The organism is uncultured Dokdonia sp. (assembly GCF_937910895.1).
Taxonomy (GTDB): Bacteria; Bacteroidota; Bacteroidia; order Flavobacteriales; family Flavobacteriaceae; genus Dokdonia.
On sequence record NZ_CALEMI010000052.1, the window covers coordinates 1 to 57,671 of the forward strand.

52 protein-coding genes (1 of these 52 running past the window's edge) are annotated in these 57,671 nt (G+C 36.1%); 32 read left to right on the forward strand and 20 right to left on the reverse strand.

The annotated features are described in order from the left end of the window. From Q0505_RS06475 to radC, 4 genes are all read right to left on the reverse strand, one after another. Positions 1-291: hypothetical protein (locus tag Q0505_RS06475; protein ID WP_299210368.1), on the reverse strand; the 291-nt coding region annotated here is incomplete at its 3' end. Positions 292-345: 54 nt separating this feature from the next. Continuing rightward, positions 346-1,032, reverse strand: a complete 687-nt coding sequence (locus tag Q0505_RS06480) for a YjjG family noncanonical pyrimidine nucleotidase (protein ID WP_299210370.1) — start codon at positions 1,030-1,032, stop codon at positions 346-348. Continuing rightward, positions 1,025-2,311: a polysaccharide deacetylase family protein gene (locus tag Q0505_RS06485; RefSeq protein WP_299210372.1), complete on the reverse strand. Its 1,287-nt coding sequence runs from the start codon at positions 2,309-2,311 to the stop codon at positions 1,025-1,027. The genes Q0505_RS06480 and Q0505_RS06485 overlap by 8 nt, the downstream gene beginning before the upstream one ends. Positions 2,312-2,333: 22 nt before the next feature. After that, a complete protein-coding gene (radC, locus tag Q0505_RS06490; RefSeq protein ID WP_299210374.1) occupies positions 2,334-3,032 on the reverse strand; it encodes a DNA repair protein RadC in 699 nt (232 codons plus the stop codon). 139 nt (positions 3,033-3,171) lie between these two features. Here radC and Q0505_RS06495 point away from each other — a divergent pair, with 139 nt between their 5' ends. Next, entirely contained in the window at positions 3,172-3,615 is a 444-nt protein-coding gene (locus Q0505_RS06495) for a DUF1569 domain-containing protein (protein ID WP_299210376.1), read from the forward strand. 105 nt (positions 3,616-3,720) lie between these two features. Here Q0505_RS06495 and Q0505_RS06500 read toward each other — a convergent pair whose 3' ends face one another. The 5 genes from Q0505_RS06500 to Q0505_RS06520 all read right to left on the reverse strand — a co-directional run bounded on the left by Q0505_RS06500 (position 3,721) and on the right by Q0505_RS06520 (position 9,314). Further along, positions 3,721-4,371, reverse strand: coding sequence for a hypothetical protein (locus Q0505_RS06500; protein WP_299210378.1), 651 nt, complete (start codon positions 4,369-4,371; stop codon positions 3,721-3,723). A 10-nt stretch (positions 4,372-4,381) separates the two neighbouring features. After that, entirely contained in the window at positions 4,382-5,734 is a 1,353-nt protein-coding gene (locus Q0505_RS06505) for a Mur ligase family protein (RefSeq protein WP_299210380.1), read from the reverse strand. A gap of 129 nt (positions 5,735-5,863) precedes the next feature. Further along, entirely contained in the window at positions 5,864-7,375 is a 1,512-nt protein-coding gene (locus tag Q0505_RS06510) for a serine hydrolase (RefSeq protein ID WP_299210382.1), read from the reverse strand. Positions 7,376-7,454: 79 nt separating this feature from the next. Further along, positions 7,455-8,087 (reverse strand): 7-carboxy-7-deazaguanine synthase QueE, encoded by a 633-nt coding sequence (locus tag Q0505_RS06515; protein ID WP_299210611.1) that lies wholly within the window; start codon positions 8,085-8,087, stop codon positions 7,455-7,457. Between the two features lie 66 nt (positions 8,088-8,153). Further along, the gene (locus Q0505_RS06520; RefSeq protein WP_299210384.1) at positions 8,154-9,314 is read right to left on the reverse strand and encodes an MFS transporter; all 1,161 of its coding nucleotides are present in this window, start codon (positions 9,312-9,314) and stop codon (positions 8,154-8,156) included. Between the two features lie 127 nt (positions 9,315-9,441). On the opposite strand from Q0505_RS06520, the gene kynU reads away from it, so the two are divergent. The 6 genes from kynU to Q0505_RS06550 all read left to right on the forward strand — a co-directional run bounded on the left by kynU (position 9,442) and on the right by Q0505_RS06550 (position 14,602). Further along, the gene (gene kynU / locus Q0505_RS06525; protein ID WP_299210386.1) at positions 9,442-10,719 is read left to right on the forward strand and encodes a kynureninase; all 1,278 of its coding nucleotides are present in this window, start codon (positions 9,442-9,444) and stop codon (positions 10,717-10,719) included. A 52-nt stretch (positions 10,720-10,771) separates the two neighbouring features. Next, positions 10,772-11,395 carry an FMN-binding negative transcriptional regulator gene (locus tag Q0505_RS06530; protein WP_299210388.1) on the forward strand — a complete coding sequence of 208 codons (624 nt, stop codon included), beginning with the start codon at positions 10,772-10,774 and terminating at the stop codon, positions 11,393-11,395. Between the two features lie 39 nt (positions 11,396-11,434). Next, complete coding sequence (locus Q0505_RS06535) at positions 11,435-12,832, forward strand: NAD(P)/FAD-dependent oxidoreductase (RefSeq protein ID WP_299210390.1); 1,398 nt, start codon at positions 11,435-11,437, stop codon at positions 12,830-12,832. 142 nt (positions 12,833-12,974) lie between these two features. After that, positions 12,975-13,391, forward strand: coding sequence for a RidA family protein (locus Q0505_RS06540; protein WP_299210392.1), 417 nt, complete (start codon positions 12,975-12,977; stop codon positions 13,389-13,391). 28 nt (positions 13,392-13,419) lie between these two features. Further along, positions 13,420-13,716: an immunity 53 family protein gene (locus Q0505_RS06545; protein WP_299210394.1), complete on the forward strand. Its 297-nt coding sequence runs from the start codon at positions 13,420-13,422 to the stop codon at positions 13,714-13,716. 55 nt (positions 13,717-13,771) lie between these two features. Continuing rightward, positions 13,772-14,602 (forward strand): Cof-type HAD-IIB family hydrolase, encoded by an 831-nt coding sequence (locus tag Q0505_RS06550; protein ID WP_299210396.1) that lies wholly within the window; start codon positions 13,772-13,774, stop codon positions 14,600-14,602. Positions 14,603-14,853: 251 nt separating this feature from the next. Here the strand turns inward: Q0505_RS06550 and Q0505_RS06555 are convergent, their stop codons facing one another. Next, positions 14,854-15,528, reverse strand: coding sequence for a peptidoglycan DD-metalloendopeptidase family protein (locus tag Q0505_RS06555; RefSeq protein ID WP_299210398.1), 675 nt, complete (start codon positions 15,526-15,528; stop codon positions 14,854-14,856). Position 15,529: 1 nt separating this feature from the next. Beyond that, entirely contained in the window at positions 15,530-17,482 is a 1,953-nt protein-coding gene (locus Q0505_RS06560; protein ID WP_299210400.1) for a DUF3857 domain-containing protein, read from the reverse strand. A gap of 81 nt (positions 17,483-17,563) precedes the next feature. On the opposite strand from Q0505_RS06560, the gene Q0505_RS06565 reads away from it, so the two are divergent. Beyond that, the gene (locus Q0505_RS06565) at positions 17,564-18,118 is read left to right on the forward strand and encodes a hypothetical protein (RefSeq protein ID WP_299210402.1); all 555 of its coding nucleotides are present in this window, start codon (positions 17,564-17,566) and stop codon (positions 18,116-18,118) included. Here Q0505_RS06565 and Q0505_RS06570 read toward each other — a convergent pair whose 3' ends face one another. Genes Q0505_RS06570 through Q0505_RS06580 form a run of 3 tightly spaced genes read right to left on the reverse strand, consistent with a single transcriptional unit; the run spans position 18,119 to position 20,996 of the window. Continuing rightward, the gene (locus Q0505_RS06570) at positions 18,119-19,840 is read right to left on the reverse strand and encodes a hypothetical protein (RefSeq protein WP_299210404.1); all 1,722 of its coding nucleotides are present in this window, start codon (positions 19,838-19,840) and stop codon (positions 18,119-18,121) included. It abuts the gene before it with no gap. Between the two features lie 15 nt (positions 19,841-19,855). After that, positions 19,856-20,464, reverse strand: coding sequence for a hypothetical protein (locus Q0505_RS06575; protein WP_299210406.1), 609 nt, complete (start codon positions 20,462-20,464; stop codon positions 19,856-19,858). Continuing rightward, positions 20,448-20,996: a sigma-70 family RNA polymerase sigma factor gene (locus tag Q0505_RS06580; RefSeq protein WP_299210613.1), complete on the reverse strand. Its 549-nt coding sequence runs from the start codon at positions 20,994-20,996 to the stop codon at positions 20,448-20,450. Before Q0505_RS06580 ends, Q0505_RS06575 begins: the two co-directional genes overlap by 17 nt. A 242-nt stretch (positions 20,997-21,238) precedes the next feature. On the opposite strand from Q0505_RS06580, the gene meaB reads away from it, so the two are divergent. Continuing rightward, positions 21,239-22,258, forward strand: a complete 1,020-nt coding sequence (gene meaB / locus Q0505_RS06585) for a methylmalonyl Co-A mutase-associated GTPase MeaB (RefSeq protein WP_299210615.1) — start codon at positions 21,239-21,241, stop codon at positions 22,256-22,258. 184 nt (positions 22,259-22,442) lie between these two features. On the opposite strand, the gene Q0505_RS06590 is transcribed toward meaB, so the two are convergent. Both Q0505_RS06590 and Q0505_RS06595 read right to left on the reverse strand, forming a co-directional pair. Next, positions 22,443-22,667, reverse strand: coding sequence for a hypothetical protein (locus Q0505_RS06590; RefSeq protein ID WP_299210617.1), 225 nt, complete (start codon positions 22,665-22,667; stop codon positions 22,443-22,445). Positions 22,668-23,052: 385 nt separating this feature from the next. Next, a complete protein-coding gene (locus Q0505_RS06595) occupies positions 23,053-23,274 on the reverse strand; it encodes a YgjV family protein (protein WP_299210409.1) in 222 nt (73 codons plus the stop codon). Positions 23,275-23,645: 371 nt separating this feature from the next. On the opposite strand from Q0505_RS06595, the gene Q0505_RS06600 reads away from it, so the two are divergent. From Q0505_RS06600 to Q0505_RS06690, 19 genes are all read left to right on the forward strand, one after another. Next, a complete protein-coding gene (locus Q0505_RS06600) occupies positions 23,646-23,852 on the forward strand; it encodes a hypothetical protein (RefSeq protein WP_299210412.1) in 207 nt (68 codons plus the stop codon). A gap of 93 nt (positions 23,853-23,945) precedes the next feature. Further along, a complete protein-coding gene (locus Q0505_RS06605) occupies positions 23,946-31,823 on the forward strand; it encodes a type I polyketide synthase (RefSeq protein WP_299210414.1) in 7,878 nt (2,625 codons plus the stop codon). A gap of 5 nt (positions 31,824-31,828) precedes the next feature. Further along, a complete protein-coding gene (locus Q0505_RS06610; RefSeq protein WP_299210416.1) occupies positions 31,829-32,896 on the forward strand; it encodes a hypothetical protein in 1,068 nt (355 codons plus the stop codon). Between the two features lie 11 nt (positions 32,897-32,907). Further along, positions 32,908-33,885 carry a TauD/TfdA family dioxygenase gene (locus Q0505_RS06615; protein WP_299210418.1) on the forward strand — a complete coding sequence of 326 codons (978 nt, stop codon included), beginning with the start codon at positions 32,908-32,910 and terminating at the stop codon, positions 33,883-33,885. After that, positions 33,882-34,628 (forward strand): glycosyltransferase domain-containing protein, encoded by a 747-nt coding sequence (locus Q0505_RS06620; protein ID WP_299210420.1) that lies wholly within the window; start codon positions 33,882-33,884, stop codon positions 34,626-34,628. Before Q0505_RS06615 ends, Q0505_RS06620 begins: the two co-directional genes overlap by 4 nt. Next, positions 34,625-34,885, forward strand: a complete 261-nt coding sequence (locus Q0505_RS06625) for a hypothetical protein (RefSeq protein WP_299210422.1) — start codon at positions 34,625-34,627, stop codon at positions 34,883-34,885. The genes Q0505_RS06620 and Q0505_RS06625 overlap by 4 nt, the downstream gene beginning before the upstream one ends. A 9-nt stretch (positions 34,886-34,894) precedes the next feature. Next, complete coding sequence (locus Q0505_RS06630; RefSeq protein WP_299210424.1) at positions 34,895-36,019, forward strand: citrate/2-methylcitrate synthase; 1,125 nt, start codon at positions 34,895-34,897, stop codon at positions 36,017-36,019. 12 nt (positions 36,020-36,031) lie between these two features. Continuing rightward, positions 36,032-36,697: a class I SAM-dependent methyltransferase gene (locus tag Q0505_RS06635; protein WP_299210426.1), complete on the forward strand. Its 666-nt coding sequence runs from the start codon at positions 36,032-36,034 to the stop codon at positions 36,695-36,697. Between the two features lie 15 nt (positions 36,698-36,712). Beyond that, on the forward strand, positions 36,713-40,792 hold the full coding sequence (locus Q0505_RS06640) for an acyltransferase domain-containing protein (RefSeq protein WP_299210428.1): 4,080 nt from the start codon (positions 36,713-36,715) through the stop codon (positions 40,790-40,792). 11 nt (positions 40,793-40,803) lie between these two features. Further along, entirely contained in the window at positions 40,804-41,076 is a 273-nt protein-coding gene (locus Q0505_RS06645; RefSeq protein WP_299210430.1) for a hypothetical protein, read from the forward strand. An 11-nt stretch (positions 41,077-41,087) separates the two neighbouring features. Beyond that, entirely contained in the window at positions 41,088-43,022 is a 1,935-nt protein-coding gene (locus tag Q0505_RS06650; protein ID WP_299210432.1) for a ChbG/HpnK family deacetylase, read from the forward strand. Between the two features lie 97 nt (positions 43,023-43,119). Further along, the gene (locus Q0505_RS06655; protein WP_299210434.1) at positions 43,120-44,211 is read left to right on the forward strand and encodes a Gfo/Idh/MocA family oxidoreductase; all 1,092 of its coding nucleotides are present in this window, start codon (positions 43,120-43,122) and stop codon (positions 44,209-44,211) included. Beyond that, entirely contained in the window at positions 44,198-45,364 is a 1,167-nt protein-coding gene (locus Q0505_RS06660) for a DegT/DnrJ/EryC1/StrS family aminotransferase (RefSeq protein WP_299210436.1), read from the forward strand. The genes Q0505_RS06655 and Q0505_RS06660 overlap by 14 nt, the downstream gene beginning before the upstream one ends. Positions 45,365-45,693: 329 nt before the next feature. Next, positions 45,694-46,326: a Crp/Fnr family transcriptional regulator gene (locus Q0505_RS06665; protein WP_299210438.1), complete on the forward strand. Its 633-nt coding sequence runs from the start codon at positions 45,694-45,696 to the stop codon at positions 46,324-46,326. Positions 46,327-46,386: 60 nt separating this feature from the next. After that, positions 46,387-47,187 carry a sulfite exporter TauE/SafE family protein gene (locus Q0505_RS06670; RefSeq protein WP_299210440.1) on the forward strand — a complete coding sequence of 267 codons (801 nt, stop codon included), beginning with the start codon at positions 46,387-46,389 and terminating at the stop codon, positions 47,185-47,187. Between the two features lie 81 nt (positions 47,188-47,268). Beyond that, entirely contained in the window at positions 47,269-48,681 is a 1,413-nt protein-coding gene (locus tag Q0505_RS06675; RefSeq protein ID WP_299210442.1) for an MBL fold metallo-hydrolase, read from the forward strand. A gap of 12 nt (positions 48,682-48,693) precedes the next feature. Beyond that, complete coding sequence (locus Q0505_RS06680) at positions 48,694-49,068, forward strand: rhodanese-like domain-containing protein (RefSeq protein ID WP_299210444.1); 375 nt, start codon at positions 48,694-48,696, stop codon at positions 49,066-49,068. A 10-nt stretch (positions 49,069-49,078) separates the two neighbouring features. Then, positions 49,079-49,660: an SAM-dependent methyltransferase gene (locus tag Q0505_RS06685; protein ID WP_299210445.1), complete on the forward strand. Its 582-nt coding sequence runs from the start codon at positions 49,079-49,081 to the stop codon at positions 49,658-49,660. A 5-nt stretch (positions 49,661-49,665) separates the two neighbouring features. Continuing rightward, complete coding sequence (locus Q0505_RS06690; protein WP_299210447.1) at positions 49,666-50,298, forward strand: Crp/Fnr family transcriptional regulator; 633 nt, start codon at positions 49,666-49,668, stop codon at positions 50,296-50,298. Positions 50,299-50,306: 8 nt separating this feature from the next. Here the strand turns inward: Q0505_RS06690 and Q0505_RS06695 are convergent, their stop codons facing one another. Both Q0505_RS06695 and Q0505_RS06700 read right to left on the reverse strand, forming a co-directional pair. Next, positions 50,307-51,185: a sterol desaturase family protein gene (locus Q0505_RS06695; protein WP_299210619.1), complete on the reverse strand. Its 879-nt coding sequence runs from the start codon at positions 51,183-51,185 to the stop codon at positions 50,307-50,309. Between the two features lie 11 nt (positions 51,186-51,196). After that, positions 51,197-51,667, reverse strand: coding sequence for a hypothetical protein (locus tag Q0505_RS06700; protein WP_299210449.1), 471 nt, complete (start codon positions 51,665-51,667; stop codon positions 51,197-51,199). A gap of 307 nt (positions 51,668-51,974) precedes the next feature. Here Q0505_RS06700 and Q0505_RS06705 point away from each other — a divergent pair, with 307 nt between their 5' ends. The 4 genes from Q0505_RS06705 to Q0505_RS06720 all read left to right on the forward strand — a co-directional run bounded on the left by Q0505_RS06705 (position 51,975) and on the right by Q0505_RS06720 (position 53,921). Continuing rightward, positions 51,975-52,193, forward strand: coding sequence for a DUF2892 domain-containing protein (locus Q0505_RS06705; RefSeq protein ID WP_299210451.1), 219 nt, complete (start codon positions 51,975-51,977; stop codon positions 52,191-52,193). A 72-nt stretch (positions 52,194-52,265) separates the two neighbouring features. Next, positions 52,266-52,724: a methyltransferase gene (locus Q0505_RS06710; protein ID WP_299210453.1), complete on the forward strand. Its 459-nt coding sequence runs from the start codon at positions 52,266-52,268 to the stop codon at positions 52,722-52,724. 222 nt (positions 52,725-52,946) lie between these two features. Next, positions 52,947-53,504, forward strand: a complete 558-nt coding sequence (locus Q0505_RS06715) for a YeeE/YedE thiosulfate transporter family protein (RefSeq protein WP_299210455.1) — start codon at positions 52,947-52,949, stop codon at positions 53,502-53,504. Positions 53,505-53,507: 3 nt separating this feature from the next. After that, positions 53,508-53,921, forward strand: coding sequence for a DUF6691 family protein (locus tag Q0505_RS06720; RefSeq protein ID WP_299210457.1), 414 nt, complete (start codon positions 53,508-53,510; stop codon positions 53,919-53,921). Positions 53,922-53,989: 68 nt separating this feature from the next. Here Q0505_RS06720 and Q0505_RS06725 read toward each other — a convergent pair whose 3' ends face one another. Both Q0505_RS06725 and Q0505_RS06730 read right to left on the reverse strand, forming a co-directional pair. Next, positions 53,990-56,755 (reverse strand): CHAT domain-containing protein, encoded by a 2,766-nt coding sequence (locus tag Q0505_RS06725; protein WP_299210459.1) that lies wholly within the window; start codon positions 56,753-56,755, stop codon positions 53,990-53,992. Between the two features lie 120 nt (positions 56,756-56,875). Then, a protein-coding gene (locus Q0505_RS06730) for a S8 family serine peptidase (protein WP_299210461.1) crosses the window boundary here: on the reverse strand, positions 56,876-57,671 show its 3' portion. It continues 467 nt past the right edge of the window; only the last 796 of its 1,263 coding nucleotides appear in the window; its start codon lies off the right edge, out of view — the gene reads right to left on this strand; its stop codon occupies positions 56,876-56,878.

The window sequence follows — 57,671 nt, forward strand, 5'->3', positions numbered from 1 at the left end:
GCTATTATCTACCTGAAAGTCTAACGTAACTTCTCTTAAGTTTTCTCGTATAAAATCATCATTAAGAAATTCTAATCGAGTGGTATCGCGTACTGTGATTGTTGCTTCTTGTGTATCTACACTTTCAAAATCTGACGTGTCTAGTGTAAAGAAAATAAGAGATGCATCTACTGTTTGATTGAATACAACATCTTGTGTCTGATCAAAATCTACATCACTTACACAAGAAACACATCCTAAGAATGAGATCATGAACACGACCACAGATATACATCGCTGTACATATTTCATAGTTTGGGGGAATTTACTAATTTAACTAAAAACGCATATTTGATAAGTATATTGCTATAAATACTTACATATCTCTAACAAATCACGTACTACAACTTGCGTATGGGGCATTTTTAAATTGTGATAGTTATAACAAATTGTTTTCATATTCATACGCTCTGCTCCCAAGATATCTGCCTCATAAGTATCCCCTATCATCATACTTTTTTCTGGCGTGGTTTGCGCTACATTTAGTGCGATTTCAAAAATACGTGGGTTTGGCTTTTTTGCACCTGCTGCTTCACTAGTCGTTACAGTATCAAAATAAGTATCAATATTTGAGCTTTTCAATTTTTTCATTTGGACTTCTTCAAAGCCATTTGTGATAATATGAAGTTTATAGTCTTTTTTTAAATAGTCCAAAAGTTCTATCGTACCATCAAACAAGTGGTTGTGATCAGGTAGATGCAGTATATAATCTTCAGAAAGTTTATCAATAGTATCATCTGTCACTTTCATGTTGAGTGTATCAAATGTCTTTTTGAATCTACCATAGCGCAACTGAGATTTGGTCACTCTTTCTTCTCTATACCATTTCCAATATTGGAAATTAATAGGAGAATATACTTCTAAAAATCCTTGTAAATCTAACGAAATCTTATTCTTCTCAAATATAGTGGCAAATGCCAATCCTGAATTACGATCAAAATCCCACAAGGTATGATCAAGATCAAAAAAAACGTCTGTTATCTCTTTACTCATTGGTAGTTAATAAGGTTCTAAATATTTTTTTACTGTAGACATTGGTGAAATCTGAATTTGAAAAAGCAATCAAAAATAATCCATGTACTTTTTTTACAGCCTCTTTAATTCTTTCTAAGCGTACGCTATCTATGGTTTGCTTATGAGCATCAATAATAGCATTTATGTGGATACAGAATGGATATATCATCAACGGAGTTTGTATTTCATAATCCAGATCGTAAAATAAAAATGGAGTGCAAGTACTCGCTCTAAAACCAGGAATATCAGGATATCCCATCGTGTAATCTTCTACGATTTCCTGATCCAAAAGATCCCTATAACTATTGGGCAATATGATTTTACAATCAGTGATTCTAGTTTGCTTTAAAGGCCTGTTTGTGATATGTTCTATCCGTTTTTTTTCTTCTTTCAAAACGTCTATAGATTGTGATGCGTTTTTAGAGACAAGCAACCCCACATTTGAATAGTCTCCTACCATTTTTATTAAGGATTGAAAACTACGTTTACTGTATTTTATATTTTTACTATCGGCGGTATAATCGCCTAGTTCAAAAAATAGCTTAAACTGAGATAAGGATTGTTTTTGAACATTGACTAACCAACTAAATATATCAAAAGGATCTTTACGTAATCCTAACAGTACTTGTGTGCGTATGAAATTTCGCTTTAAGCGAAAATTAATAAAATCATTGGCATACCCACCCACAGTTCGTAAAAATCCTACTTTTCTGTAAGCAAACGCCTGAGGTACGTCAATAATAACTTGCGTTAAAAATTGAGATTCTTTTAACGTATACTCGGGAAAAGACATCGTTACAATCTCTTTAAAACGCTGTATCCAAATATCGACAACGGGGCGATCTAAAAAATTATTCTTATAGGCTATACTCTCACTTGCAGGAAAACGCCCTAATGCATCTTTTACGTGTGGTAAGTATTCTTCATACCGACTTAACATATAAAAAGTAGCACCAAATATATCATAGGGAATTGTTGCATTCGGAACTTTTGAAGCAAAAAAACAAGGTATGCCTTTCCAATCTTGCAATTGAATATCTACATCCATAACACCTTGTTCAAAAAGAAGATCGACGGCACTAACATGCAATTCGTTCCCTAATTGTTTGTATGTATACGATAATTTAGGGCCGTCATGCGCTACAAAATCTTCTACTTTACTCGTAAAAGACACCTTTATCCCTAATACTCGTGTACATATATGCTTAAAAGTATAGATAACTCTAGGCGTAATTTTATGGGTATAAACAAGTAGCATTGAAATTGAGAGTAAAAAAGGGTTAAATCAAGCCATCATCGGCAAAGCTAAAATACGCCTTTTCGGTTACAATAATATGGTCTAATACTTTCACATCTAAGCTAGACGAAGCCACTTTTAGCTTTTGAGTCAACTGTATATCGGACTTACTAGGTTTCAGGGTTCCCGAAGGATGATTATGTGCTAAAATAATCCCAACTGCATTAAGCTCTAATGCGGTTTTGAGCACCAATCGCACATCGACTAGTGTTCCTGTAATCCCTCCTTTGCTTAATTGTTGTTTTTCTAAAATCTTATTAGAGTTATTAAGATATACGACCCAAAACTCTTCGTGAGGCAGATCTCCAATAATGGGTTGTAATATTTCAAATACTGTGGAGGAGGATGTTATACGCTTTCGCGAAAGCGAATCACCTCCATTTCTCCGTCTTCCAAGTTCGAGTGCTGCTGCAATCGAAACCGCTTTTGCTTCCCCAATTCCCTTGAATTTCATGAGGTCATTAATGGAACGCTTTCCTAATTCTGAAAGATTGTTTGACGAAGCGGCTAGAATGCGTTTGCTTAAGCCTACAGCGCTGTCTTCTCGATTACCTGATCCAATAAGGATGGCTATGAGTTCTGCATCTGAAAGGGCTAATCGACCTTTATTTACTAATTTTTCACGAGGCCTGTCATCCTCCGACCAGTTCTTGATCGAGAATGAAACTTGTTTTTCTGACATAATTAAACTTATTTTTCTGACCTTACTAAAGTAAAAAAAGTAATTATAAGATTCATAACTTTTACAGTAAGAATTATTTATAGTAAATTTAATGGGTTACTTTTAGCTATAAATCACGTTTCTAAATTAACATTATCCGATGAAATCACTATTTGACCAAGAAGCATATACCGAGATACGCACACGTCTTGATGCCCTTTCAGAAAACAGCGAACGCCAATGGGGTAAGATGACCGCTGGACAAATGTTACATCATTGTCAGGCGCCTTTAAAAATTATCCTAGAAAAAGAAGATTACGGCTTTAAACCGAATTGGCTGATCAATCTATTATTTAAAAAATCGATGTATGATGATAAGCTTTGGAGAAAAGGACTTCCAACGGCAAAGGCTTTAAAAGAGACAGTTCCTAGAGTATTTATAGAAGAAAAAAAGGCGCTGGAAGCTTTGCTAGATGAATTTGACAGCAAACGAGATCGTGAAGAGTGGCCTATACATCCATCTTTTGGGAAATTTACAAAAGAGCAATATGGTAAGATGCAATACAAGCATTTGGATCACCACTTGAGACAGTTTGGGGTGTGAATAAAGTAGACATCAGAAAAACGAAATCTTGAAAAATTTCATTGTAGAGACTATTGAAATCTCTTTTTTACATTTAAAAATGTAAAAAAATATACTAAGATTTCACTACTCTATGACAAACGTCTTATTTCTATTAAGAACGTTTATTAAAATACAATAAGACACTACAGAACCATCTAAACGCTCTGTTAAGGATTCACGAATCAATCCTTTTGGAAATTGATCTCCCCAAGGTAATAAAGAATAATAATCACCGAATCCCACACCAATCATTAAACGATCTACACTTTTATCTACAACTAGGATATGACTCTTTGTAAGATATTGATTACTGCCTTTTGACTTGTTATATGAATATGTATAGACGCTTAACAAAGAATCATGCGGTGTTACCACAAGATCATAATCACCTATAGATACAGGATTTCTATAGGTATTTCCTTTAAATGTCTTCTTTTTAATACGTAAATCGTTTGCGTTAAGAAGAGTCTCTTTACTTACGGTTAGTTCTGCAATTTTATCTTTTTGATCATCTCTAAAAATGAGACTATACATACTATCCTTTCTTTGTGTAGCAATGGCCACATAGGAATTATCTTTTGAATTGACAAAATAGAAGCGTTGTTCATTCTTTTTTTGAACTAACTCTTGAGGGTTTGTCACTTCGTATTCTAAGATTTGATCAAAGACATAGCTGTTTTGACAACAAGCTATCGTATAACTAAAAAATAAAACAAAGCATAAAAAGTATCTCATACGTATTGTATCAAATAATCCGCTTCACTTCCTCAAAATCCAATCCGCCATAATTACCACTACTCATGAGTAGTAAGGCAGTATTCTCAAAAGTTTGACCGAATAAAAACTCTCTAAATTGAGTTGGATCGGTATAAATAATAAGGTCGTCTCTTTGAAAAGCCATGGCGATTTGTTGTTCTGTTACTTTTTCTAATTTTTTAATCTCCACCGCATGCGGAGAGTAAAATACTACTGCAACATCTGCCGCATCTAGGGCTCCTTGGTATTCTGATAAAAACTCAGCATTGAGACTGCTGTAGGTGTGTAATTCTAAACATGCTACTAGTGTACGATCTGGATATTGTTCTTTGACGGCATTAGTGGTGGCACTTACTTTGGAAGGGCTATGTGCAAAATCTTTATAAGCAACATTGCTAGTGCTTTCTGCTATTTTCTCTAAACGCTTGGAGGCACCTTTGAAGGTGGCGATCGCTTCATAAAAATCTTCTTCGACCACGCCCATGTGTTGGCAAATCCATTTCGCGCCAGCTAAATTATTTAAATTGTGTTTTCCAAACACTTCTATAGGCATTAATCCTTCTGGAGTATCTAATAAGGTCCCCCCTTCTTCAACTTCATAATGAGGCGTTTCATAGGGATACTTCTTGATATGCGCCGTCGCATTTTCGACGACGTTTACGACTTCTGCATCTTCTGTATTATACACCATCGCACCACCATTCGTCATACTATTGACAAAGATTTGAAACTGCTCCACGTAATTTTCAAACGTTGGAAATACGTTAATATGATCCCAAGCAATCCCGCTTAGCAATGCAATATTCGGTTTATATAAATGAAATTTAGGACGCCTATCTATCGGACTACTCAAATACTCATCACCTTCCAATACAATAAAGTCATTCTCTTCGGTAAGATGCACCATGGTCTCAAATCCTTCTAATTGTGCGCCCACCATATAATCCACCTCTTTTTCCAAATAATGCATCACATGCAAAATCATAGACGTAATCGTGGTCTTTCCATGAGATCCACCTATGACCACTCGGGTTTTATTTTTAGATTGCTCGTATAAGTATTCTGGATATGAATAGACGGTAAGCCCTAATTCTTGTGCTTTATGCAACTCTGGATTATCTTCTTTGGCATGCATTCCTAAAATAACAGCATCTAAGTTGGTTGTTATTTTTTCTGGAAACCATCCAAAAGTTTCTGGCAATAATCCATACTTCTCGAGACGAGATTTAGACGGATCAAAAATCGTGTCATCACTTCCTGTGACTTGGTATCCCTTATGATGTAATGCTAAGGCTAAGTTATGCATGGCTGCACCGCCTATAGCTATAAAATGTACGTTCATATATCGTTTATAATCAGATTTAAAAATAAGATTAATTATGGAAAAGATGCCTTTTATATTCTGTTTCCGCTCCTGCCTACCAGTGAGGCAAGTTTACGAAAGCGTAATTAAGAATCTTCCTTATCTGTATTACTGCTTGTAAAAATCATAGGTAGTTTGCTCTACTTGCGGATCAAGTTTGAGTGTAAACATTTTTACATCCCCATCTACAACTTCAAAAGGGAAAATTGATTGCCCGTAAAGAACATTGCTAAAGGTTGCCAGAAAGTTATTGTCTTTTGTATGCTTCAACGTCACTTTGAGATCCTTGTGGTGTTCGAAATCTATATGTAAATCCCCTTTTTCTTTTTTAATTTTAATCCAACCGTATACATCATTTACATACGTTCCTTCAAATTTAGAAAGGGCTACTGCTGGTTTATTTTTTTCCTCAACTTCTTTTAACCAGGCTTCTTTTTGTTTCTTTTTTTCGTTTTGATTTTTCTCAAAAAAATCATAATATAAATTACTAACTCCTCTATGTGGGTTTTTAAAATATGCATTTAAAATATCATATTTAAGTCCTTCATAAAGGTAATTACTATCTGTATTTGTTAAAATAACGATTCCTAAATTCTGTTCTGGAACCATTGTAACTGAGGTTAAATACCCATGAATACCACCTGTGTGCATAATAAGTTTATGCTCACCATACGCTTCAATATCCCACCCTAAACCATATAAACTAAAAGGATATTTAGCAGTACCCACAATAGATCTTGGTGTTCTCGTGGCTGTAATTGCTTTTACAGGAATGACTTGTTTCCCTTCGTACTTCCCATCTGCTAATAATGCGGTTACCCATTTACTCATATCTGCAATGGAAGAAGAGATACTTCCAGCAGGAGCCGTTGCATCTATATCTCCATAGTCAATGACCACAGGCTCTCCATCTATAATCGTATGTGCGAGCGTTCTATTATTTGACTTCACAATATCCTGAGATAACGCTAGTGAGTTTTGCATCTCTAAAGGCGTAAAAATCTTTTCTTGTAATTGTTCTGCCCAAGTTTTCCCTGTCGCCGATTGTATAATTTCTCCAGCAATTGTATATCCCGTATTAAAATATCCCCACGTCTCTCTATATTGATGTGTAGGTGTTATTAATGCAAACTTTCTTATAATTTGTTCAGATGTAAGCTCATTATCAAAGTTCAAAAAATCTCCTTGAAATGTTTCAAATCCAACTCTATGAGATAATACATCTACAATATCAACTTTCTGAGTGAGCCATGGATCGTGTAATTTAAAATAAGGCAACCATTTTACAACAGGATCTTTAAGCGAAAATGCATCTTCTTGCTCCAAAGTTGCCATAAGTGTTGCTGTAAATGCCTTGCTATTACTCCCTATCATAAACAGCGTATTCTCATCTATAGGCGTATTAGACTCATAATCTGTAACTCCATTTGTATACGTTTTGACAATTTTGCCATCTTTTATAATCGCAACAGCAAGCGCTGGTATTTTCCATTGCTTTTGTTCTGATTGCAAGTAGGTATCTAAACTATCTTTTATAAAAGAAGGTAGCGACTCCTGCGCACCGAGAGTTATGCTTATAAAAGCTATAAAAAAACTTAAAACAATTGATTTTGTATTCATAGGACATATAGTGTTTAGGTAAAATACTACATTGAAAAATAATTCCTACTCTTTTACGAGTATGGGTATAAAACGAATATTAAGGAATATTCAAATACTTATGCGTCTGTAAAGAGATTTTCCATTTTGGGTTTGCCATCACATAATCTACGATAAGTGGCACCATTTTATCACGCACAGACCATTCTGGTTGGAGATATAAAATACAGTCTTTAGACACTTTTGTAGCCTGCTCTTCGGCAAAAGAAAAGTCACTTTTGTTATACACAATCACTTTAAGTTCGTGAGCTTTTTGAGACACTTCTTCTTTAGGCAACATTCGTTTTTTAGGAGAAAGACAAATCCAATCCCACTCGCCAGAAAGATCATACGCTCCAGACGTTTCTATATGGACTTGCAAGCCTCTTTCTTTGAGCAAAGACGTTAAGGGCTTCATATCCCACATCAGAGGTTCTCCACCAGTGACGACAATCGTATCGCTATATTTGGCGGCATTATCGGCTATCGTAACAGCTTCAGTAGGTGGATGAATCGCCGCATCCCAACTTTCTTTTACATCACACCAATGGCAACCCACATCACATCCGCCTATTCGTATAAAATATGCGGCGGTTCCTTTGTGATATCCTTCTCCCTGAATGGTATAAAACTCTTCCATTAACGGAAGTAATTCTCCTAAATCTACTCGTGATTGTATAGCCTCTTTTGTCATTGCATGCAAAGATAGGAAGTATTGAATAGTATGTAGCGTATAAAAGGGGCTTTTTGAAAAATGGAGTTATCGTCTTTTTAAAAATAGTAGAATTGCCGCTACAAGTGCAATACCACTCGCAATTCCCAGTGCTAAATAGCTTGCCCATAAAGAAAATGCATTTGCCAAAGATCCCATAATAGCAGGTCCCGCCATAAACCCTGTAAAGCCCATCCCTGCGACGATAGAAATCCCTTGAGAAGAGGTCACTCCTTTTGCTTTTCCCGCCACTCGAAATAATTCTGGAATAATCACAGAAAACCCAATCCCGACAAGACCAAATCCAACTAAACTGAGACCTTGTGATCGGGATAAAATAGCCATATACCCCACAATCGCGATAAGCAATCCATAAATAATAATACGATAAGAACCAATACGAGAACTCACCTCATCCCCAAAAAACCTCCCTATAGTCATGGCAGCACTAAAAATAACAAACCCAAAACCAGCTAGCCATTCCAGAGTTACTCCAACTACATCTTCAAGATATAGTTTACTCCATTGCTCTAATGATCCTTCACTACCCATAACAATAAAAGAGATAATTGTTAAAGCAAAAAGGGGCTTTAATAGTTTTAGCGAAAATCCTGCATTCTCCTTCTCAATTGACTTGTTTGCAATTGCTATAAATTTTTTAGACAATAAAATATTAGTCAGTATAATGACGAGTGCCACAATAGCGATATGAATAAAAGGAACTGTTACAGCCCCAATAACCAGACTCCCTATTCCTGCACCTAAAACACCTCCTAAACTAAAAAAAGCATGAGCAGCACTCATAAAATTAACTTCATCTCCCTTTTCTAATTCAGACACAAGGGCATTCATTGCTATATCGGTAAAAGCACTACTCATACCCGCTATAAATAGGCTTATACACAATAATACCAATGATGGAGCTATGATAGGAAATAAAAAAAGTAACGCAAAAATGACTATACCATACAATGTAGCCTTCCCCACTCCTATAGCATCGATAATTTTTGAAGAAAAAGTAACTGCAAAAAGCCCCCCAATAGCATAGCAAAATAAAGCAATCCCAATATCTCCATCATCTATAGCCAATTTTTCTTTCACTCTTGGAATATAAAGTACCCATGTTCCCACCATAATATTGATGGATGCAAACACCCATACTGGAGCAAAATACCGCTTTCGCGAAAGGATTAAAAACAGAGAATTCATAGCGTCAAAACTACTAAATCAGAAAGTATAAAAGTCAAAAAATATTCATCTAGTTACGAAAACGTTTACGTAAATTTCTTTTCACATCGCCGTATAATGCGTATTTTTATGGGCATAAGATTTTCTAATGACCACATCCAAAACTACGTATCAAAATACACACGCTTTCGCGAAAGCGCAAGACACCCAAGACCCACTTGCTCATTATAGAGATCGTTTTTATCTCCCTGTAGATACAGATGACAATCCGCTTATATATATGTGCGGAAACAGTCTCGGTTGTCAGCCTAAATCGGTAGCCACGTATATTGAGCAAGAACTCAATGATTGGGCAAACCTGGGCGTAGAAGGGCATTTTGAAGCTGAACATCCTTGGATGCCGTATCACGAGTTTCTTGCTAATCAAATGGCAGACATCGTAGGTGCCTTACCCAGTGAGGTCGTTGTGATGAATACACTCACCACCAACCTACACCTTATGATGGTCTCTTTTTACAGACCCACTCCTACACGTCATAAAATTATTATAGAAAGTGACGCCTTTCCATCAGATCGATATGCGGTGGAGAGTCAGATCAAACATCACGGACACGATCCTGCCAAAAGCCTGATTCTATGGAAACCAAGAGAAGGAGAAGATTTATGTCGTTATGAAGATTTAGAAGCATTGGTCAAAGAACACGGAGAAAGTATCGCGCTCTTTTTAATAGGAAATACTAATTATTATTCTGGACAATGCTACCCTATTGACAAAATCACACAATTAGGACATGCTAATGGTAGTAAAGTCGGTTTTGACCTCGCACACGGTGTGGGCAATATTATGCCAGATTTACATAAAAACGGACCTGATTTTGCCGTTTGGTGTTCGTACAAATACCTCAACAGTGGACCAGGAAGTTTGGGTGGTTGTTTTGTACACGAGCGTCATCACCACGACAAAGAACTCAATCGTTTTGCAGGTTGGTGGGGACATAATAAAGATACGCGTTTTAATATGCGACACGGCTTTGACCCCATCCCATCCGCCGAAGGATGGCAATTATCCAATCCTCCTATTTTATCAATGGCGGCGGTGAGAGCTTCTTTAGACATTTTCGCGGAAGCGGGCATGAAAAACATACGTGCAAAATCAATACAGCTTACAGGCTATTTGGAATACTTACTAGATGATTTAGACAACGATCGCATTTCGGTCATTACACCTAGAGATCCTGAGCAACGGGGTTGCCAACTATCGATTCAAGTTCAACATGCCGATCGTAGTTTGCACGATCAATTAACAAAAGCTGGTGTGATTTCAGATTGGCGAGAACCCGATGTGATTCGTTTGGCGCCTGCGCCTTTGTACACAAGTTATGAAGATGTGTATGAACTTGTACTGCGATTAAAACAAATTTTATAAAGTAAGATAGTATTCTCTCCCTTTGGGAGAGATGTCTGCAAGACAGAGAGGGATGTACATACCAGAAATCTATAAAAACGAAAACCCAGAACAAATCAGAGCGTTTATAAAAGCGAATAGTTTTGGCATCTTTATTACCAACAAAGATGGGGTTTCACTTGCTACACATATTCCTTTAGAATATGCACAAAAAGAAAGTGGTACTGAGATTTTACACGCACACATTTCAAAAGCAAATGAGCAATGTGCACATATTATAGACGGCGGTGAAGTCTTATGTATTTTTAATGGTCCACATAGTTATGTCTCTAGCAGTTGGTATGACTTTGAAGAAGTCCCCACCTGGAACTATATTGCCGTGCACGTTCGCGGAAAATTAACGATATTAGATCAAGAAGGACTATGGAGTTCTGTAAAGACCTTAATGCAAACCTACGAGGATAAGCAAGAAAACCCTGTGCGTATGGAAAATCTTTCCGAAGAAACATTGCGGCAAATGAATGGCATCATTGGTTTTGAAGTCGCTATTTCTTCTATAGAAGCAGCGTATAAACTATCTCAAAACAGGGATGATAAAAACCATACGGCAGTTGTACACCAATTAAAGAATACGGGATGTCCACAAGAAATTGCGATTGCAGAAGAGATGGAGAAATTGAGGGGAAATAAAAAATAATTTATAAGATTCCCGCTTTCGCGGGAATGAAAAGAAAAGATGAAAAAACAAGAACACATATTAATTATAGGCGCAGGACTTTGTGGTTCGCTATTAGCACTCCGCATGGTACAAAGAGGCTATAAAGTGACGGTGGTAGAAAAACGTCCTGATCCTAGAAAGGTACATCAAGATGCTGGGCGGTCTATCAACCTTGCTTTTTCAGATCGAGGAATGACCGGGATTAAACTGGTTGGGCTTGAAAAAGAAGTTCGTAAACTATGCATCCCGATGAATGGGCGTATGATCCACGATCCGAAAGGAAATACATTTTTTAGTCCGTATAGTGGGCGTACTGATGAATATATCAATTCGATATCGCGTAGTGATTTGAATGAAATGTTGCTCAATGCCGCTGATCAATTTGATGATCTTACCATTCATTATAATCTAGCGTGTCAAGAAGTGGATTTAGAAAATGCGACGGCTACGTTTGAAGAATATACGACAAAAGAGATGCATACCTTTTCTGGAGATGTGATTCTGGGTGCCGATGGTGCTGGATCTTCCGTACGTAAGAGTATGTACTTAAGTAGGAAGTTTTTATTTAGTTTTTCTCAAGAATACTTAGGACACGGATATAAAGAACTGTCAATTCCACCAGCAGAAGGTGGTGGCTATCGTACAGAGAAAAATGCCCTTCATATCTGGCCGCGAGGACGTGATATGATTATTGCATTACCAAACTTGGATGGGAGCTTTACCGTGACTTTATTTTTGGACTATGACGATGCGCCAGATAGCTTTGCATCGCTGAACTCCCCAAAAGCGATTGAAGAATATTTCACACGACAATTCCCCGATGCGGTGGCAATGATGCCAAATTTGATTCAAGAGTTTCAAGATAATCCAACAGGTCCGTTAGGAACGATTAAGTGTAGTCCGTGGCATTCTTTTGGAAAGACCTGTATTCTGGGCGATGCCGCGCATGCGATTGTTCCGTTTTATGGACAAGGGATGAATGCGAGTTTTGAAGATGTAGTCGTTTTTGATGCTGTTCTTGACAAATATCATGGCAACTGGGAAACCGTTTTTAAAGAATACGAAAAAGCCCGCAAAAAAGATACCGATGCGATTGCTGATCTTGCCGTCGATAACTTCCATGAGATGAAAGAACATACGGCAAACCCAATATTTCAAGAGAAACGAAAATTAGAAACGGCTTTTGAAAAAGAGTTTCCTAACGACTATTATTCTAAGTATAGTTTGGTCACTTTCAACGAGGCGATAGGCTATAGAGAAGCGATGTTACGTGGGAGAGCACAAGACAAAGCCATCCTCAGCTTACTAGATGAAGGTGCGCTTCCTGAGGATTTTTCGCTTAAAGCGAAATTAGAAAAAGTAAAACAAGAAACGAATGACATTTTGCACGATGATGCAATTGTAGAAAATTTATAGATGGGGTATCGACTAAAGCCTGTCTTGAGCGAAGTCGAAAGGCTCGAACTGACAACATCGATAAATCTAAATAAAATTCAAATGTCATCTCGAGCGCAGTCGAGAGCTAATTGAATAAAAAGTTGATTAAAATACAAAAACCATGAGCAGTAATTTAGTAGAAGGAAAAGCGAGTCCGCGAGGAGCCTATCCGCACGTGAAACGTGCAGGCGATTTTTTATTTGTGTCTGGTACCAGCAGCCGACTTCCTGACAATACGTTTGCAGGTGTCAACAAAATAGATGAAATGGGTACCATGCATCTGGATATTAAAGAGCAAACCCGTGCCGTATTAGAAAACATCAAAGATTATCTCGCGACAGAAAACGCAACCATGGCAGATGTGGTAGATGTGACTTCGTTTTTGGTGAACATGAATGATTTTGCAGGCTACAATCAGGTGTATGGAGAATATTTCAAAAAGGAAACAGGTCCTGCCCGTACAACGGTTGCCGTACATCAATTACCGCATCCGCATCTAGTGGTTGAAATTAAGGTGATGGCATATAAGCCTTTATAAAAACTACTTAATTTAAAACATAATGCAGATGGAAATTTTAGACTGGATACAGAATTGGTTTAAGGATAATTGTAACGGAGATTGGGAACATAATGGAGGTATCCAAATAACCACTTTAGACAATCCAGGATGGGATGTTGAAATTGATATATCCAACACTTCAATAGCTAATATTAATGTAGAATGGATACTTAACGAAAATGGAGCACAAGATTGGTATGGTGTAAAAATTGAGAATCAAAAATTTAACGCTGCAGGGGACTCTGGAAAACTAACATTTTTATTAGGCTTATTTAAAGAGATGATAGAGAAAATCGAAAATTAATATAATTTTCTGATTACTATCTTTTAAACGCGTGTTTTAAACTCCTAAACCAAATATGTACCACCTGATTTGCACAGATATAGATGGCACCTTACTCAATACGGATCGGTATTTGAGTAATGCTACTTTAAACGCTTTTGCGAACCTGCCTACCGATAAGGTAGGAGCGAATTTTCCAATTATACTCGCTTCATCTCGTATGCCTAGCGCCATGCATTATTTACAAGAAGGATTGGGGATTAAAAACGCATCACTTATTGCATATAATGGAGGGCTTATTTTAGGTAAAAATGGTGTCTGTATAGAAAGTAATACGATGCCTTTAGACCTTTTGGAAGCATTGCTACCGCATCATACCAAGCACTCCTACAACTTAAGCATTTATGCAGATGATGATTGGTATACCGATCAAGAGGATTTTTGGAGCTTACGCGAAATAAATAACACAAGAGTCACCCCTACATATCAATCTGCGTTAAAGAGCCTAGAAACACTTAACACCACACAGAGAACTCCTCACAAGCTCATGTGTATGGGAGACGCTAAAGAAATAGATAGTATCGTAACACATCTTTCAGGTTTGTTTGCTGATGTTGTTCATTTATACAGATCTAAAGACACCTATTTGGAGATCACACCAAAACATATAGATAAGGCAAAAGCACTTCGTATTTTATTGAATCAGGAATTTCACTTTGGAATGGATCGTGTCATCGCTTTTGGAGATAATCATAATGACGAAGAGTTGATTAAACATGCTGGACTCGGCGTCGCGGTAGCCAATGCCACCGATCAACTGAAAGCCTTGGCAAATTATGTGAGTCCGTTTACAAATAAAGAAGATGCGGTGGCGAAGGCGATTGAGAAATTTGTGATTGGTAAGTAATTTTTATTGTCTGATAAAAGAGTACAGATCGCTTGGCTTATAGAAAATAGACCATTTCTTATTACGATCTAAACAACTTGAAAAATCACACCTCCCTCACCCTCCTTCTTAGAAGAGAAAACTCTTTTCTGAATGGATTTGTACTTAAAATATTATATAAATCTTTGACCAGTATCCAACTAATAATAGCTAATAGCTTTTGAAGTATCTCTCCTAAAGTTTATCTTGAGTTTGTCGAGGGATCAAGATAATTAATAGATTTTCAACAACAGATTAGGGTCTGGGCAATTCTCTTTGTAAAAAGGCAACTTATTTTTAGAGCAAACACCTGGATAATCTCCTTTTTTACCTTGCATATCGATGATAATTTGAAAATGTAAATGGGGTGCATAATCGCCATTTTCAAAAGGTGCTCCTAACGTTGCAATTTGTTCTCCTGCTTTTACTTTTTTTCCTACTTCTAATCCTTCCAAAGACGTTCTGCTTAAATGCCCATACAGCGTATGAAATGTGTCATCTTCCATCTCATGCTTGAGAATAATGGTAGGACCATAATCTCCAAAATTAGTATTCTCTTGAAAGCTATGAATCGTTCCGTCCAATGGTGCTATAACAGAAGTACCCGCATCACACCATAAATCAATTCCTAAATGGATGTTTCTTTTGTCATCTGGAGTAGCTGCCTGAAAATAATCAGAACGATCATATAACTTGCGTTGTTCTAGATAGCCTCCATAGGCTACTTTGGCTTGACGTTCTTTTAAAAAATTAAGCAATTGGGCATGATGCCTTTCAGGATCTTTTAAAATCTCTACATTTAGTGTTTTGTTTGTACTTGATAAATCTAAAGGAGTATACGCTGATGAATTGAATTGAGATGAAACTACTGGTGTAAAATCTGAAGTTAGGGTTGTTATTAAAACCATATTATATTTTTCCTATTTTAATAATGCTATTTTCTTGCAAGCTTACTATTTCAGTATAAAAATTCTTAAGAATATCATATTCAGAGGCATAGAAAGAAGTCTTCTTAAGTTGATATCTAAATCTACACGAAATTTTATTACCACTAATATCAAAAAAGACTTTACATTCTCCTGCTCCATTAGGCAAGATATAATGTTTATTTTTAGGAACATCAAGTATTTGATATATGTCGCTTATCGTAAAATCTATAGCATAAGTGATATCTTTTGTATATCCAAAATCAATAGGGTATAGTCTTTCCTCTGATTTAAAAATAGCTTCTTTGAAATTTGTATTCAGAAGAAAAGGATAAATATATAAAGCATTTCCACGTACTTCTAGATCAGAAACAAAGGAGTGACTAATAATAAGTGGCTTTTTCACATCATCTAAATTTTCTATAACCTCATTATATAATTCAAAATCCACTGATTCTTGCGAGATTGAATTAAGTCCTTCATCACGTATTAAATTTCTTTTAGCATACGCCAATTGTCCAGAGTACATATTCTTTACATCCCCTTCTATTTCTAAATCTTCATTAATAGATAATTTGACTTCAGTATAGTTGATATTACGTGTTTGAGAATTAATAGGGTACCAATAACTTCCATTTTCAAAATCCATGATCCTTGCTTTAGTATTAAAAACTTTAAAAGGAAGCACGCCAAAAGATAAGAGCTTATCTGTAGCATCTAGCAAATATGTTTTGTCATCTATTGTTAGATAGGCTAGCACATAGTTAAACTCTGTTAACACAGGAAATACTGATGAAGGGATTTTATAATCCCGTGTAGAGGATAGTGCTAACTGGGCTTCAATACCTGCGGCTTTGAGCGTATTGATAAGAGCTAAATTAATCTCTGCGATATTACCCTTACCCTTTTCATAGGCATCTTTCACTCGTATATCAGAAAAAATACGATAATTCTCATTCCATGTATAATGATCCCTTATAAATCTATATATAGCCGTTGCTTTTTCTTTTTCATTAGATATTTCAAAAATTTCTTGTGGTATTACTTTTTGAAAATAGGAAGCATATTTTAATTGTCTCCCCATATCTTTTTCATTGCTAAATTCATTTTCTACATCTTCCCAAGACTTCGCATATTTTTTGATATCGCCATCAAAATTAATAGTCTGTGTCAGCTGATAAGATAATCTGGAAATATAGTTTTCTTTAGCAAGCATATAAGGTTCTTCTGAATATCTAGGCATATCATACATAGCATAAACAGAGCTATCACAATCTGCAGCTCCTTTACCTGAAATTTCAAAGCAATTTTTTTTTATTGCAGATTCTTCTATATCTAATTTTTTCAACCCTGTAATTGATCTGTTGTACATATAAATACCGGGAATATCTGCACTAAACTCACTATACATTTTAGGAATATCTCCTTGAAAATCCCAGTTTCCGAAATTAAAAATAAAAGGAGATTCTATTCTATAAGTATATTCTATAATACTGCCGTCCTGAACATCTGGAAATGTAAATCTTTTTTCAGACCATTTTTCAGAAAGATCAACATCAAAAATAATTTTTTCATCAATATATTTTTTTTCAGTACCGTTATGGGTAACCGCTTTTATATCAACAACTTTTTCTGATGTTTGTTTTGTGTGATAATAGGGGATACTAACTTCTATTCCTTCATATCGGTTGACATCAAAAACTTTAATTTTTTTATAAACAACTTTAACAATTCTGATGTAATTTCCTATAATTTCGAATGTATTTCTGCCTTTTTCAAAGAGAACCACAGCTGCAGTCGTTGTATCCTTATCATATACCTTCAACGCATAATCTTCTTGCGTAATTTTACCAAAGCTAGCATCCTTTCGCTCTTTGTTTTGACCAGAAACAGAAAGACTAAAAAACGTAATCAATACTACTAAAAATGACTTCATATACTAATTTATTACTTCAAAAATACTACTTCTTCTGTAACGAGACTCGTAAAAAGACAGTCCTATTACAAAACAACATTTATGAAGCAGCATCTTTGGATTTTAGAACTAACGTGTAGACTCTATGTATGGTCAAAAATATGGGTGTATGGGATCGGGAAAATAATGGGAGGACAGTTTCACAGAGTAGGAAACCTTCCGGAAGAGATTGCTAAAACTCCTATTGCAGATGTGGGAAGTTTTGATTTGGCTTGGACCTTTTTTGGGTTTTCTACAGGGTATATTTGGTTTATAGGAATCTCCCAAATACTAGGTGGCGGATTGTTACTTTTCAATAAAACAAAAATAATAGGCGTTACTATATTAATCCCAATATTACTCAACATCATTGTCGTTGACGCCTTTTTTGAGATTTCTGGAGGTGCTATGTTAAGCGCAATCTTGTATTTCCTGATGTGTTGTTATATTCTCTATTACAACAAAAAACAGCTTATAGAAGCTGTAAAAAAAATACTAGAAATCGCAACGATCTCCAGAACAAAAAAAGCAAGATGGATAGGATATGGGCTTTCTATACTAGCGGTGGGATTACTAACCGTTGTTGAGGTCTTTTTAATAAATTGGGTAGGTAGGTAATTATTTTAATACCACATCACTATACTTTGCTGTAATAGTAATCACATTGGCTGTATTACGAGATTTATGAAAACCATTTACCATAGAAGTCTTATTACTCTTTATGGTCTTCGTTTCTAATTGGCGTGGTACTAAAAACTCATTAAGCTCTCCACTAAAATTAAAATTAAAAGCGCTATCTGGTAAATTCAACACAAGATCACTATTTTCAAGAATAATAGTCAATGATCCGAAATCATCTACTACTTGTGGAATTGATAATTGCCCAAAGGAACCTGAAAAAAGACCTGCGCCAGAAAGAGTATTTATAATAACATTACTAGAGTTTGAAGTCAATGCAATATCTTTTGCATTTGCAATCGTACATTGTTTTACGTGACTCGCCTCTAGGGAACCTCCATTCCAAAAGCCTATATTGATAGGGCTATATGAAACGTTGATGGAGGTTTTCCCTCCATCAACGTTTGTAGCAGCAAAGCTACCGTGCGATATCATAGCTTTAGGATTGTATACTGCAGCCATTTTTACTTTTCCATAACGTACATTAAGATCTAATGCTGCCTTTTTAGGCATTTTAATAATAATGGTACGCTTTACATCACGACTAGGTTTACGGTCGGTATCGTAATTAAAATGAAAGCTAGAACTCTTATTTCCGTGCTCATCTTCCGTATGACGCTCTTCCCAGTCAGCTTCATGCTTTTCTGCCCACTTCTCTACTCTTTTACCTAGCTCTTCTCCCCATTTCTCCATGTCTTTTCCAAAGTCTTCACCCCAGTTTTCCATCGCTTTTTCTATAGACTCACCAAAGTTTTCTCCCCAATCTTCCATTGCTTTTTCAAAACCTTCCATTTTGATTTCAAAGTCTTCTCCCCATGCTTCCATGTCGCTTTCAAAAGCATCTCCCCATTTTTCCATGTCTTCTAACCAAGCATCTACTTCTCTTACTTTTACGTTGGTATCATACTTTCTATTTAACTTATTGACATAATCTTGTTTGTCTTTACGATACTCATTGTCATTAAAGTTCATATTCCCTGTATCTCCAAATGGCCATCTAGGAATATCCATAAGACCACTTAAGGCTCCTCCTAAAAATCCTTTTTCAGAAAAATTATTTTCTTTTTCCCACTTCTCTATGGCTTTGTCAAATTCAGGACCAAAACTCTTCTCCATCTCTTTTTCATAACGCTTTAAATACGCTCTTCCTTCTTTACGATATGCCTCGTGATCAAATTTTGTTTTTCCTAATTCTTCATAAAACTCTACAGGTAATGGTGCTCCCATAAGCCCTTCTAGGACAGGTCCAACAATACCCTCTAGTACAGGCTCTACAATACTTAATGTCCCGCCTACTAATTCTTCTAAGTTCAAGTCTAGATTAATATTATCCAGATCATCTAGATGAATCACGGTATCATCACCTCTATATCCACTAGAGCTACTTATGCGTATGCGATCGCTATTTCCATTTACAGATAGATTCCAATCTTTTAATGCCTGGTCTGTATTTTTCCCTTCTACAAACGCTTCAACAGAAACTTCATTTTTATTCCAAGTTTCAAAAATCACATCTACATAGCGTGTGTCTACTTCTATTTCAACATCCTTGTTAGTGTTAAAACGTTCATTTAACTTTTCTTTTTTGGCTTGTGCAAGTACACTTCCTGATAGCATCATGCAGACGGCTATAAGAAACCAATTTATTTTTGTTGTCTTCATTATATTTAAAATTTTTTAGATCGTTTGAATCGCATCTTCTTGAGATGCTTTTATTTCGGTTAACTTTCGTTTCAGTTTTGATAGTAATTCTGCACGTAATTTTAAGTTATCAATCATGGCAGTTACCATCTCTTCACTGATTCCGCTTTCTGTAATCTCTTTGTTTAGTCGTTTGTATTCTTCATCCAGCGCACTCAATTGTTTTAAGAAAGCATCGATTAATTCTTGATTCTCATCATTAATTTCTAATCTTGCTAACTCTACATTGATACTCGCGAGGTAGTAATCTTCTACTTTTTTAAAGTCTGGAGAAAGATCACTTAACTGTAATACTCTTTCTTCTTTTGGTAACTCTTTTGTTTCTGTAGAAACGAAGGTGGGTTCTGTGTCCGCTTTCGCGAAAGCGTACTTAGCCACTCCCCAAATAATACCACTAGCTACCAGAAGCATCGCTGCTATTTTCATAAAAAAGAAAATACCTTTTTTAGAACCGCCATGGGTCTCATCCTGTGGTGGTAATGCTTTTGTAAGACGGTCTTCAAAACGAGATTGATGTCCTTCTCTTAATTGCATGGTATGCTCTTCTTTTGCTTGCTTTAGCATTTTTCTAAGATCCTGTGCCATAGCTTTCTTTTTTTAATTGTGCTTGTAACTTTTTCTTACCGCGGTGCACCATGGTTCGAGAAGCTACTTCTGTTATATGTAAAATTTCTGATATTTCCTGATGATCGTATCCTTCAATAAGGAATAGCATAAGCGGATAGCGATATTTTTCAGGTAACTCAGCGATTGTTTTCTTGACGTGATCTACCGTTACATGATCATCTACATCCCAATCTTCGGTATCATCGTCTACTTTGCCTATCACTTCTTCATTAAGCGGAATCAGGGTTGCTTTTTTTGCCTTAATCATATCGAGACTTTTATTGATCACGATACGTTTTAACCAGGCTCCAAAAGTCACATCTCCTGTAAACTGATGTAGTTTTGCAAAGGCATTTATAAATCCCTCATGCATCGCCTCTTCTGCTTCAAATGTATTTTTCAAAAATCGAAAAGCCACGTGGTACATACCATCACAGTATTTATTGTACAGTTGCAACTGCGCCTTTCGATCGTTGCGTTTACATTGTTCTATGATATCAGTTGTAAGCAAAGTATTGGTTTTGGTTAGTGTTGACACCTATACGAAATAGGTATTTTATATTTGCTATTCGTTCTAAAGACGATACTAAATATATGATGTTGCAAAAAAAGTTAAAAAAGTTTAGCCACTTGAAATTTAGTACCTTTACTTTATAGTAAATTTAGTGTATTTACAGGAGCTTCCTTCATATACATTCATCCATAAAATAACTATTGAATACTGATAAAGAACATAAAAAAATTAGTAAAGGAATCAATCCTGCCTTTGCAAAAGGAACTACTTCAAGAGTAAAACGTTCTCTGGACACTGATCAACTAGCTCAAGAAATCATTGAGGGTAATCACACTGCATTATCCAAAGGAATCACTTTAGTAGAAAGCACGGTGGTAAAACATCAAGAGCTGGCACAACTTCTTATTGAAAAATGTCTTGTGCATGCAAATCAATCTATACGTATAGGAATCACAGGAGTTCCCGGCGTAGGTAAAAGCACCTTTATAGAATCGTTTGGGAGTTACCTTACAACACTTGGTAAAAAGGTTGCGGTACTCGCTGTAGATCCATCCAGTTCTTTATCCCACGGAAGCATTCTTGGAGACAAGACCCGAATGGACACCTTATCTTTAAACAAAAATGCATTTATCAGACCCTCTGCTTCTGGGAATTCTTTAGGTGGTGTGGCTCGTAAAACACGTGAGGCTATTATTTTATGTGAAGCCGCAGGATTTGATACCATTATTATAGAAACCGTAGGCGTAGGTCAGAGTGAAACCGTGGTGCATTCGATGGTGGATTTCTTTTTACTTTTAAAATTGGCTGGCGCTGGCGACGAACTTCAGGGAATCAAAAGAGGAATTATTGAAATGGCAGATGCGATCGTGATCAACAAAGCCGATGGTAATAATGAAAAACCTGCAAAATTGGCAAAGACCGCTTTCGCGAAAGCGTTACACTTATATCCCCCAAAAGAGAGTACATGGATCCCTAAAGTAAGTACGTGCAGTGCTATAGAGCATAAAGGGATTTCTGAAATTTGGAAGGCTATTGAATCGTATAAAGCGCTTACGCAAGAAAATGGGTATTTTACCAAAAAACGCTACGAGCAAAATACGTATTGGTTACTACAAACCGTCGAAAATAGTTTGAAAGAGAACTTTTATAGAGATCCAAACGTAAAGAAACGCTTACCCATGTTATTAGAACAATTATCGAAAAACAAGATATCGCCATTTAGTGCCGCACAGGAACTATTATCTCTAAGAAAAAAATAAAAAGTATTAAACCCAAAGCAAGCTCTAGATACTAAAAATCGACTCAAGGGTCGAGGTATTAAACCATAGATTCCGCTTTCGCCGGGATTAGCTCAACTACCTATTTTGTATGCGTCTTTTCAGACTTTACAAAATAGTGTTTCACTAAAAAACAAATGGCTCGCAAATGCGAGCCATTGTATATTTAAGCAGTATCTGGACGTCCTTTGAGACGCTTTTCTATCTTACGTTTTTTTTCTGTAAGCCTCTTCATCATATCCATCAACTCCGGTTCTTTTGTTTCCTTGTAAATGTCATTAATTGCTAAAATAAGTCGCTTCGCTTCTCTTGAAGCAACCACTCGATCACTTGTTGACATATGACTCATTTTGGAATTTTCAAAAGCTTCCGCTTCAGTTAAAATATCCATAGTTATTTTTGTTTGTTTCATGTTGTTTGAAAGTCGGTAAATGTAAATAAACAAAATTTATTAGACAAAAAAGATCTATTGATTATGTTTATGTTAACATTTTGTTTATATAGCTTATTATTTGATAGGTAGGTAAAATACAAATAAACACCTAAAAAACAACACACTAACTACTTTATATTTGTTTTACAGCACGCTATAAGTAGCTCTCAAACTTTTAGTATTGCATACAAAAAGAAGCTAATTTCAATACATACATGCGATATATCACTCATTATATGTAGACTTTATTAGATAATTACTACGAGTAGTAGGTTTATACGCCACAAGAAAAATGCTTAAAAGACACATCTCCCTATGATTGAGAAAGAGAGAAACTATGCTTTTAAGAAGTTTTTTTTACAAAAAGGTAATAGCTATTCACTAATAAAATAGCAATATTGGTAATGATAATTGGAATACTCATCAATAAGATTCCATACGCCACAAAAAGAGCACATCCTATTGAGTTGACCACTCGAAGTTGTCTAATATCTTTTCTAAAGAAAGATAGTAATACAAACAAACTAGCTAGATACCCTACAACTTCTACTGAATTAAATTCCATGTATTTATTTTTAAAGCAGCAAAGCTAAGCATCCTAAAGCGATGTAGTGTATAGGAGTCCTGTATTTATCTTTATTTTAAAATACATAGGCTCGCTTAACGTGATAGTAATAAAGGCGTAAAATACTATAACCTTAAAATACAGATTATTGCTTGCTTAGATATAGGTATTTACACCTATTAATTGTTGCCGTATAAATACGCATAAATCTACCTTGATACATCTTTAATTTTGGGGTACAGTTAGTTATATATTAACCAAAAAACTCAAAAAAAATGAAGTTTCTTGTAATCAGTAGACCAAATGGTCAGGATCACGGCTTAGCCAGTGGTTACGATCGCGTAGACAACATTAGCGATCACAACAAAGCCTTGAAAGGCTTATTAAAGGACAACACTGTAGAGAATGCGTATGCATTTATCTCAGGGGGTTCTGCAGTAGTTATCAATGCAGATTCTACTAAAGAATTGGCGATCAAAGTTCGTCACAATCCTTTATTTAAATCAAGTAACACAGAAATCATCCCAATTGCAGATGCAATTGATTTTCTTGATGGCGTGGTTGACCACCTATCTTAAAAGATTAAGTGTTTAAAAAAGACTGTGGCATTTTAATAAGATGTCGCAGTCTTAATTTCTTGTTTATTTTCTCTTTAACACTCCTTTGAAACGATGAAAACCGTATTGAACAATTTTGAAATATTAGCCTATACTCCTTGTGGGTTTTCTAATAATCATCAAGTGACAGCACTTTCAAAATCTGGTGCGACTGGCATCTTTGATCTTGTCTATTGTCATGTATCGCATCGTGATTCAATTATCAATACGCTAAAGCATACAAAAGCATTTTTGAAAAAAGAAGCACCTATTGGAATACGAGTTTCTAAAGAGACCGAAGGTTTAGTTCCAGAACTGCTAACCCTTTTAAAGGGTTTTAAAGTCACCATTATTTATAGTCAGTGGCATGAAACTACGATCAAAAAAGTAGTACAAACCATACGCAAAAACCCAACACAACGCTTATTGCTCGAAGTCGTTGATTTACAAATTTTAGAAAATACACTACACCTTATAGATGAGCTCGCAACTGATCAAAAAGGAATTATACTTTGCGGACAAGAAGCGAGTGGATATGTAGGAGATACGGCTAGCTTTTTAATGCTGCAGAAAGCATTACAATTTCCTAACCAACGTATATACTTAAGAGGAGGTATAGGAACACATACAGCTTCTGCATGCTATGCACTAGGATTGGCAGGAATTGTTCTTGACGACCAATTACTTCTTTTTAAAGAATCACCTTTGGATGCTCCTTCAAAAAGGATTTTAGAAAAAATTGAAGCAAGAGACACGCTTGTTTATGGAGGCTCTTTTACCACTACGTGTAGAGGTGTTTCGCATCCACTATTTCCAAAAAGTAAAACGCTTCAAAAAGAAGCCGATGCGCTAGAAGCAGTCTCAACTAGTAAAAATTCCAAAGAGTGGGATGCACTTCTTACTAAAAACATAGGTTGGGGAAATACCAACACTTCAATATGGCCTATCGGACAAACCATAGAATTAGCAAAAAAATATGCTGACCTCTATAAAACAACGGGAAGATTTTTACAAAGTTTTAAGAAAGAAATCATTCGTATTTCTACACTTATTGCCACTCATAAAACAACACTGTCTGCAAATGCACCACTAGCCCAAACACACCAAACAACATATCCTATTGTTCAGGGACCTATGACACGTGTAAGTGATACTCCTGAATTTGCAGAAGCTATCGCAACAGGTGGTGGACTTCCCTTTATTGCAGTAGCATTAAAGAAAAAAGAAGATTTACACATACTATTAAAAAACACAAAAGTAACCTTAAAAGAAGCCGCTTGGGGAGTAGGTTTATTGGGATTTATAGACCCTACCTTATATAAAGATCAATTGGCGTGTGTATTAGAGCACAAACCTTCTTTTGCCTTAATTGCAGGAGGACAACCTAATCAGGTAAAAGAACTTGAAGATCAAGGTATTTCAACCTACTTACATGTACCCTCTGGAGGATTACTAAAGAACTTCATTAGTCAAGGGATTCGCAAATTTGTCTTTGAAGGAAGAGAATGTGGCGGTCATGTAGGTCCGATGCATTCATTCCCGCTTTGGGAAAGTGCTATAGAAATTCTTACAAATGAAATTCCAGAAGCAGAAAAATCAAAAGTACAGATCCTTTTTGCGGGTGGGATTCACGATCAATACTCAGCCGCCATCATTACCGCTCTTACAGCCGAATTGCAAGACCAAGGAATGCAATCTGGAATATTAATGGGAACTGCATATCTCGCTACTAAAGAAGCTGTCACTACAAAAGCCATCACCCCTTCTTTTCAAGAACTTGTTGTCAAACAGAATACCTCTGTGCTACTTAATAGTGCTGTAGGTCATTCCAATAGATGCGTGAAAAGTGATTTTACAGATGAGTTCAATGCAAAAAGAAAAGAATTACTACAAAAAAATACCGATCCAGATACGATTAGAGAACAACTAGATGGTTTGCTTCTAGGAAGATTACGAATCGCCTCTAAAGGAATTCAACGAGATGAAAAGGGAACATTTGTTCAGGTATCAAAAAAGGAGCAAAAGGAATCTGGAATGTTTATGTCTGGTGATATCGCAAAGTTTATAAGCGGAGTACAAACCATTCAGGAATTACACGAGCAAATTGCGAGTGGCACGACACTCTTAAAAGATATAAAAACATCTAAAAAAGTAACTCCCCAAAAAGCAAATCCTGTAGATGTTGCGATTGTGGGTATGAGTGTTCATGTACCTGGCTCTAGAGAACTCAATGACTTTTTTGAACAAATTATTGAGAAAAAATCAAGCATTACAGAAATCCCTCTGGATCGTTGGGACTGGAGACTATACTACAGCCCAGACAAGAATGATCCTGATAAAATTTATTCTAAATGGGGAGGTTTTATAGACGAAATTTTATTTGATCCGCTTGAATATGGGATTCCTCCAAAGTCTATTCCTCATATAGGCGTAGCTCAATTATTAAGTTTAGAAGCTGTAAAAAGTAGTCTAACAGATGCTGGATATACACCAGATGAACTTGACAAAGACAATGTGTCTGTCATTTTTGCTGGTTCTGATGCTGCTGGTTTTTTTGGAAATGAATTAGTTCTCAGAAGTACGTCTCATCTATTTTCAGCGACCGAAAGAGAAGCTATTAACAAACGATTACCTGTGTGGACAGAAGAAACATTTCCTGGCACAATTACAAATGTAGTCGCTGGAAGGGTTGCGAATCGTTTTGATTTTGGTGGAAGTAATTATACGGTTGATGCTGCGTGTGCATCTTCTATTGTTGCCTTAAATAATGGTGTAAGAGAGTTGACTAGTGGTCGAAGTAATGTGGCCATCGTTGGGGGAGTTGAAATGGGACAAACTCCACATGGATATATGAGTTTTAGTAAGACTCAGGCTTTGTCTGAAAAAGGACAAAGCATTCCTTTTGATAAAGATGCAGATGGGATTGTCATCAGTGAAGGACTTGCTGTTGTTGTTCTGAAAAGACTTGAAGATGCAGAACGTGATGGAGATACGATATATTCAGTCATCAAAGGTGTCGCTGGTTCTAGTGATGGTAGAGCGATGGGAATGACTGCACCAAGACCTGTCGGACAAAAACGAGCGCTAGAACGTAGTTATCAAGAAGCTGGGTTCAGTACTTCGAGTATCGATTATTATGAAGCGCATGGTACTGGAACTGCGGTAGGAGATCAAGCAGAACTTACCTCTATTTCTGAAGTTTTAACATCACTTAACACCCCTGCAAAATCAATCTCCATAGGGTCAATTAAAAACCTTATAGGACATACAAAAATAACAGCAGGTCTTGTTAGTACTGTAAAAACAGCATTGGCATTACACCATAAAATATTGCCTCCCCAAGGAGGTGTCTCAACACCTAGAGCTATTATTAACACAGCAGATTCGCCATTAAGCATCCAACAAAAGGCGACATACTGGCCAAAACCACAATATCATCCAAGAAGAGCAGGTGTTTCTGCCTTTGGATTTGGAGGTACAAATTATCATGCGGTATTAGAAGAATATGTTACTCCGCAAACAACGTATGGATCGAAGAAACATCCCGCAGAACTCTTTGTATTTAAAGCAAAAAACAAAGAACAACTCACCCAACAATTAACCGATTGGGTAACCGTTCTTGAAACCCATACGGATATTGCCTTACGGAATCTTGCCTATACCGCTTATATAAATAGTACTTCTAAAAATGATACTTGTAAACTCACCCTTATCTGTACGGATGCTATCCATTTGAAAGACAGTATACACAGTGCCTTAAAACATATAGAAAATCCTGATCAAAACGAGTTGGCAACAAACTGTAGGATTTCTTTTGACAAAAAAGAAGTTATTGGAAAAACAGCGATCCTTTTTCCTGGACAAGGAGCCCAATATCTAAACATGGGACAAGAGTTAGGACTTTATTTTGCACCGTTTGGAAACAATACAGATCTAATGCACCAAACCATAGGCAATCATTACGAAACACTTCCTTTTAGGGTCATAAATCCTCCTGCTAGTTTTGATCTAGATACCACAAAAAATCAAGAAGTAGCCATCAATAACACACATCTGGCACAACCCGCTATTGGATGGTCTTGTAAAAGCTATTTTGATGTATTTACAGATTTTGGTCTTCAATACGATTGTTTAGCAGGTCATAGTTACGGAGAATATACAGCACTACACGCGGCTGGCGTGATATCCCAAGAAGACTTCTTTGTCCTATCAGAAGTGAGAGGAAGACTTATGGCAAAAAGTGATAATGGTGTAGGTGGCATGGCTGCTATTTTGGATTCACGCAAAAATGTAGAAACTTATCTTAAAGAACATACGTATGATGCTATTGTTTTAGCAAATCATAATCATACGCAACAAGTAGTTATTTCTGGTCAGAAGACAGAAGTTGAAAAAGTGGCTAGCCATTTTAAGGCATTAGGAAAATCTGTTTTTATGCTCCCAGTTTCAGGGGCGTTCCATTCATCATTGATGGAAGAAGCGCAGGCTCCTTTAGCGAAAGCGATCAAAAAAATCACATGTACAAGTCCTAGAAAGCCTGTTTATAATAATACCACGGCAAAACCATATCCAACAGCAGGCTCTAAAATTCAACATCAGTTACAAAACCATCTTCTTAAACCTGTAGAATTTGTTGCTCAAATAGAACAAATGTATAGGGATGGAGTTCAAAATTTTATTGAATTAGGTCCCAAAAGTATACTGACCAAGTGTGTCAAGGATATCTTAAAAGACCAACCGCATCAAGCGTATGCTGTTGAAGAACATGGTAGGGATTTTAATAGCTTTTTACAATTTATTGTCACGCTATGGACAGAAGGCTATATTACAAATACAGCACCTTTATATGACACCAGAGATTGTGAGTTTATCGCTATTAACCGTTTAAAAAATACGCCTAAAAAAGAGCCAAAACCGACTAGTTGGATCATTAACGGAACTCGATCTACGCCAATAAGCGCTAGTTTTTTAGAAAAACGTGAAACTCCTTTATTGACCTTAGAAAACATAGAAAATCAAAAAAGCAAACAGCAAATATCTGTAGTTCATAAAGCTGCAAACCCTGCCTCCACCCCACTTATGACACCTGAAAAACTACCTGTACGTACAAGTACTCCACAAACTACAAATGGCATGATGGATGCGTATGAAGCCTATCAGAATACTATGACACAGTTCTTAAAAACACAAGAAACGGTCATGCAATCCTTCTTACAGGCTTCAAATACAGCTGGAATTCAAATACCTATCCCACAACCAACTATTGACACGAAAGAAGCGGTTATACCGACTCCAAAGGCAGTTCCTATTGCTGATACGCAACCAACTGTTGAGAAAAAAGAAACTATAGAAGCACCGTCACAAAAATCTAAAAATATACAAACCCGTCTCATAGAAATCATCTCTGAAAAAACAGGATATCCTGAAGATATGCTTTCTGTAGATTTAGATATAGAAGCAGAGTTAGGCATCGATTCTATAAAACGTGTTGAAATCTTTGACGAGATGCTTAAAACACTTTCAGCAACTGCTGTACAGAATATAAAGCAGCATAGTCAAGATATTATACAGACCAAATATCTCAAAGGGTGGATTGACTTATTTGAAAAATATAATGAAGAAGAAGTCAGTATATCGCTTGATACCCAGAAAACAGTAGTTACTTCTCAATCGACTATCTCAAGAGAAAGCATACAGCAAAAACTCATCAACATCATCTCCGATCATACGGGATATCCAATAGATATGATTGACCCTGATCAGGATATAGAAGCCGAGCTGAGTATCGATTCTATAAAACGTATCGAAATCTTTGACACCTTCTTAAAAAAATTAGAACATCCATATCAAAATAACATTCAAAAGTCGGCTGAAAAAATAGTCCGTCATAAGAAGATTTCTGATTGGACTTCTATGATTATAGAAACGCTTGATATTCCATCTATTAGTGAACCGACAGCAGATACGAATACCGTAAACGTGACTGTACAGATGGTACCGGAAGTGTTACAAAAAACACTTATCTCAATCATTTCAGAACACACGGGATATCCTGACGAAATGATTGATCCTTCACTGGATATAGAAGCCGAGTTGAGTATTGACTCTATAAAGCGCATCGAAATCTTTGATACTTTTATAAAGACGCTAGCTAACTCTCAGCAAGAAAAAATCAAAAAAGAAGCAGAAAAAATAGTACGCCACAAAAGAGTTTTAGATTGGATACAAATGATTGTAGCTGTCTTAGATACTACTTCACAAACAGAGACACCTGTCGTTCTGGAAGTTTCTAAAGAAGTGGATGTTCGCTTTACGCGAAATAATATACTGGACGCGATACAAGAAGATGCGGATTCGCCTCGGTATATGATGAAGGCTATCGAACAAGAACTTCCAAATTTTAGAAGAAAATTAATTACTGGGCTTTATCTTATTGTTCCCGATCAATTACACATCGCCGATCGTGTCTCTAGCAGATTAGAAGAAGTAGGTGCTTGCTCTGACATTATCCCCATTGAAAAATGCAAGGATTATGATACGTTAGAAGCACATATATCTGAGCTTAGAATGCTTTTTGGCCCTGTACAAGGCATCATTCACTTAGGGGCATTGATGAATCCTGAAAATATAAATCACAAAAACTGGAGATCAGAAGTAGACTCGATCTCTAAAACCTTATTCAATCTTATAAAAATTTGTGATGCAGATTTTAAAAATACACAAATATCTGGTGCTAAAACTATTATAGCAGTCACTAATTTTGGAGGTTTTTACGGTAGAGATTTAACTTCAAAACATACATCTCCTATTGGTGGAAGTCATCAAGGATTGCTAAAATCTTTAGAATATGAATGGGAACAAATGCTCCCAAAGACCATAGATTTTGAAACAACAGTGCATCCCAATCAGGCAGCACTAGCTATCTTTAAGGAAATACAGTCACCAAGTAGTCACTTTGAAGTAGGCTATAAAAACGGAAAACGATTTATTTTTAAAGCAGAGCACACCCCTTTACTTCCATTACAAACACAGCAATTATTACTCCCTCAAGCAGACTGGGTAATTCTTATTACAGGCGGTTCAAGAGGTATTACTGCTGAGGTTGCTAAACAATATGCAGTGCCAGGAGTTCGATTTATTTTAGTTGGGAATGGCTCTTGGGGAGATTTTTCTAGTAAAGATGACACCACAACGATGGATGTCTCTCAACTTCGAAAACATCTCATTACGAAACACAAAACTTCAGGATCAAAAATCACACCCGCACAAATAGAAAAGGAGATCAAGCATATTTTAAGAGATCGAGAAATTACTAAAAATATAAGCTACCTGAGAAGCAAAGGCGTACTAGTAACGTATGAACAATGTGATGTTTCAAACACAGTAACCTTTGGGAAATTAATAGATACGATCTATCAGAAATACAATCGTATTGATATGGTGATTCATGGCGCAGGAATGATTGATGATAAATTCATTTCTGAAAAAACCAAGGACTCTTTTGACAAAGTCTTTAATACAAAAGTAAATAGTAGTATGACTTTATATCAAAAACTACGTCTTGACAGCCTCAAATGTATTGCATTCTTTAGCTCAACGGCTGGACGTTTTGGAAACAAAGGTCAAACGGATTACGCCGCTGCCAATGAAATCCTGAATAGACTCGCTTGGAAAATAAAAAGTGAGTACCAAGATATGATTGTAAAGTCATTTAACTGGGGCCCATGGGCGCACATTGGAATGGCGAGTGCGGTTGTAAATGAACAATTTATAAAACGAGGGATTATTCCGATAGAACCCGAACAAGGCGCAGCTTACTTCGTACAGGAATTAAACAATACAAACCTATATGATGTTGAAGTCATTTTTGGACAAGGGACTTGGGATGATCGAATTACACATCCGATAGAAGCGTTGTTTAACGAAGAATTTTCAACCATAACATTAAACTAAAAAAGATGGCAACAACTATGACACAACAGCAAATTATGTTCTTTTTATCTCTTAGTGCAAATGCGGGAAGTGATATTAAAGGAGCAGGAATAGGATCAAAAGTAAATGTAGAAACTGAAAAGAATATTAAACAATTAAATGCTCAATCTGGAGAAAACTGGCGTATAGTATGGGGAGCAGGGTTATATCAAAAAACAGTAGGAGGCGTTATTGACAACCTCATGTATGCTTTTTTCAATCCAGATTATATGGGAAAACCTACCTATTATATATCTGTTGCTGGGACAAATCCAACTTCAATTTTTGATTGGCTTACCGAAGACTTAGAGGTTTCGTCTACTGTACAATGGCCTTATAACACTCCAAAAGCAAGAATTTCTAAAGGAATTTCTATTGGGCTACATAAACTAGTGGAGATGCAACCCGAAGCAGGATTACCTGGTGCAGGGATGACGTTAAACGAATTCTTGAGTAAAAACCTATCAGAATGTGATGAATATACACTCATTACTGGAGGGCATAGTTTAGGAGGTGCTCTATCACCACTTGTAGCACTTTGGTTAAAAGATACACAATCAGCTTGGGATAAAAATGCTAAAGTTACCGATTTCCAATCGTGGCCTTTTGCTGGACAAAGTCAAGGCTTAGAAAGTTTTGCAACCTATTATAACAGTAGAATTCCCAATACGCATCGTACGTTCAACTCGTTAGATTTGGTACCACGTGCCTTTAACAAAATAACATTAAAAGCGGGTGAGACACAGTATGCACCAGAAATCACATCAGATACAATAGACCTATTAATTTATCTAAGACTCTATCAAATAGGATCATTAGAATACACTCAAATTGCAGATACTTCCAATGAGCTAACAGGAGAGCTAAACAAAAAAATCATCACCTCTATTTTTGGTGCTGTAAATTATTTTAAGCAAATGATTTATCAGCATGTTGAAGCATACATAGTTCTTTTGGATGTTAATTATGATACCGTCCAAATACAAAAAGATGCAGATGTGATTCTAAGAAAATTAATAGCGTATGCAAAAAAACATGCAAAAGATCTCTCATAAAAATCAATGGTATGAAAACAGAAACATTACACCCGTCATTTGGAATCCTTGTACAAGCAGACAAAGGAGAGCAGTTTAAAGATCTTTCTATTCAAGAAATAGAATCTTTATTTAAAGAGCATCGTACTATTCTTTTTAGAGGTTTTGAAACGGACATTTCACGTTTCAAGGCGTTTACACAACAATTTACAAGTGAGTTTTCAGATTATAAAGGAGGAGGCTCTCGATGGAAAATGATTGATAGAAAAAGTGTAGGCAATGACAAAACTGTGATGACTACTACGGGAGCCAATCAAAGCTTTGAAATTCCGTTGCATGGAGAAATGTATTATATGGACTCACCGCCAGAACACATCTGGTTTTATGGTGACGTAGCCCCTACTGAGGGCGGGCAAACAACGATTTGTGACGGCATCACCTTATTTGAAAACTTAGAAGAAGAGGTGCAGTCATTTTTCTTAAATAATCAAATTCAATACCAGCGATTCTTACCTGATGGGGTTTGGCAAGACACCTTCTTAACCAAAGATGTAGAAGAAGCCAAAGCATTTTTAGCTTCAAAAAAGAACAACGCCGTGTATGATGCTACTGACAAATCATTTAAAGTAACCTACAATTGTCATCCATTGGTCGAACATACGCTTTCGCGAAAGCGTGCATTTATCAACAATATTTTATACATCTACATGGCTGAGTGGGCGTTTACATCTGGCTGGATTAAAGGGCATCTTAATGACACTACGACACAAAGTCCCATTGTTGTGAGACAAGGTGATGGTTCTAAAATACCGTATAGCATTATAGAATCTGTGATGAAAACAGCCGCTAAAATTACCTATAATATTGACTGGCAACAGGGAGATCTTGCGATGATTGACAATACAAGTGTACTTCACGGAAGAAGAGAAACTGTAGATGGTGTCCCTCGTAATATTTTAGTTCGTATGGGAGACCCTGTTCATAAAAACCAAGTGGCGGCATCTGTATGAAATCAAATCCTTTCATAGAAAACACGCTTTTTCATACGCATCCGTCTATTGTACATGCGCATGGAAGTCATTCGTATAAACCTAATTGGCAACCCATTCTAGACAGTTTTTTCAGCACGCCAAAACAAACCATAGGTGCTAAAAAAAACCTTACCATTATTACGTGTAATAATGGACATCCAGCTATGGGATTGTTGGAACGCAGTTTAGATCATTTAGGAGTGCCTTATCAGGTCTATGGGAAATCCTACACGCCATGGGTAAATAGCATTCATAAACCTCTTGCTATTGCAAATGCATTGGATGAAGTAACAACACCTTATGTTTTATATGCTGACTCCAGAGACGCCATTTTTGTAAATGACCCATCTTCTATTATGGAGCTTTTCGAAAAGGAATTTGATTGTAAACTACTTTTTGGTGCGGATCGGCTTAATTGGCCTCCAGTAAAAGAATTTGAACGTTTTGAAAATGATATGGCGAGCACCTATCCAGGAGATTTTAATTATTTAAACGGAGGGCTTTGGATTGGAGAAACCTCATTTTGTAAAGCCTTTTTTGAAGAATCAAAAAAGACAGCAGGCGTTGAAAAAGCAGCAGAGTCTGAACAAGGAATTCTTAAAAAATTATTTATGAAATACCATCCAGAAGTACAACTAGACTACACCTGTAAAGTATTTCAAAACATTGGTTTTGTAGCCACACCAATTTTTAAATATCAACAAGAACTAAGCGCATTATGAAATTTTTTGTCATAAGTAAACCCATAGCAACAAACCATCAGTCTACGACACTGGAACGAGTGAAGAAGCAGAAGGACACGATCACAAAGCTAAAAGAAGAAGGAATTCTTGATGAATGCTACACCATCGTTTCAGGAGGAACTGTGTATATCATTAATGCAGAATCCTATAACGTCATACACCAGATGGTGCGTAATAGTAGTCTTGGCACCACAAATAAAATTGACATTTATAAAATAGAAGAACGTGTATCCTAAACATCTAAAATGATCTACCAAGGCACAAATATCGACGGACCTTCACTGACCCCTGAACAACTCAATATCAGAGGTAGGAACTTAGCGGACTTAATTAAGGATTGTTCTTATCTAGAAGCAGTTCATCATATCATCACGGGTAAAATTCCTTCAAAAGAGGAGCTTCAACAACTAGATCATTTTTGTAATCAATCGCTTTTTGCTGTTGCCAATAACGCACAGGCCATTTCTTTATTAAATGCACAAGCTGTACTATCCAGAGATACTGTAAAAACTAGTATACAAGGATTACTCATTGGTTTTGAAAAGGAATTTGAATTCCTTTTTTCTAGCACAAAAACAGCGTACGATAAAGACACTGCGTATGGGATTTTCTTAATGAGTGCCACGTCTTTATTTGCTTATATATCATTGCAGGAAACAGGAGCATCAACACCTGAAACAGATACGTCCATTATAGATATGGATCGTCCATTTATCGAAAATGTGTTTGTCTTATTCTTTGGAAGATCAAACGCTTCTAAAAATGAAATCATTCTTTTTGAAAGTCTTCTTGTTGCATGGCATGCTGGCTTTGGACACCTCACTCCTAGCGTGATGGGACCTCGGGTTGCCGCAGGTACTTTTGCTCCTATGAATTTGATTCTAATCACAGGCTATACTTGTTCTGGACCGTTTCATATTGGTGCTTCTCAGTTTGCGCTGGATTTTCTGCTAAAAATGAGTGCTAATGGGTATGAACATATTGAAGACACCATTCAAAAGCGATTAGATACTAATGAACGAATTCCTGGATTTGGGCATCCTTTATTTAAGAAAGATCCCCGAAATGAGGTCCTACAAGATATTTGGAATGCAACCACTACCGATAAAAAACATATTAACGCATACATTTCTATTTGTCAAAAAATTAAAATAGAAAAAGAGATACATCCTAATATTGACTTTATAACGGCAGGTATTCTTTGTGAATTGGGCGTATCACAACCTACCCTTGCGCCGAGTATTGCGCTTTTTTCAAGAACATCAGCGATACTAGCACATGCCAAAGAAAAAAAGGAGAAACCACCATTTGGTTCAAAAAGTACAGATGCCCGCAAACATTTAGACCAATTATCCATGGAATGGATTTAAACTATAACAGTTATGAAAGACATCAATCTTAAAAATATCATGCCTGCTACAGAATATGAAGCATACACCTCTAAGTATTTAAAACCTTGGGACGCGATGATTCTTAAAAGATGTGCTGAAGAAAACAACCAAAAATCGGCTCAAGGAACCTTACTGGATGTTGGAACAGGAACTGGTGTTCTCTTGGAAGAGCTACATAAAATACAGGGTTTTGAAAACTATAGACTCATAGGTATTGATTATTATCAAGATAATGTGATAGAAGCAACTGCTAAGTTCAAAGAACGCTCTCTAGACAACTACATAACCGTTGTACAAGGCGATGCGCATGCACTTGATTTTAGTGATGATACTTTTGATATGGTCATCAGTCGTGCTACCATTCATCATCTGGTAGATCCTGTAAAAGCATTGCAAGAAAAATATAGAGTTTTAAAACCCAATGGGGTCTGTCTCATTCACGATATGCGTCGTGATGTACCGATAGAAATTCTCGAAAAATTTAATGCCTTACGCGCAAAAGCAAATTATCCACCTACCAAAGTGCATGAAAAATATACCGTGTCAGAAATGAGAGCCTTTCTTGATCAAGCAGGACTTTCAGATTGCTCTTATGTATACGCAGAAGACAACGGGATGGCTGCATTAGGATATGAAGTTAAAATTTGGAAAAACTAATTTAGATACGATACATTGGAATCAAGAATAGATCATAACGCTACGCAAGTTCAACTCCCTATACATGGCTTATCGTATATAGGCAGTAAAGGTCATGGGATACAGGCTTTTTGGCAACATTCGCTTCAAGAGCAAACCCTAGTTCCTACTACAAAACAAACTATAGAAAACATATTTGATATTGCGATAAAAGACATTTATTTACAATGTCCTTCTATTTTCAAAACTGCATACGATCTTACAATACTTCTTCAAAAAGACACTTCAAATACTGATGTACCATCTGTAAAGAATACTGTTGAAAATTCTTCTTTATATACAGCAGCATGCACCCTGAAAATTGTGCAAATTTCAGAAGAAGATCAGCTTGTACAGCGGCTTGAAAAATCACAAAGTAATACACCAACTATTCTTGCTGTTTTACAAGAAAAAGAAGGACAAACAGAAGCTATATTCTTTGTTTTTAATGTGCCAGAAGTAGCGCCCAAAGCTATCATTACAGAAATTTCAGCAAATAGTTCTTTAGCTAATTGGTCTTTATCTTCACAAACTGCAAAATATATTGATGTTGTCCAACAAGATCAAATACATACCGAATTCTATCAAGAAACCGTTGCTACTAATAGCTTACACGATTTTAAACATTTCCATTGGAGTGTTGCGACATGGTCGTTGTTTGGTTCTTGTGAGTCTTTATTAAGAGCTGTTCTGGCTACCTATTCTGAAATTATCCCTCCATCTGAAATCGCTTCAGATGATACTGTAAAGCATTATAAAGAAGCATTTCCTTGGTTTCATAGTCTCCCACATAGCAAACGTAAAAGCATCAGTTGTTTTGCCAATCAAAACACTTTTCACACCATTACGGTAGAGGAAGCTACAGAAAAAAATGACAGTTACTTATTTCAACCAGACAAACCACAATTATTAGTATTCAGTGCTCCAAGTCAGCGAGCATTGCAAGGTGTTATACAAACGGCACTTGATCAACTTACAAATTTTGAAGAGGACGTGTATACGCTTTCGCGAAAGCTAAACAAACAACACCACCAATCATACCGACTGGCATGTAGTGTAGCTCCAGACACTATTGAAAAAAAACTACAGGATGCTATTTCTTTACTTGAGGAAGCACCCATGTCTAGTTCTACATCTAAAAAAGGAATTACGTATGGTATTTGTGAGACTGCACCTAAAATAGCGTTTACCTATCCTGGACAAGGATCTCAATACACCGGAATGTTACAGGATTTGGCATTACATTTTCCTGAAATGCGTTCTAGTATTTCTGATCTTGATCAGGCATTATACGGTATCAATAAACTTCCTAATAGTACCATTGTATATCCACCTGAAGGCAACTTGACTACACAAGAGAAAACGATGCTTCAGCAAGAGTTGTATAATATGGAAGGTGGGGCTACAAATATTGTTATTTCTAGTGTTGCCGTATTTGATTTACTTAAAAAATGTGGGGTCTTGCCAGAGGTACACTTAGGACACAGCCATGGAGAAAATACCGCTTTAAATACTGCTGGAATTCTCTCTAGTGATCGAAATGCTTTTTTTGAGTTGGTTACAGAAATCAGCAGACGTGGTTCTGACGGAATCGAAGAAGGACAGATTCCTGTGGGAAAATTTATATCTGTTGCCTTATTCCAACAGAATATAGATCACATTTTAGAAGCCTATAAGGATGACATTTATATAGCGATGGATAACTGTCCACATCAATTTGTGGTCTTTGGAAAAAATGAAATTATAAAGGAATTTCAAAAAGCGATTAGTGATTTGGGTGCCATCTGTATTTCGCTACCTTTTGACAGAGCGTATCATACGCCATTTTTTGAAAGAGAAATGCGTTTTATACAACCTATTTACGATAGCATTACATTATATCGTCCTACGGCAAAAGTTTTTAGCTGTATAGATCTTGACTATTTTTCCGAAGATCCTATTCAGATAAAATCTAAACTTGGAAAACAGTGGACAAACTGTGTACGTTTTAGAGAAGCCATTGATATTTTATATAAAGATGGCATTACTCGTTTTATAGAAGTAGGTCCTGGAAGTACACTTACTGGTTTTACTAACGATACCTTACACGGTAAAGATTTTAAAGCATTATCATGTGACGTCAAACAAAAAAGCAGTCTTAAACAGTTACAATTTATACTCGCAAAGCTTTTTGTAGATGGTGTTGCTATTCAAACGGATATTTTTCTTAAAAAAGAAGTTCCTGCTATTGAAGTGATTCATGAAAGAAAATCACATAAATTAAAATCTACTGAAACTTCCATTCAAGCAGAAACAACAACGCAAAAACAGATTGTAACGCGACATTTTGAATTGATGAATCAGTTTTTAAAACAACAAGAACAGATCTCTAAACAATTTTTTGAAGGGCAAATTTCAGTATCTCAAGAAACGAATACTACTCAGGAACTCCCGCCACTTTTAGATGGTATTGTTGAGGTCTCTACTACAGAAGTCGTTTTTGAAAAAACACTCCTTATTGATCAAGATATATTCCTAAAAGATCACACATTAGGACGATTTTCCGAAGGAGACAACACAGGATATCCATTACCCGTAATGCCTTTTGTAACCACGATGGAACTCATTGCCGAAGCCGCATCCTATTGGGCTACCGATAATTTGTTAGTGACCAAATTGAAAGACATCCGAGGTCATAAATGGATTGCATTAGACCAAGAATCATTGCGCCTATTAATTGTTGCCAAAAAAGAAAATAATCAAACCATAAAAATACAGGTCTTTACAGATCAAGTACATCCCACACATATTGTTGCAGAAGGTACTGCGATATTATCTGAGCATTATGCACTGCCTCCTGAATTACAAATCTCTGAGATGAAGTGTAAAGAAAACCCTATTTGGGATGCAAAAGACTTTAATGAAACCTGTCTTTTTCACGGTCCTTCTTTTACGAGTATGGAAAGCTTAATCGACGTAGGCGATACAGGAATTGTTTTAGAACTTAAAAACCCTTCTCAACAACAATTTTTGGCACATAAAGAAACGACTCATTTTAAAACACCTGGTGCTATTCTAGATGCTTCTGGTCAAATGGTTGCCTACTGGCTGGTTGAACAAGGTGAAACTCATTTTGGATCTTTCCCATTTTATGTAGCCTCTTTTGAACTTTACGACCATCCACGATTAGCGGAAGGTCAAAAGATTAAATGTGCTGCCAGCTTTGAAAAAAATAACGATATCCTTATAGGTGACTATCAGTTTTATGATCAAGACAAAGTGTTATTTAGTATTGAAGGACTCCATTCTAAATACTATGATTTCCCCAAGGAGTTTTTAAATTGTCTGTATTGGGAAGGCAGAGGCTCTTATCTATCACAACCACTGTCTATTGACACTAACCTTCCTGTTCAACTAAGACGTATTGCTGATATACCCAATGGCTTTTTGGATCAAGGAGGTGCCATCTGGCTAAGAGCCCTAGCCCATATAATGCTTTCTAAAGAGGAGAAAGATACTTGGTATGCACTTTCTGACAAAGGAACTCGCAGGAAAGAATGGCTCCTAGGAAGAGTTGTTGAAAAAGAAGCTGTTCGTTCGTATGCAGATCAATATTATAGTTTAATCTTATCTCCCAGAGACATAGAAGTTATACCCTCAGCATTAGGAAAACCTATGATAATATGTGACGCATTAGCAAAAAAGAATGCACTCCCTGATATTTCTATCTCACATTCTTTAACTACTGCCATTGCCGCAGTGGTGCCAAAAGGGATGACCGTAGGAATAGATCTTGAATTAATACATAAAAAAGAAGAAAGTTATAACGTAGGACTTGTTTTTGACCAAGAAGAAAAAGAGCTATTACAGGGACGCAGTTTACTTCCTTTCTTCTGTGCAAAAGAAGCCGCTGCCAAAAGTTTAGGAATTCCGTTTTTAGGAAGTTATACGGCTTGGAAAATAATAACAATTACCAATGATATTGTGACCATACAACATGAACACACACTTCTTGATGTCTATGTATACACAGACGCTACAGAAGTAACTGCTGTATGTGTGCATACACGTAAAGAGAAACAATTATTAAATCATTAAAATTCAAAATTATGAAACTCACAAAAGAAGAAACAGAAGGTAAAATCATTCACATCCTAGAAAACTTTGTGGAAGATTGGGATTTAGATGAAGAGATCAATAGAGATACAAAACTTAATGAAGATTTATGTTTTACTTCTGTAAACATGATTCATTTTATGGCAAACATTGATATGGAATTTCAGAAAAAATTCCCATTTGAGCAACTCATTATGAAGGAAGGTTCTTTCAAAAACGAACTTGAAGTAGATCAACTAGTGGATTATATATACCAAAATCAATAAGCTATCCATTTATGAAACATCTCGTTTTCTATAGTCATTATCATTATGGACTTGGGCATGTCTCACGTACCACAGCTATCATCAATGCTGTTCTTGAGCAAGATCCAAATGTAACCTGTACTTTACTTACAGACACTTTGCATAAAGTGGACTTCTATATCCATCCAGATATAGAAATTGTGGAGTTACCTAAAGTCCCTAGAAATTCAAAAGACTTTACGTTAATCAGAACAAAGATTTTAGAACGTACAGAAAAGATTATAGCCTATTTTAATACACATACAGTAGATGTTTTTTTATCGGATCATATTCCCTTTGGAGTGTATGGAGAATTAACAGATGTTTTTAAAAACATACTTCGTAAAAAACAACATACACAATGTGTTCTGGGAGTTCCATATCCACATACCAAAGGACTTATCCCTCGGAATCCATATTTGAGAGACTTATTACAAATATATCAACACGTATTATTGTATTCTGACCAAGATTGGTACCCTTTTAACATTGATTACTCTGGCGGTCATATCATAACAAAATACACAGGTATTGTGACCAGACCGACTACATTTCAGGTAAAAAGTGATGAAGAACGTGCATCATCGTCTCAAAAATGCATTGCTGTATCTGTAGGAAGTGGTGTGGTAGGACTCGAATTATTTAAAAAAATATTGGATGCCACGAGAGAATTCAGAGCACAAAACATCTTATTAAAATGGGTGATGGGACCGCTTGGAGATCAAAAAAAGTATGCAGAATTAAGTGAAGGAGAGCAGAATGTCTCATTACTGACCCATGCTAGTTTACAAGAACTCGTAGCAGATGCAGATGTTGTTATTGCAAGAGTAGGTTATAACTCAGCATTTACATTAGCAAAAACTAGACTCCCTATCATATTCATTCCGTATTTAAGCCAAGATACAGAGCAAGAAATAAGAGCGTATAAGTTATCTGAATCTATAAATAACATTTGGAGATTAAAAGAGACAAAACCTCATTTTAAAACAAAGCTTAAAGACCTTATTACAAAAGGACTCCAGACGCCATTAAGAACCGAAGAACTCTCATTTGACACAAACGGAGCAGTAGCTTCTGCTACTTACCTTTTACACCTCGCTTCTAAAAAGATAAAAGATCTCGACACCTTAAAATCAAAAAAAATACTCACGATCCATGCAGATGATCTAGGGCTTACAGATGGTGTGACCAAAGGAATTACTAACTCCATTACACAAGGAATTGTGACAGATACCGCCGCTATGGTTTGTATTGAAGGAGCAAAAGAGCACATCCTTAAAGTACAGCGTACATTAAAAAACAAAATAGGACTCCACTTACAACTTACTGGAGGCACTCCATGTTTAGATAGCGCACAAATATCTACCCTTGTCACAGAAGATGGCACATTCCCATCTAAGAGATTTCAACTCTCTACAAAACTAGATATCTCTCAAGTAGAAAAAGAATGGGAAGCGCAATTACAACGTCTACAAAGTTGGGGAATCCAGCCTGCTTATGTAGATAGTCATCACAATGTACACTTAAAGCCAAAACTACTGCCTTTGATAGCAAAATTTGCTAAAAAACATCAATTATACGTGAGATCTGGCGACTCGGTATTAATACATCACTATTTTAAAAGTCAAGGGGTTATATCACCTGCCTTTACGGTAAGAAAATTTTATGGTGATCAATTGAGCAAAGCCTCTTTACTTGAATTGATTGACAACGGATTTAAACAAATAAATAACGAAGGTATTCTCGAAATTGCCTGTCATCCAGGATATTCAGATACAGAATTAGAACAGATATCTGATCATAACATACATCGAGAAACCGAAATAAAGATCCTCACAGATAAAGAGCTTCCAGAACTCTTAGCAGAGAGAGGAATCTCGTTGATGTCAACACACGAGATTACGCAACAATTAGCAACACCTGTTTAAAAGGGAGTGATGCTATATACGCTTTCGCGAAAGCGTACACAGCATATATAAAAGCTGTATGGTCAATAGAAAATAAGAATTAAAAAAATAGAGTATCATGGAAATAATCAATCACGCAATCGTAGGTTGCGGAAGAATAGCACCAAACCACGTAGATGGTTTTACTCGCATAGACAATGTAAAAATAACTTATGCGGTAGATAAAGATATTGAAGTCGCCAAAGCATTTGCAGAACGTTTTGATATAGAAAATTACACGTCAGATTATCAAAAAGTACTGAGCGATCCTTCTGTGCATAGTATCTCTCTAAATGTTCCTCATGATCTTCATGGAGTTATGGCACAGCAAGCCGCTGAAGCAAATAAACACGTTTTGTTAGAAAAACCCTTTGTCATTGACCCAAAAGAAGGAGAAAAGCTCGTACAAACGGCCAGAGAGCGTGGCGTTACTGTGATGCCTATCGTACAGCATCATTATGACTTGCTACTAATCAAGATCAAAGAAATGATAGATTCAGGAGCAATGGGAACGATTAGTATGCTGCGAGGACATCTAGAATGTAATCGTCCGCCATCCTACTATTCTGAAAGCGAATGGCGCGGGAGCTTACAACGAGAAGGAGGATCTGTGCTGATTAATCAGGCATATCATATTTTAGACTTAATGGTATGGCTATCTGGTCCTGTACAAAATGTAACAGCACATCAACACACCACAAACCGTGAAGTGATGGAAACCGAAGATGTATTTACAGCGTCACTGAAATTTAAAAATCGTGCCCTAGCATCACTAAGCGTATGTGGCGCAGGAGGTTCTTCTTGGAGAAATATGATCGAAATCATAAGTGATCAGGGCGTTATTGGTTTTGACATCTCTCACCCCAATCAATTACTTCGTTTTGAGTTGAAATCAAAAAGAGAAATGAAACTCTGGAGAAAACAGTTTGCAGAAATTATAGAAGCGGTACAACCATCATCTGCAGGGACAGATTATTATGGGATCTCACACAGACCGCAAACAAAAGCATTTATAGACGCCATACGAGGCACTATAGACGTTAAAGAAGATCAACAACACGCTTTACATATTGTACATACCATAGATGCTTTATACACGTCTTCCAGACAACAAAAAAATAGGGACGTACAAGAAATAACTATTAATTCTGAGAGCTATGCAACTACATAATAACTGGCAAGGCCACTACACAGAAATCCAAGAAGAAGACAAACTATCTGTGCTAAAAACGATAGACGAGAACCAATTATCTATTGTCTCTGGCGGGCTTATGGCACGTTTTGAAAAACGATTTGCCAAGTTTGCAGCAACTAACTATGGTGTTGCTTTTAACAGCGGAACTTCCTCTATACTAGCAGCACTATGGGCAATAGGCGTCCGTCAAGGAGATGAGGTGATTGTTTGTTCTTATGGTTTTGAAGGCACGATTGCTCCTATGCTTACCTTAGGAGCTACTATTGTTCCTTGTGATATGAACGCGGACACCTTTACCATAGATCCAGAGAGTATCAAAAATGCAATTACAGAAAAGACCAAAGCTATTTTTGTGCATAATCCTTGGGGAGTTCCTGCCGACTATGATGCCATTAAGGAAGTAACTGCACTTCCTCTGATCGCCGATGCTGCGCATGCACACGGAGCAACTTATAAGGGCGAACCTCTTGCAAAAGCTGTTGCTATTGCCTGTTATTCATTAGGGTTAAACAAACTTATTACAGGAGGAGAATTAGGATGCGCCGTCACAGATAGCCTTGAGTTACGAGATGCTATGATATTGTATGGACACATCAATCGCGCTCCTATGGATCTTAAAACAAATGAATGGACTGGAAATGCGGTAGGATTAAAACTACGTCCGCATCCTTTTGCGATGGCATTAGCAATGCCACAAATAAAAAGATATGATGAGAAGAAAATACTGCTTGTTGAGACCTGTCAAGCGATAGAAACTATTTTTGAAAAACACGGGTTTATAGCACAAGCCGTTCCAGAAAATTCAACACGAGTATATTGGCGTATTGTTTTAAAAATAGAAGAGACGGTATTTAAAGGTGTCACTACAGATAGTATAGAATCATTCTTAAAAGAACACGGGATTCCAGTAGAAAAAAATCACTATTGGCCATTACTAGCCGATCGTAAAATATTTGATTGGGAAGATAATCAATCCCTTGTCAGAAAAACTAATACCCCAACAGCAACAGCAGTTGTCCCTCGTACCATTACTCTTCCTGCTCCTGTAGTACTCCCTTCTGAGGAATTACAACGTATAGAAAATATCCTTTCTAAAATACATACCCTTACAGAAAATATCGCTGTATAAATTGAAATTGCATCTAGTCAACAATTAGATGCAATTTCTAAATTTCTTTTCTTTTTTTGATATGTAACTATTGTTACTGTATAGAAACATGAGTCATTTTACTTTTGTTGAAATACATCTAAATATGCTAAGAAGAGGGATGAAAACATATAGTATTCCTAATACAAACTATTCTCTAGGTCACGCAGTGAAATCTCATAGAAGGTCCTTCTATCAGTTCAATCTATTGGACATGGCATCTGAAAATTATGAGAAATGTGAGATTCAACGCCCTCTATTTTTTACTTACAAAGAGTGCAATCCATCTATAAACATTGTAAATTCACAAGATGATTCAAGAATTAAAAAATAGTTACGGACATCTTTTTGAAGATGCGCTACTTGAAGAAATAAGTCGTGTCGGAACGTTTAAGGAAATTCCTGAAGGTTTTAAGATGATAGAAATTGGTCAGTATGTAAAATCAATGCCTTTACTGATAAGTGGTGCTATCAAGATTTTAAGAGACGATGCCGATGGAGATGAGTTGTTGTTATACTTCCTAGAAAAAGGAGATACGTGTGCCATGACACTAGGATGCTGTCTTGGAGAAACAAAAAGTGAGATACGCGCTATTGCAGAGACAGACGCAAAACTCATCATGATTCCTATAGAAAAGATGGAAACTTGGACGGTCACCTATAAAAGCTGGAGAAACTATGTTTTTAAGAGTTATCATACCCGTCTTATGGAAATGTTAGAAACCATAGATAGTATTGCTTTCTTAAAGATGGACGAACGTTTACTTAAATATCTTAAGGACAAATCAAAAGTAAACGATACCCATATCATTCAGAGTACACATCAGGAGATTGCCTATGAGTTACACACCTCCAGAGTGGTTGTGTCTCGACTTTTAAAAAATCTAGAAAATCAAGGCAAGATAGAATTACACAGAAATAGTATTCACATAAAGTCACTTTAGCCCATCTCAAATACCGATGAATATACTTACTTTTATAACAAACCCTTCTACTAATTAGTCATGGATATTACCCAAATTTTAGGTTACGTTGGTGCTTTATGTATTGGTATTGTCTTAGGACTTATAGGTGGTGGGGGTTCTATACTAACTGTTCCTATTTTAGTATATCTTCTATACCTCAATCCAGTGACGGCTACTGCATATTCTCTTTTTGTGGTTGGCGCATCTGCTCTTGTTGGTGCTATACAGAATATCAGAAAAGGGCTTGTCGATTTTAGAACAGCTATAGTCTTTGCTATCCCTGCATTGATCGCTGTGTATTCGACAAGAAAATTTATTGTACCCAATATTCCAGACAAACTGTTCTCTATAGGAGATTTTATAGTGACAAAGGACATAGGGATTATGGTCTTTTTTGCCATCATTATGTTATTGGCTTCTATCTCTATGATACGTGATAAAAGTAAAGATGAAGACAAAGAAACTACTGTAAAGTACAATTACCCAATTATCCTTATAGAAGGTATTGTCGTTGGCTTTTTAACGGGTATTGTAGGTGCAGGAGGCGGTTTCCTTATTATTCCTGCCTTAGTCTTACTGGCAAAGCTTCCTATGAAAAAAGCAGTTGCCACCTCATTATTAATTATTGCTATAAAATCATTAATAGGTTTTATAGGTGATGTTGAAAATTTAACCATAGATTGGACATTTCTTTTGACGTTTACAGGCCTCTCTATTGTAGGGATCTTTATTGGGATCTGGTTGACCAACTTTATTGACGGGAAGAAATTAAAAAAAGGCTTTGGTTGGTTTGTACTCGTGATGGGAGTCTATATCATTATTAAGGAGTTTACTAAATAACTATGTAACTTATGTTACTGCTTACTAGATAGAAGCATACTAATTTAGCTTTCGCGAAAGCGTAATTAAAAAATTTATATTATGAAAATTGAACAAATTTATACAGGATGCCTAGCACAAGGCGCATATTATATTGAAAGTAAAGGAGAAGTAGCCATTATAGATCCTTTGCGAGAAACACAACCTTATTTAGACAAAGCAAAGCAAGCAAATGCAAAGATCAAATATATTTTTGAAACCCACTTTCACGCCGATTTTGTAAGTGGTCATATTACCTTGTCTAAGCAAACGGGTGCTCCCATTATTTACGGTCCTAATGCCAATCCAACTTTTGATGCCATCATCGCGACAGATGGGCAAGAATTTAAGCTTGGTGATATCACATTGGTCGCTATTCACACCCCAGGACACACCATGGAAAGTACTACCTATCTTTTAAAAGATGCTACAGGAAAAGACCACGCGATTTTTAGTGGTGACACCTTATTTTTAGGAGATGTGGGTCGTCCTGATCTAGCACAAAAAGCAGCTTCGATGACTCAAGAGCAATTGGCAGAAACACTATATGATAGTTTACGTAATAAAATAATGCCACTTGCAGATGATGTGATTGTATACCCAGCACATGGAGCAGGTTCTGCTTGTGGAAAGAACCTGAGCAAAGAAACTGTAGGAACTATAGGAGGTCAAAAACAAAATAATTATGCGCTGAGAGCAGATATGACAAAAGCCGAGTTTGTCAAAGAAGTTACCGATGGCTTGCTACCTCCTCCTCAATATTTCCCACTGAATGTGAAGATGAATAAAGAAGGGTATGAAGATATAGACACGGTCATTAAAAGAGGATCTCATGCACTAACACCAAAAGAATTTGAAATCGCTGCCAATGAAACGGGAGCCATTGTACTAGATGTACGTCATCAAGATGAGTTTGCGGCAGGGCATATCCCACGTTCTATTTTTATAGGCTTGGATGGAGGTTTTGCTCCTTGGGTGGGTGCTTTAATAGGAGATGTAGCCCAGCCTATACTATTAATCACTCCTGAAGGGCGTGAAGAGGAAACAATCACTAGATTATCAAGGGTAGGATTTGATCGTACTATAGGATATTTAAAAGGAGGTTTTGACGCTTGGAAAAAGGCTGCGATGGAGTACGACACCGTCACTTCTATCCCTGCGACTGAATTTAAAACCATTCTCGAAGAAAAAGAAGTACCCGTTTACGACGTACGTAAGGAAGGAGAATACACATCAGAGCATATTGAAAATGCACATCACACGCCTTTGAGTTCTTTAAATGATTACCTAGATACCTATCCTAGTGATGCTAACTTTTATGTCCATTGCGCAGGAGGATACCGAAGTATGATTGCCACATCTATATTAAAAAGCAGAGGTATTCATAATATTGTAGATATTGCTGGAGGATTTAAAGCCATTAAAGAAGCTCAAATTCCAGTAACAAATTATGTGTGTCCTACGACTTTAAAGTAATGTTTTAAATACATGAAAAATATATTTTTTGTACTATTATTGATAGTCTCCATCTCTTGCCATGGTCAGGAAAGCATAGGCGTATATGCAATTGACCTCCAAACACTAAAAGCAGAAGTGATTGGTAAAGATGTTCAGCTAGTAGATGTACGATCTGAAAAGGAATATAGTCAAGGTCATATAGACGATGCAATCAATATCAATATTGCCGATAAAGAAAATTTTAAAACCGAAATTCAAAAATTAGATAAAACAAAACCTATCTATATGTATTGCCACGCTGGCGTACGAAGTCGGCGAGCTAGTCAACTCATCACCGAATTAGGATTTACACGTGTTTATGATTTTACTGGTGGTTGGAGCGCTTGGAGGCAGCAACAAGAGTGAGCTATAGTATATGGAGTTTAATAGTGATTATTGGGAAAACAGATATCTAGAAGAGACTACGCGTTGGGATTTAGGAACCGTTTCTCCTCCCATAAAAGAATATATAGATCAGCTAGAAAATAAAGAGTTAAGAATAGCCATTCCAGGAGGTGGCAATTCTTATGAAGCAGAGTACCTATTTAAAAATGATTTTACAAACGTATCTGTCATCGATATAGCAGCTTCACCTCTTGAAAATATTCAACATAGAATTCCCGGTTTCCCAAAAGACCGACTCATCCAAGAAGATTTTTTTAATCTAGATATGACGTTTGATCTTGTAATAGAACAAACATTCTTTTGCGCCCTCCATCCTAATCTAAGGTCCGCTTACGCGAAAAAAATACATAGTCTACTAGCTACCGAAGGAAAGATCGTAGGGCTATTATTTGATGCGCCTTTATATGAAGATCACCCTCCTTTTGGTGGAAATAAAAAAGAATATCAAAAACTATTTACGCCTTATTTTGATATCGAGATTATGGAAACCGCTACCAACTCGATAGAAAGTAGAGCAGGAAGGGAATTATTTATAAAAATGCTTAAAAAATAGAGAGTTTGATTTCAGAATCTTTAGATACCTACTTCCCTAAATTGGCGATGATGCCAGAACTTAAGAAAGACATCATGACGATAAGTAAGATGATCAAGATAGAGGCGGGAACGGTTATCCTAAAGCAGGGAGCTTATATAAAAATCATTCCGTTACTTATTTCAGGGCTTGCCAAAGTGTTTAAAGAAGATGAAGATGGTCACGAAGTGCTTGTGTATTATATCAAACCTGGAGAAAGCTGTGTCATGTCGGTTACTACTCTAGTTCATCATGGAGTAAGCCAAGTAAAAGCGGTTATAGAAGAAGATGCAGAAGTTGTGGTGATCCCAGCAGATAAGGCAATGATGATTGCCAAGAAATATCCACAGTGGAATGAGTTTATGTATGATCTTTTTAATATAAAGTTTGAAGAACTACTTACGGTTATTAAGATTCTTACATTTTCTAATAAAGACATACGGTTATTGGAATATCTAAAAAAGGAAGCTATTCTCAAAAAGAGTTCTATACTACATACGACTCATCAACAAATAGCCTACGAATTAGGGTCTTCTAGAGAAGTGATCTCTAGATTACTTAAAAAACTAGAGAGTGAAGGTGCTATTGCTTTACAACAGGGTAGTATTCAAGTTTTGTAAAACGAATATTACTCATTATCCTTTTTAGTGAAACCATAAGTGTTTTGTCCTACAAAATCTTTTGGAAATGTGTCATCTCCTTTAAAACCTAACGTAATACGTCCACTATCTTCAGGGATGTAATTTGTTTTAAAAAGATAATCCCAAACACTTAAACTAATTCCAAAATTAACGCCATATTTTCCTTCTGGTAGATCATAAGCATGATGATACAAATGCATTACGGGGTTGTTGATAATATATTTTAATGGACCCCAAGTAAGTTTAATATTTGAATGGTTAAAATGCCCAATAACAATAGCTATAAAATGAACAATATAGGCTTGTTCTGGTTCAAAGCCTCCTAAAATCATAACTCCAAATGTCTTTAGAGGTTTATAAAGTACATTTTCCATCCAGTGATATCTTAAATGCGCGGCAAACCCCATTTCCTTGACACTATGATGCACTTTATGAAATCTCCAGAGTAATGGATACTTATGAAGCAAGGTGTGTGTAAACCATTGTACAAAATCCAGTACAATAAAAAACACTAAGAGTTGTACCCACAATGGCCATGCTGACGAATCTACAATAGCAAGACTCTCTGTTGTAATAGAAATATCACTAAAGATCACTTCTAATACTTTATAAAAGCCGCTAATTACAATAGAAAAAACAAAAAAATTAAAGAACATATAAAAACCGTCTAACCAAAAGTCTTTTCTAAAAATGGCCTGCTCTTTTCTCCAAGGAAATATAATTTCTAGCCCCCATATTACTAAAGAGATGAGGATGAGTCCGTAAAAATAATTGGTATACCACGGTACTTCAAACAACATAGACTCCCAAGTCCATCGTAGGGTTCCTAAAAAAGCGTCTTTAAATGCATCTATATACTTCATCATCATCAATCCTTTTAAAAAGTACATCCATTAGGAAGTGGTGCTTGATCTACTAATTCATTTGCAAAACCTTCTGGAATTGTATACTCAGAAAATCCATTAGCTACAGAACCTCTATATCCTTTTGTGCTATATCCTGTCGTATTCATATGAACTCTAATGATCACTTCTTGGGTTGGGACTAGGGTAACACTCCCAGATCGCACAAAAGGTTGTTCATTTACGTGACTATGTGCTAAAATTCTTCTATAGATAAGGAATCCATCTTCAGAAACGATTTCCCACCAGTTTGCATATTGATCACATCCTTTATCAGGACTTGAAATACCTACATTAAATACATAAGCATCTCCTGACTGAGATGCAGTCACACTCACCACCGATGCTGGATCTTCTGCCACTGTCACTTCTGAAACCGTAGTGGTTTCATCTTGATGACAAGCACCTAAATAGAACAGAGAAATTATAAATACGATTATTTTCATTTTTCTTAGCACGTAATTTTAATTCAAAAATACTCATTAGTCATCAAGTTCTATGTAACAAAAGTCACCTTGATGGGTTATTACCTGCGGAATAGTCGAAAAAGCAGCCGCTACATTTCTTAATTTTTATGCAACTGTGACTTATGTCACAAAAATTGATGATGCTCCTTACTACATTTGTTCTTACTACGATATTAATATCATGAAAAAAAGCATAAAACTGCTACTAGTCTGTATTATATGCATAGGCATATTTACAGTAGCGTATTTTGTATTAGAAAACATATAATCAATAAACACACATATTATGAAAAAAAACATGGGTACTATAGACCGCACCATACGAATCATAGTTGCGGTTGTAATCGGAGTCTTATACTGGCAAAATATCATAAATGGTACACTAGCCTACATACTCCTGGCTGCTGCCGCTATATTTCTTCTTACAAGTTTTATTAGTTTTTGTCCGCTATATGCAATGGTTGGTTTAAAAACGAATAAAGAAGCTTCAAAAGACAAAGCTTAGGATGCATCCATCCATCTGGTATTATAAAAGTTCGTACTCTGTATAAACGAGCTTTTATAGTACCTTGTTATCATGAAACTACAAACAGCCGATCGTATTTTTGTCCTGATTCAATGTATATTGTTTTTTCTGTATATTCTTGAAATACCACGGCTACAGTTTACAATTCCAAATGGAATCGCTATAGCTGGGATTCTTATAGCGATCATAGGTTTTGCTACAATACTTATTACTTTACTACAACTCAATAAAAATCTTTCGCCTTTCCCAACTCCTAAATTGGGATCACAACTTATTCAAAACGGACTTTACACATACATAAGACATCCTATCTATACAGGTATTTTACTACTCTTTTTAGGCTACGGTCTTTATGTGGCATCTGGCTACAAACTATTGATTACCCTACTTCTAGTTGTCCTATTTACATACAAGTCACGTTATGAAGAAAAGAGATTAGCCCTTGTTTTTAAAGACTATTCAAATTATAAAAAAAAGACAGGTCGTTTTTTGCCAAAAATAAACGTTTGATTTTTAGTTGGTGATCATACTTCAAGGTGGCTTTCATTTTTTATACGCTTTCGCGAAAGCATAACCCATATACTTCAAAATACTATTTCCTCCTATTTCTTTTTAAGCTTTTACCATTCATTGCTCTAAGCAATAAAAATTCTAATACAGAATTAAGATATGTAACTTAGGTTACCAACTACCTGCTTTAAAATGTGTTCTTTTGCCAAAAATACTTTGTATATGAACTGGATATATGATCCTTGGCCCTGGTATATAGGTGGCCCCATGATTGCTTTGATTCTATTTTTACTACTTATGGTAGGGAAAAACTTTGGAATGTCATCAAATTTAAGAACGCTATGTACTTTATGTGGTGCCGGAAATGCGACATCCTTTTTTAAATTTGATTGGAGAGCACAACGATGGAATCTTATCGTAGTGATAGGAGCTATTATAGGAGGATATATAGGGGCTCATGTGCTATCAAAAACTGAAACAGTTGTTATTGATACAGACACCGTTAACGAACTTCAAGCAATGGGATTTCAGAGTGCTGGTAATGCGTATCTCCCGACAGAAATATTTGGGAATTCAGTATTTACAGATCCCAAAGCACTTCTTTTACTTGCTATAGGAGGGTTACTTGTAGGATTTGGAGCTAGATATGCGGGAGGATGTACTTCTGGGCATGCCATCTCTGGATTGAGTAATTTACAGCTCCCTTCTTTAATTGCTGTGATAGGATTCTTTATGGGAGGCCTTGTCATGATTCATCTTATTTTCCCTTTATTATTTTAAGCTATGAGAACAGTTATTTATTTAGGTATTGGAATCTTGTTTGGTATTACCATGTACAAATCTGAAGCGGCTTCTTGGTTTCGGATTTACGAAATGTTTACTTTTGAATCCTTTCACATGTATGGGATCATAGGCGCTGCACTTATCATTGGAGTTACGATCACACAACTTATAAAACGTTTTAATATCTCTTCTTTTTATGGAGAAAAAATAAACTTCATCCCTAAAGAAAAAGGATGGAAACGCTATCTTATAGGAGGTGTTATTTTTGGGTTAGGTTGGGCATTAGCAGGGGCTTGCCCCGGACCGATGTTTACGCTTATTGGTGCTGGATTTTTACCCATCTTGGTCGTTATTGCTACTGCAATTTTAGGAACTTTTTTATATGGTGTCTTTAAAGACAAGCTACCACATTAAAATTATTTATAAAAAGGTTTGGTACGCTTTCGCGAAAGCGTACTCAGAAAGATATGAACGGTAGAAAACTATCTTTTAAATTTTAGTATCAGCATACGTACGCTTATAAAGAATATGATAGCTATGCCTGCAAAAAGCAACCACTTAGTATACGAAAACGAGTCATAGAGGGCTTCATCACTCCCTACCAATGTAATAGCACTCCAATAATAAGGGCTTGCTTCGCTTGTATTTGCATGATTTTTTAAATAGGTGAGTTTTGCTTTTTGTAGTGCTTTTGATTTACGATCTCCTTGCTTAAGATTTCTATAAAATTGAGTTGTAATTTCTAAACTTGACTTTTCATTGATGTTCCATAAAGATCCTATCACACTCTTGGCACCTGCATTTGTAAACCCTCGCATAAGATTAAATACACCTTCTCCTTTTTGGAATTTCCCAGACAAGGTTTTGCAAGCATTTAATACCACAAGATCCTTTTGGTTTTTTAAGAAATAAAGTTCATTAAGAAATAAACGCTCGTCATACAGAGCGAGCCATGGACCTTCTGTACTCACGCCTCCATGCGTAGATATATGAATAATTGAATGATCTTCAAATGCTTTCATAAATGCGTTCTTATTTGCCGACTCCTGAGTGAATAATCTGTCTTCTAAAAAAGGAGTCATTTGCGCTAATTCATCGGCACTTTGCACTAATGGTTCTTGATAATTATCTTTGAATATAGATGGAATAATCCCTACAATGCTTTTTTGCTCTGGGGGTCTTAATAATTGTAATTGACTCTCTACAGAGAGAGAATATTTATATGAAATTTCGCTTTTCGTTATAAAATAAGACGCTGACAATGGTAGTTCTTTTGAAACGGATAGTGCTTCAAATGGTAAAGCGTGTAGATTTCCATCTGGAATAATAAAGATTCTTTTATCAAAAAGTACCGCATCCTTATTCTCAAAAGGAAACAGAATATCATATAGATTTTTAGCATTATTTTGATAGGCTACCCTATCTGATTGCTTATCAAAAGGCCTCTCTAATTGTTTCCGAAATGTTGTGATTCTATTGGTTAGCTCTGGAGTAGAAATTGTTAGCTTTTGTAGTACGATAGTCTCTTTGGTTACTAATAAAGCATAAGATAGGCTATCGCCTACGGCATAAGAAACGATGACTTCATTGTCTTCTAGGTCTTGTCTAATTTCAGAAATGGAAGGAATAGACAATCCTTGTTTATAAGAAAAATATGCAGGATATCTTTGCTCCAGAGAATCTATTAATGCTCTATAGTCTCTTTTAAGAGAAAACACCTCATTTTTAATTCGATCCTTATTTGTAAGATCTATTGTTTTTGACGATCCACTTATGAGATCGGTCTCTAGCTCTTTAATACTTCTCAATAAGCGATATTCTTTATCTATAACAGACGAAGGAATATTTGCTTTTTGTCGTGCAGATACATTTGTAATATTTTCTAGGAGTACTAATCCTTTATTTTTTTCTATATAATACAATGCCAGATCTGGCGTATTTAATTCATGAGCAATGTAGACGCCATTTAGGTATAAATTTGATGATTTTTCTCTCCAAGAAAGCTTGGATAGTTCTTCTCGGCTTTCTAAAAAGATATCATCTACTAAAGCATCTGCTAGCGCAATAATTTCTTTTGCTTTTACAATCGTATGTAACTCACGTGTTTTTTGATAATTAGCTATTAGGGCATTAGACAGGTCATTTAAGTATCCAAATACAATTGTTTTATAAGGTGAAATAGCTATGTTCTCTTGAGTGAGATAAGCATCTGGATGTACATTTGGAGCTACTCCTTCTATGGTTTGTAATGCTTTATAATAATAATTTAATGCTTTTTCAAGATTTCCTTGTTCTTGATACAAATCGGCAAGATTATTGGCAATAATACTTTTGTTAAGTGGATCTTTTTTTGAATATTTTTCTGCCTGAGTAAACGTAACTTCTGCTTTTTTATACTCCTTTTGTGCTTTATAAATAACTCCCAAAAGGTTATATGAGTTAAAAAGATGTACGGTATCTCTAGCTTCTTTGAGTAAGGTAATAGCTGCTTCTGTAGTCTGAAGCGCAATTGCATTACGTTTTTGAAAATGACGTATATACCCAATATTACCTAGCAACATTCCTTTTTGTTTTTTTGAGAATAAACTAGTATCTATCTGTTGTATCTTCAATAAATTTTTCTCAAAATCATCTACATACATACTATCATTAATACTCACATACGTACCTGAAATATTAATAAGTGTTTTTAGTTGAAGATCTGACCGATCTATTTCTTTAAAGATGTTTTCAGAAAACGAATAGTTTTCTAAAGCTCTTTGAAAGTCTCCAAGTTTATCATAAATATCTCCCCGCTCGCGATATGCGTTTCCTAGTCTAGACTCGTTTTGTGATGTTAGTGTTATTAATGTATCAAAGTATGCTAAGGCATTATCATATTCGGGATACTTAGAATAATGATGCATATATCCTAAGTTGTAGAGATTTCGTTTTATCTCTATAAGATTTTTTTCTTGACCTATTTGTTTACGTAAGTCATATTCTTTCTTAGCATAAAACTTAGCACTTTCCTTATCTTTAAGCATGGACCAATTCCATTTAGAAAATTCATAATAATAAGAGGCTAACTCTAGAGAATCAAAATTAGATTGATTTTCTAGAAACTGTTCTATTAATTTACTCTTTTGACTATTTTCTACAGGTAGAGATAGTATAGAATCATAAAACCCTAATTTCTTTTCCTGTCCATAGAGCGTAAACACAAGAAGTGATACTCCTATCGTAAGTATATTTTTAAGTTGTGACATGAATTAGGCTTAGTATGCTAAAGATAGTATATATAAGGGAAGGAATCCAAAGACTCCCTCCCCTGAGTTTGAAATAAATAGCTTACCTAAACCTAATTACTCAAACCTTACTATACATAACTAATCGATATATGATTGATACTTTAACATAGATAAATTACTATTGTGAGTAGCACTTTCTAAAATGTTACTTATCCATTTTTGAGGTGTATTTTCTATATCAAACAACGTACCTGCATACGCAGCGGTGTATGCGCTAGAATATGAAGTCCCATTTACTAATAGGTATTCTCCCAGAGCTATTTGAAAAGGAACATCTTGTCCAAGAGCTGCAATATCTACAGAATTTGGTCCAAAATTAGAAAAATGAGCAAGTCCAACGTCTAAAGGATTCGTATTTAGAGAGGCAACAGACATTAGATTATTTACTGGATATGAAGATGGAAAATGAGGAATCTCATCATTATTTTGATTTACATTTCCAGCAGATGTTGTAAGCAAAACTTTTTCTTGAGATTCTTCCATAAATCTATCTAAGATCTCTGTATTTGAATTGTTGTACCATCCAAAACTCATATTAATCATATCTACTTCTGGATTATTTAAAGCATATTTAAATCCGCAAAGGATATCAAAATAGTTGCCTTTTCCAGATTGGTCAAATACTTTAACAGGTAAGATTTGAAAGTTTATATTCTCGTCCATCAATTTTTCATAAATAAGACTAGAAATGACTGTTCCATGCCCGAAATCATCAAAAGGATCATTATCTTGATTTACAAAGTCCCACCCTATATAATCTTCATACCCATTATCATTACAACTAGTACCACTTACGGTTGTATTAAATAAGAAAGGTTGTGTAAATCCAAAATAATTATAATCAATTCCTGTATCTAAAATAGCAATAGTCAAC

Excerpts from the sequence above, each read along its gene's own strand:
- Q0505_RS06480 (WP_299210370.1), bottom strand. The coding sequence starts at position 1,032 with ATGAGTAAAGAGATAACAGACGTTTTTTTTGATCTTGATCATACCTTG.
- Q0505_RS06485 (WP_299210372.1), bottom strand. The coding sequence starts at position 2,311 with ATGCTACTTGTTTATACCCATAAAATTACGCCTAGAGTTATCTATACT.
- radC (WP_299210374.1), bottom strand. The coding sequence starts at position 3,032 with ATGTCAGAAAAACAAGTTTCATTCTCGATCAAGAACTGGTCGGAGGAT.
- Q0505_RS06495 (WP_299210376.1), top strand. The coding sequence starts at position 3,172 with ATGAAATCACTATTTGACCAAGAAGCATATACCGAGATACGCACACGT.
- Q0505_RS06500 (WP_299210378.1), bottom strand. The coding sequence starts at position 4,371 with ATGAGATACTTTTTATGCTTTGTTTTATTTTTTAGTTATACGATAGCT.
- Q0505_RS06505 (WP_299210380.1), bottom strand. The coding sequence starts at position 5,734 with ATGAACGTACATTTTATAGCTATAGGCGGTGCAGCCATGCATAACTTA.
- Q0505_RS06510 (WP_299210382.1), bottom strand. The coding sequence starts at position 7,375 with ATGAATACAAAATCAATTGTTTTAAGTTTTTTTATAGCTTTTATAAGC.
- Q0505_RS06515 (WP_299210611.1), bottom strand. The coding sequence starts at position 8,087 with ATGACAAAAGAGGCTATACAATCACGAGTAGATTTAGGAGAATTACTT.
- Q0505_RS06520 (WP_299210384.1), bottom strand. The coding sequence starts at position 9,314 with ATGAATTCTCTGTTTTTAATCCTTTCGCGAAAGCGGTATTTTGCTCCA.
- kynU (WP_299210386.1), top strand. The coding sequence starts at position 9,442 with ATGACCACATCCAAAACTACGTATCAAAATACACACGCTTTCGCGAAA.
- Q0505_RS06530 (WP_299210388.1), top strand. The coding sequence starts at position 10,772 with ATGTACATACCAGAAATCTATAAAAACGAAAACCCAGAACAAATCAGA.
- Q0505_RS06535 (WP_299210390.1), top strand. The coding sequence starts at position 11,435 with ATGAAAAAACAAGAACACATATTAATTATAGGCGCAGGACTTTGTGGT.
- Q0505_RS06540 (WP_299210392.1), top strand. The coding sequence starts at position 12,975 with ATGAGCAGTAATTTAGTAGAAGGAAAAGCGAGTCCGCGAGGAGCCTAT.
- Q0505_RS06545 (WP_299210394.1), top strand. The coding sequence starts at position 13,420 with ATGGAAATTTTAGACTGGATACAGAATTGGTTTAAGGATAATTGTAAC.
- Q0505_RS06550 (WP_299210396.1), top strand. The coding sequence starts at position 13,772 with ATGTACCACCTGATTTGCACAGATATAGATGGCACCTTACTCAATACG.
- Q0505_RS06555 (WP_299210398.1), bottom strand. The coding sequence starts at position 15,528 with ATGGTTTTAATAACAACCCTAACTTCAGATTTTACACCAGTAGTTTCA.
- Q0505_RS06560 (WP_299210400.1), bottom strand. The coding sequence starts at position 17,482 with ATGAAGTCATTTTTAGTAGTATTGATTACGTTTTTTAGTCTTTCTGTT.
- Q0505_RS06565 (WP_299210402.1), top strand. The coding sequence starts at position 17,564 with ATGAAGCAGCATCTTTGGATTTTAGAACTAACGTGTAGACTCTATGTA.
- Q0505_RS06570 (WP_299210404.1), bottom strand. The coding sequence starts at position 19,840 with ATGAAGACAACAAAAATAAATTGGTTTCTTATAGCCGTCTGCATGATG.
- Q0505_RS06575 (WP_299210406.1), bottom strand. The coding sequence starts at position 20,464 with ATGGCACAGGATCTTAGAAAAATGCTAAAGCAAGCAAAAGAAGAGCAT.
- Q0505_RS06590 (WP_299210617.1), bottom strand. The coding sequence starts at position 22,667 with ATGGATATTTTAACTGAAGCGGAAGCTTTTGAAAATTCCAAAATGAGT.
- Q0505_RS06595 (WP_299210409.1), bottom strand. The coding sequence starts at position 23,274 with ATGGAATTTAATTCAGTAGAAGTTGTAGGGTATCTAGCTAGTTTGTTT.
- Q0505_RS06605 (WP_299210414.1), top strand. The coding sequence starts at position 23,946 with ATGAAAACCGTATTGAACAATTTTGAAATATTAGCCTATACTCCTTGT.
- Q0505_RS06610 (WP_299210416.1), top strand. The coding sequence starts at position 31,829 with ATGGCAACAACTATGACACAACAGCAAATTATGTTCTTTTTATCTCTT.
- Q0505_RS06615 (WP_299210418.1), top strand. The coding sequence starts at position 32,908 with ATGAAAACAGAAACATTACACCCGTCATTTGGAATCCTTGTACAAGCA.
- Q0505_RS06620 (WP_299210420.1), top strand. The coding sequence starts at position 33,882 with ATGAAATCAAATCCTTTCATAGAAAACACGCTTTTTCATACGCATCCG.
- Q0505_RS06625 (WP_299210422.1), top strand. The coding sequence starts at position 34,625 with ATGAAATTTTTTGTCATAAGTAAACCCATAGCAACAAACCATCAGTCT.
- Q0505_RS06630 (WP_299210424.1), top strand. The coding sequence starts at position 34,895 with ATGATCTACCAAGGCACAAATATCGACGGACCTTCACTGACCCCTGAA.
- Q0505_RS06635 (WP_299210426.1), top strand. The coding sequence starts at position 36,032 with ATGAAAGACATCAATCTTAAAAATATCATGCCTGCTACAGAATATGAA.
- Q0505_RS06645 (WP_299210430.1), top strand. The coding sequence starts at position 40,804 with ATGAAACTCACAAAAGAAGAAACAGAAGGTAAAATCATTCACATCCTA.
- Q0505_RS06650 (WP_299210432.1), top strand. The coding sequence starts at position 41,088 with ATGAAACATCTCGTTTTCTATAGTCATTATCATTATGGACTTGGGCAT.
- Q0505_RS06655 (WP_299210434.1), top strand. The coding sequence starts at position 43,120 with ATGGAAATAATCAATCACGCAATCGTAGGTTGCGGAAGAATAGCACCA.
- Q0505_RS06660 (WP_299210436.1), top strand. The coding sequence starts at position 44,198 with ATGCAACTACATAATAACTGGCAAGGCCACTACACAGAAATCCAAGAA.
- Q0505_RS06665 (WP_299210438.1), top strand. The coding sequence starts at position 45,694 with ATGATTCAAGAATTAAAAAATAGTTACGGACATCTTTTTGAAGATGCG.
- Q0505_RS06670 (WP_299210440.1), top strand. The coding sequence starts at position 46,387 with ATGGATATTACCCAAATTTTAGGTTACGTTGGTGCTTTATGTATTGGT.
- Q0505_RS06675 (WP_299210442.1), top strand. The coding sequence starts at position 47,269 with ATGAAAATTGAACAAATTTATACAGGATGCCTAGCACAAGGCGCATAT.
- Q0505_RS06680 (WP_299210444.1), top strand. The coding sequence starts at position 48,694 with ATGAAAAATATATTTTTTGTACTATTATTGATAGTCTCCATCTCTTGC.
- Q0505_RS06685 (WP_299210445.1), top strand. The coding sequence starts at position 49,079 with ATGGAGTTTAATAGTGATTATTGGGAAAACAGATATCTAGAAGAGACT.
- Q0505_RS06695 (WP_299210619.1), bottom strand. The coding sequence starts at position 51,185 with ATGATGAAGTATATAGATGCATTTAAAGACGCTTTTTTAGGAACCCTA.
- Q0505_RS06700 (WP_299210449.1), bottom strand. The coding sequence starts at position 51,667 with ATGAAAATAATCGTATTTATAATTTCTCTGTTCTATTTAGGTGCTTGT.
- Q0505_RS06705 (WP_299210451.1), top strand. The coding sequence starts at position 51,975 with ATGAAAAAAAACATGGGTACTATAGACCGCACCATACGAATCATAGTT.
- Q0505_RS06710 (WP_299210453.1), top strand. The coding sequence starts at position 52,266 with ATGAAACTACAAACAGCCGATCGTATTTTTGTCCTGATTCAATGTATA.
- Q0505_RS06715 (WP_299210455.1), top strand. The coding sequence starts at position 52,947 with ATGAACTGGATATATGATCCTTGGCCCTGGTATATAGGTGGCCCCATG.
- Q0505_RS06720 (WP_299210457.1), top strand. The coding sequence starts at position 53,508 with ATGAGAACAGTTATTTATTTAGGTATTGGAATCTTGTTTGGTATTACC.
- Q0505_RS06725 (WP_299210459.1), bottom strand. The coding sequence starts at position 56,755 with ATGTCACAACTTAAAAATATACTTACGATAGGAGTATCACTTCTTGTG.